Here is a 56733-nt window from a genome sequence, read left to right on the forward strand (position 1 = left end):
TCCTCCCTGCCGGGCGCGGGCACGGGCGTGCGGGGCGCGCGCCGGGTCGCGGGGAGTATGCCCGTTCGAGGCACCGGGATCACCCGGCGACCGGGGGATCACACGGACGCCGAGGGACGGCCACAGCCGCATACGGCGGCATCGGGGCGGCCGACGGGTCCCCCGACGTCACATGAGGCCGGCGCGCGTGACGAACACGGCGAGCAGGACGACCAGGGTCCACCCGAGGACGTGTTCGAGGAGCTTGGGGCCCCGGTCGTCCTTCGGGCCGCCCGTCCGGGCGCGGAGGAGGAGTCGGGTGGCGGCGGAGGTGGAGGTCATGGCGACCACCTTGCGGTACGGGGGGCGGCCCCGGGGTAGAGACGTCGGTCACGCCCCCCGGGGCCAAGCCGTCGCGTCAGACGACGCCGAGGGCCGCGAGTGCCTTGCGCTGCGCGGGCGAGGGCCGGTCGGGGAAGTAGAGGTAGCAGACCCCTCCTGTGCCGGAGACCACTTTCCCGCTCGCGTTGTACCGCTTGGTGCGGAGCCAGATGTTCTCCCACTCGCGCCGCCGGTAGACCCGGCGGACGGCCTCGTTGCTGGGCGAGGCGGGGTCGTTCGCGATGACGTCGCCGTCCGCGGTGAAGCCGATGACGGTCATGAGGTGGCCGGAGGTGCCATACCCGGCCCCGGTCAGTTCCTCCTTGAGGAAGGACTGGGACGTTATGGCCGGGATGCCGGCCCGGATCAGGCTCTCCAGTTCGGTGAGCGAGCGCAGCCGGGTGACCACGGCGTTCATGTCGGGGTACGTGGCCGCGTAGGCGGCGTTGAAGGGCCAGTTGCCACAGCCCTCGTACTGGTGGTCGAAGGTGAAGCGGGCCGCGTGGCAGACCTGGGGGTCGGCGAAGGCCGGGTTCACCCAGGCCAGCTCCTCGGCCGACGGCCGGCGCCCCCAGTACTCGACGATCATCTGGGAGGAGGTCGGGCTGCACCACGCCTCGCCGCCGTTGTCGTACTCGGGGTACTGCCCGACATGGGTGTTCTGCGAGTAGCGCGGCACGGCCAGCTCGCGGGCCGGGCCCGGCACGGAGGCCGGGACGGTGAAGCGGTCCGGGATGTCCGAGGCCATCGCACCGAGCCGCCAGACCGTGGGCGTGAGACCGCTGCCCGGGGTGCGGTAGAGCGTCAGACGCAGGCGGTACGAGGCCAGCCGCAGCCCGCTCGTCGCGTCGTCGACCGCGAAGGTGTCGGTCCAGACGGTGCTCCTGCCGTCGGTCTGGTCGTCGACCGAGGTCCGCCGGATGTCGCCGTCCCCGGAGGCCCAGCGGCCCAGGACGTACCAGGGGGTGGCGGTCGCGTCGGTGTACGTGCCGGACAGTTCGACCTGGAGCCAGGTGCCGGGCGGGGTGTGGGCGTTCCAGGAGGCGATGACCTCGGTGGCCGGCACGGTCGGGGTGTGCTCGGGCGAGGTCCAGCCGGCGTACTCCCACGTGGAGGTCCGCCCGGTGTGCGGGTCGGTGTAGTCGGTGCGCCCGGCCGGGGTGGCCAGGACCAGGCCCGGGCGGAGTCCGGCGACCGCCTTCGTCCCGGCCGCGCTGCCGCACCTCCAGTCCGTGTACGAGGACCAGAAGCGGTTGTCGACGAGGCCGGGCGCGGGCGCGTGGCCCCGGCCTGCGTCCTCGGCGGAGGCCGGGCCGGCACCCGGTGCTTCGGGCGGGCAGTCGGCGGCGCGGTCGGGAACGGCGGCCACGGCGGGAGCGGCCGTGGCGGCTGTTCCGGCGGCCGCGAGGGCCGCTGCGAGAACGGTTCTGCGCGGGGTGGAGCTGGTCATGGACGGTGACCCCCAGTCGAGAACGGTGGGTGGACGAACCTGTGGATGAGAAGGACGAACGAGCGGGCTCGTGGTCCGGCCGGGCGAGCCGGACGAGCGAGCCGGGCGAGCGGCGGGCGAGCGAGTAGGCGAGTGGCAGACCGGTCCGAAGGCAGGCGGGCGGCCTGGCACGTCGGGGCGGACCTGTGAGCGGGCGAGCACGCGGGCGTCCGGACCTCCGGGCGCCGGGAGCCCGCGGAGCGCACGGACGGGCCGCGCGCGCCCCACTATCGCGGCTTACGCCACGCCTCCGCCAGCACTTCGCCCCGCGTCGCCGCACCAATATTGGTCTCAACCACTGACGGCGGTACCTCCCTGACCTGCAGCGGTCCCCCACTCCCCTACCCTGGGCCCATGAACGACCTCGATCACGCGGCCCACGCGCTGCTCCGGCTGCCGCCCTCCTGCGGACCGGTCCGGCTGATCGCGGTCGACGGCCACGCGGGCTCCGGCAAGTCCACGCTCGCCGCCCGCCTCTCCACCGCCCTGGGCGACGCCCCCGTCCTCCACCTCGACGACCTCGCCACGCACGAGGAGCTCTTCGAGTGGACCGGGCGGCTGCGCGAACAGGTCCTCGATCCCCTCGCACGCGGCGAGAGCGCGTCGTACCGCCCGTACGACTGGAACCTCCGTCGCTTCGGCGAGGCGCGCGAGCTCCCGCCGGCCCCGGTCGTCCTCGTCGAGGGGGTCGGCGCGGGCCGGGCGGCGGTGCGGCCGCTCCTCGCGTGGCTGCTGTGGATGGAGCGCGGTTCCGAGGAGTCGTGGGCACGGGGCCGTCATCGGGACGGCCCGGACCAGGCCGCTTTCTGGGACGGATGGACCGTGGCGGAGACTCGCCATTTCGCCGGGGACCCCTCTCGGCCCTTCGCCGACACCTTGGTACGCGAGTGCCACGAGGGCTACGACTGGCTCCCCGGGCCGGGTGTGACAGCGGGCGCGGACCAGATCATCACGTACCGTGACGGCTTCATGTCCGTGAACTGAGGGGCCGAAAGTCCGCTTCCGCAAGTGCCTCAACTCCGCTTGACCCAAGGGGCGTACAGGTCTTACGTTCTGAATGTGCGGCTTTTCGGAGCTGCCGCGGACGCGAAGCCCCCGGTTGTTCCCCCGTGATCGGGGGCTTCGTTCTGCCCCTGACGGCCCTCCGAAGGGCCCTTCGCGGGCCCTGATGCTCACCCAGGGTCACCGCTTCCGGATCATGCGCTTCTCCTTAAGTACGCACCCCCTGCGCAGGTACGATGCCCCCAGGTGCGGTCAAATCCCGTCCATGCGAAGACGGTTGTGGGGGACCCGATGGACATCGGCACGCAGGGCGCGCAGGCCCCGGCCGAGCTCGCCTGGCTGCGCGGAATCGACGCCTACACGATGGGCGCGTATCCGCAGGCGGAGGACGAGTTCCGGACGGCGGTAAGGATCGACCCCGGGATGGCGGACGCCTGGCTCGGGCTGCACGCGCTCCGGGTCGACACCACGACCGCGCTGCTGCGCATGTACCGCAACCGCGACCGCTTCGGCGAGCAGCGGACCCGGTACCGGCGCACCCTCAACTCCTGGTACTGGCTGGGCTGGTGGGTGCAGCCGGTCCTGGAGAGCCCGCGCGACCTGCTGCTCGCGCACGCCTCGCACTGGCTCGACGGGCGCCACGTACCGGAGCTGGACCGGGCCCTCGCGGGACTCCCCCCGGTCGACACGGACCCGCAGGTGCGCTTTCTGCACGCCTGCCGGGCCTATCTCGTCAAGGACTGGGACCAGCTCGTCCGGCACACCGAGACCCTCGTCGACGACCCGCTGCTCGGCATCGAGGCCGGGCTCTTCGGCGGCATGGCCCGGGTGCGCCTGGAGATGTACGGGCAGGCCGAGCCGCTGCTGTCGGCCTCGCTGATGCGCTGCCGCAGCGAGCAGCCCCAGCGCAAGGAGCTGCGGTACTGGCTGGCCCGCGCCCACGAGGGGACCGGGCGCAGCGCCGCCGCACTGCCCCTCTACCGGGCCGTGCACCGGATCGACCCCACCTTCATGGACACGGCCGCCCGGCTCGCGGCGATCGCCGAGTACGACGGCTTCGAGGGGTACGACGGCGTCGACGACCCGGCCGGGCTCGCGACGGTCGCCCTGGGCACCGCCGGCGGCGGTCTCGGCCAGGACGCCCTGGACACCGCGCCGGGCGCCGAGCCCGACCCGGCGGCCGGCCCGCTGGGCGACGGAGTGCGGCTCGCGCCCGATCCCGTACCTCCGGTGGCACCGGTGACACCGCCGGAGACCGTACGCCAGAAGGCCCCGCTGCCGTCCCAGCCGGTGCCGCCGCGCTTCCCCGCGGGTCCCACCGATCCGGTGCTGCTCGCGGAGGCGCTCGCCGAACTGGAGGGCATGGTCGGCCTGGAACCGGTGAAGCGGCAGGTCAAGGCGTTGTCGGCGCAGCTGGAGATGGCGCGGCTCCGCGCCGGTCAGGGCCTTCCGGTGCAGCCGCCCAAACGTCACTTCGTCTTCTCCGGCCCCTCGGGCACCGGGAAGACCACCGTCGCACGCATCCTCGGCCGGGTCTTCTACGCCCTCGGGCTGCTCGGCGGCGACCATCTCGTGGAGGCCCAACGGGCCGATCTGGTGGGCGAGTTCCTCGGGCAGACGGCGGTCAAGGCCAACGAGCTGATCGACTCGGCCGTCGGCGGGGTGCTCTTCGTGGACGAGGCGTACGCGCTCTCCAACACCGGTTACAGCAAGGGCGACGCCTACGGGGACGAGGCCCTCCAGGTGCTCCTCAAGCGGGCCGAGGACAACCGCGACCATCTCGTGGTCATCCTGGCCGGCTACCCGGAGGGCATGGACCGGCTGCTCAACACCAACCCCGGTCTCTCCTCCCGGTTCACCACCCGGGTGGACTTCCCCTCGTACCGGCCGCTGGAACTCACCGCCATAGGCGAGGTCCTCGCGGCGGCCAACGGCGACGGCTGGGACGACGAGGCCCGCGAGGAGCTGCGCTCGGTCAGCGGACACGTCGTCGAGCAGGGCTGGATCGACGAGCTGGGCAACGGCCGTTTCCTGCGCACCCTGTACGAGAAGTCCTGCGCCTACCGCGACCTGCGGCTCTCCGGCTACGCCAGCACCCCGACCCGGGAGGATCTGGCGACCCTCCGGCTCGCCGACCTGATGCAGGCGTACGGCGAGGTCCTGTCGGGCCGCGGCCCGATCGACCGCGGCCCCCAGCAGGAGCCGCCGGGCTACTAGGGGGTGTCTTGCCCCGGGCCCCCGCTGCCGGAGCGAGGGGACACGACGACCGACGGGGCGGGCCCCGAAGGGCCCGCCCCGCTGTGCGCACGACTCCTACGCGGTGGGCACCCGGTCCGACGCGAGCCGGTGGGCGGGGTCGCGGACCTCCCCCACCAGCATCTCCAGGACGTCCTCCAGGGCGACCAGGCCGAGCACCCGGCCCGAGCCGTCCGCGACCTGCGCCAGATGGGTCGCGGCGCGGCGCATCACGGTGAGGGCGTCGTCGAGGGGCAGTTCGGTGCGGAGCGTGGCCATCGGCCGCCACAGCCGCTGGGGCACCGCCCGCTCCCGTTCGTCCAGGTCGAGGACGTCCTTCACGTGCACGAAGCCCATGAAGGCGGTGCCCGCCTCGGCACGGACCGGGAAGCGTGAGTACCCGGTGCGTACGGTCAGCTCCTCGATCTCCCGCGGGGTGACCGTCGGCGGAACCGTGACCAGGGAGGACGGTGCGATGAGGACGTCCGTCACCGGGCGGGTGCCCAGTTCGAGGGCGTCCTCCAGACGCTCCTGCTCGGCCGGGTCGAGCAGTCCGGCCTGGCCGGCGTCCTCGACGAGGCGGCCGAGCTGGACACTGGTGAAGACCGCCTCCACCTCGTCCTTCGGTTCGACCTTGAACGCCCGCAGGACCAGCCGGGCGCAGGCGCCGAGCGCGGCCGTCACCGGCCGGCAGAGCCGGGCGAAGCCGACCAGGCCGGGGGCGAGCCAGAGCGCGGTCCGCTCGGGCGCGGCCATCGCCAGGTTCTTCGGGACCATCTCGCCGATGACGAGGTGGAGGAAGACGACCGCGGCGAGGGCGATGACATAGCCGAGCGGGTGGATGAGCCCCTCCGGGACGCCGACCGTGTGGAAGACGGGTTCGAGGAGACGGGCCACGGTCGGCTCGGCGACGGCGCCGAGCGTCAGCGAGCAGACGGTGATGCCGAACTGCGCGGCCGCCATCATCTGCGGCAGATTCTCCAGACCGTGCAGGACCTGCTTGGCACGGGCGCCGCCGAGCGGCTCGATCTGGCTGCGACGGACGGAGACGAGCGCGAACTCGGCCCCGACGAAGAATCCGTTGGCCAGGACGAGGAGGACGGCGAAGAGAAGCGGAAGGGCGCTCATCGGACCGCCTCCGCCGCCACGGGAACGGGCGCGTCCAGGTGTCCGGGAACCGGATCGGACACCGGGCCGAACGCCGGATCGGACACCGGGCCGAACGCCGGGCCGGACACCGAGCCGGACACCGGATCGTGCGCCAGGTCGGACACCCGATCGGACACCGGGCCGGACGCCGGATCCGACGCCGGGTCCGTCCGGACGATCCGTACGCGCTCGGCGCGGTAGCGGTCGACCTGGCGCACCGAGAGCCGCCAGCCGGGCAGTTCGGCCCGGTCGCCGGGGGCGGGGATGCGCCCCAGGAGATCGGCGACAAGCCCGGCGACGGTCTCGTACGGCCCGTCGGGCACGTCGAGGCCTATCCGGCGCAGGATGTGGACCCGGCAGGAACCGTCGGCCTCCCAGGCGGGCCGGCCGTCCTCGGCGGGAGCGACGGCCAGCTCGGGCCGCCCGTCGGCCACCGTGTCGTGCTCGTCGCGGACCTCACCGACGAGTTCCTCGACGATGTCCTCCAGGGTGACGACACCGGCCGTGCCGCCGTACTCGTCGACGACCACCGCGATCGGCTGCTCCCTGCGCAGCCGCTCCAGAAGGGTCTGGGCGGGCAGCGTCTCGGGCACCAGGAGCGGAGGGACCGCGATCCGGCCGACGGGGGTGCGCAGCCGGGCGTGCGGCGAGACGGCGAGCGCGTCCTTGAGGTGGACCATGCCGACGATCTCGTCGATGCGGTCGCGGTAGACGGGGAAGCGCGAGAGGCCGGTGGCCCGGGTGAGGTTGAGGACGTCGGCCGCGGTGGCGTCCCACTGGAGGGCGCTCACCTTCACGCGCGGGGTCATGACCTGCTCGGCGGTGAGGCCACCGAGGGACAGGGTCCGTACGAAGAGGTCGGCGGTGTCCTGTTCGAGGGCACCGGCCAGGGCGGAGTGCCGGGCCAGGGAGACCAGTTCGCCGGGGGTGCGGACGGAGTCCAGCTCTTCGGTGGGCTCGACGCCCAGGAGCCGGACGAGCCGGTTCGCGACCCGGTTGAGCAGGGAGATCACCGGCCGGAAGAGGGCGGAGAAGTACCGCTGCGGGGTGACGACGAAACGGGCCACCTGGAGCGGCCGGGAGACCGCCCAGTTCTTCGGCACGAGCTCGCCGACCACCATCTGGACGGCGGAGGCGAGCAGCATCCCGATCACCACCGCGATCCCGGAGACGGCCCCGGCGGGCAGTCCCGTCGCGGTGAGCGGTCCGTGCAGCAGCCCGGCGAGCGCGGGCTCGGCGAGCATGCCGACGACGAGGGAGGTGATGGTGATGCCCAGCTGGGTGCCGGAGAGCTGGAAGGACAGCTCGCGCAGGGCCGTGACGACGGTGCGGGCGCGTCGGTCGCCGGCGGCCGCGGCCCGCTCGGCCTCGGCGCGCTCGACGGTCACGAGACCGAACTCGGCGGCCACGAAGAAGCCGTTGGCGAGGATCAGGACGAAGGCCGCGAAGAGCAGCAGAAGGGAGATGATCATGCCGCCGCCTCCTGGGAAGGGGCGGCGCAGGTACTACCGGACGATCCGTCCATTGCTGGAGGGAGTCACTCCTCGGGTCGAAGGGTGGCCTCGCGGGCCGCGAGACCGCGGCCCTGCACACGCGAGGCGGTGGTGCCGCTCGGCACCACCGCCTCCAGAGTAGTCACGCGAAGGCCCCGAGGGGCAGGGGGTCGGCCCCGGATGGGGGACATCACGCCCCCGGCCGTCAGGCCGTCCGCTCCGCGCCCGTGCCGCGGCTGTCGGCCAGGGCCCGCAGGGCGCGGGCGTCCCGGATGGCCGACTCCTTGGCGATCCCGGGCTGGATGCCCAGCGCCGGCAGGCTGGTGCCGTCGCTCAGGTCGAGGAAGACCCAGGGGTCGCCGGGACGCAGGTTGACCTTGAGGATCTCCGCCCAGGCCAGCCGCCGGGTCCGGGTGATGTTGACGACCGTGACGCCCTCGTCGTCGGCGACGACCTTGGGGCGGCTCAGCAGCACCAGGCCGCCGGAGATCAGCGCGGCGGTGAAGAAGAAGCTGGCGCGCTCCCCCGGGCCGAGCCGCTCCAGCATCGACGCGACGACGCTGATGACCGCGAAGATCGCGACGCTCATCGTGATCAGGACGACCCGGGTGCGCCCGGGACGGAACGTCACCGGCAGGACGGGCGTCTGTGCTTGGGACATCGGTGGTTCCTCGGTGCCTTCGGTGCGGGCGGTCCGTGCCGTCAGAGGCGGCAGGCGTGGATGGCGGTGGTGAGGATGGCGCGGGCACCGATCTCGTACAGGTCGTCCATGATCCGCTGCGCCTCCTTGGCGGGGACCATCGCGCGGACGGCGACCCAGCCCTCGTTGTGCAGCGGGGAGATGGTCGGCGACTCCAGGCCCGGGGTGAGGGCGACGGCCTGCTCCAGGTGCTCGGCACGGCAGTCGTAGTCCATCATCACGTACGACCGGGCGACGAGGACGCCCTGGAGGCGGCGCATGAACTGCTGGACCTGCGGGTTGTCGTCGGTGGCGCCGTGGCGGCGGATCACGACGGCCTCGGAGGTGAGGATCGGCTCGCCGATGACCTCGAGTCCGGCGTTGCGCAGGCTGGTGCCGGTCTCGACGACGTCCGCGATGACCTGGGCGACGCCCAGCTGGATCGCGGTCTCGACGGCGCCGTCCAGGTGCACGACGGAGGCGTCGATGCCCTGGTCGGCGAGGTGCTTGGCGACGATGCCCTCGTACGAGGTGGCGATCGTCATGCCGCCGAAGTCCTCGGGGCCGTTCGCGGTGCCCGGGCGGGTGGCGTACCGGAAGGTGGAGCGGCCGAAGTTCAGCGCGAGGATCTCCTCGGCGCTGGCGCCGGAGTCCAGGAGCAGGTCACGGCCGGTGATGCCGATGTCCAGCTTCCCGGAGGCGACGTAGATCGCGATGTCCTTCGGGCGCAGGTAGAAGAACTCGACCTCGTTGTCGGGGTCGATGACGACGAGCTCCTTGGACTCCTTGCGCTGGCGGTAGCCGGCCTCATGGAGCATTGCCGACGCAGGTCCGGAGAGGGAACCCTTGTTGGGAACGGCGATGCGCAGCATGGGGTGAGCTTCCTTTGCCTGGGAGTGGTGGGGAGTCCGGGGGCGGCACGCGCCCGGAGGGGTGTGCTCAGAGGTGGGCGTAGACGTCGTCGAGCGAGATCCCGCGGGCGACCATCATCACCTGGACGTGGTACAGCAGCTGCGAGATCTCCTCGGCGGCCGCTTCCTTGCCCTCGTACTCGGCGGCCATCCAGACCTCGGCGGCCTCTTCGACGACCTTCTTGCCGATGGCATGGACGCCCTTGTCCACCAGCTCCGCGGTGCGGGAGGTGGCCGGATCGCCGGTCTCGGCCTTGAGCTTGAGCTCGTCGAAGAGCTCTTCGAAGCTTTTACGGGTTCCGTTCGCCATGATGGTCCTAAGAGTACGGGGTAAGGGTCGCGTCATCAGCGCCAGGGTTCGCTCACCGTGCGCAGCGTGGTCGCGGTGGCGACGGCGGCGGTGACGGCCTCGTGGCCCTTGTCCTCGGTGGATCCTTCGAGGCCGGCCCGGTCGAGGGCCTGCTCTTCGGTGTCGACGGTGAGGACACCGAATCCGACGGGTACGCCGGTGTCGATCGAGACCTGGGTGAGGCCGTGGGTGACGCCCTGGCACACGTACTCGAAGTGCGGCGTTCCGCCGCGGATGACGACGCCGAGCGCCACGATGGCATCGTAGCCGCGACCCGCGAGGACCTTCGCCACGACCGGGAGCTCGAAGCTGCCGGGGACGCGGAGGAGGGTCGGCTCGTCGATGCCCAGCTCGCTCAGGGCGCGCAGGGCGCCGTCGACGAGACCGTCCATGATCTTCTCGTGCCACTGCGCCGCGATGACCGCGACCCGCAGGTCGCCGCAGTTCTTCACGCTGAGGACGGGTGCGCCCTTGCCGCTCATGATTCTCCTTGCCGGTGGATACGTACGTGATTACTGGTTGGCACAGGTGGAGGCCGGGGAGCCGTCCAGCCAGGGCAGGTCGTGCCCCATCCGGTCCCGCTTGGTGCGCAGGTAGCGGAGGTTGTGCTCGCCGGCCGTGACGGGCATGGGCTCGCGGCCCTCGACCGTGAGGCCGTGCCGGGTCAGGGCGTCGATCTTGTCGGGGTTGTTGGTCATCAGACGCAGGCTCCGGACGCCGAGGTCGACGAGGATCTGCGCGCCGGCCGCGTAGTCGCGGGCGTCGGCGGGCAGCCCGAGTTCCAGGTTGGCGTCGAGGGTGTCGCGGCCGCGCTCCTGAAGCTCGTACGCACGGAGCTTGGACAGCAGGCCGATGCCGCGGCCCTCGTGGCCCCGGAGGTAGACGACGACGCCGCGGCCGGCCTCGGTGATGCGGTCCATGGAGGCCTGCAGCTGGGGGCCGCAGTCGCAGCGCAGCGAGTGGAAGATGTCGCCGGTCAGGCACTCGGAGTGGACCCGGACCAGGACGTCCTCGCCGTCGCCGATCTCACCATGGACAAGGGCGACGTGCTCGACGCCGTCCACGGTGGATCGGTAGCCGTACGCGGTGAAGTCGCCGTGCGCGGTGGGGAGCCGGACCTCGGCCTCGCGGCGGACGGTCGGCTCGGCGGAGCGCCGGTAGGCGATCAGGTCCTCGATGGAGATGATCGTGAGGCCGTGCTTGCGGGCGAAGGGGACCAGCTCGGGCAGGCGCAGCATGACGCCGTCCTCGCCGGCGATCTCGACGATCGCGCCGGCCGGGCGGAGGCCCGCGAGGCGGGCGAGGTCGACGGCGGCCTCGGTGTGGCCGTTGCGGGCCAGGACGCCGCCGGGCTTGGCGCGGAGCGGGAAGATGTGGCCGGGCCGTACGAAGTCGGAGGGCTCGTGGTTGCCGCTCGCGAGCATCCGCAGGGTGGTGGCGCGGTCCGCGGCGGAGATACCGGTGGTGACTCCGTGGGCGGGGGCGGCGTCGACGGAGACGGTGAAGGCCGTGCGCATCGACTCGGTGTTGTGCTCGACCATCTGCGGGAGCTGGAGACGCTCCAGTTCGTCGTTCTCCATGGGCGCGCAGATCAGTCCGCGGCACTCGCTCATCATGAAGGCGACGACCTCGGGGGTGGCCTTCTCGGCGGCGATGACGAGGTCGCCCTCGTTCTCGCGGTCCTCGTCGTCGACGACGACGACGGGACGGCCGGCGGCGATGTCGCGGATGGCCTGCTCGACGGGGTCGAGGGCGAGGTCGGTGGCGTCCCAGATCGGCAGCGCGCTCATGCGTGGGCTCCTTCCAGAGCGGTGGCGGAGGTCGTGCGCGTCCGGAGCCACCAGTCGCGCATGCCCCAGACGACGAGGGCGAAGTAGATGACGTAGACCAGGCCGGAGAAGGCGAGGCCGCTGTTGAAGGCGAGCGGGACGCCGACGAGGTCGACGAGGAGCCAGGCGAACCAGAACTCGACCAGGCCGCGGGCCTGGGCGATCATCGCGACGAGGGTGCCGACGAAGATGTACGCGTCGGCCCACGGGCTCCAGGAGAGCGACGGGTAGAGGGTGAAGAGGCCGCCGACGGCGAGGGTGCCGACGGTCGCGCCGGCGAGGAGCAGTCCGCGCTCCTTCCAGGTGGCGAAGCGGACGGCGATGGAGCCGTCCTGGGCCTGCTGCTTGCCCCGGTTCCACTGCCACCAGCCCCAGGCGGCGACGCCGATCACGAGGAGCTGCTTGCCGACGCCGCCGGAGAGGTGCGCGGAGGCGTAGGCGCCGACGAGGATCAGGCCGGAGAGCAGCTGGGCGGGCCAGGTGAGGATGGAGCGGCGCCAGCCGAGCGCGAGCGCGATGAGTCCGATCGTGTTGCCGATCATGTCGGACCACATGATGTGCTGACCGAAGGCGCTGAACGCCTCGGAGTTGAGCCAGCTCACTTGTCGCTCTCCTTGGCGTTCGGGCCGAGCAGCCGCTCGACGTACTTGGCGATGACGTCCACTTCGAGGTTGACCGGGTCGCCGGACTGCTTGAGGCCGAGCGTGGTCAGGTCGAGGGTGGTGGGGATGAGGCTGATGGTGAACCAGTCGTCGGTGACCTCGACGACGGTGAGGCTGACGCCGTCGACCGTGATCGAGCCCTTCTCGACGACGTACCGGGAGAGGTGGGCGGGCAGGCCGACCTTGACGAGCTCCCAGTGCTCGGACGGGGTGCGCTCCAGGATCGTGCCGGTGCCGTCCACGTGGCCCTGGACGATGTGACCGCCGAGGCGGCCGCCGACGGCCATGGGCCGCTCCAGGTTGACGCGGGAGCCGACCTCCAGGGCGCCGAGGCTGGACCGCTTGAGGGTCTCGGCCATGACGTCGGCGGTGAACTCGCCGTCGCCGAACTCGACGACCGTGAGACAGACACCGTTGACGGCGATGGAGTCGCCGTGCTGGGCGCCTTCCGTGACCAGGGGACCGCGCAGGCGGAAGCGGGAGGCGTCCTCCAGCTGCTCGACGGCGGTGACCTCGCCCAGTTCTTCGACGATTCCGGTGAACACGGTCAGGCTCCCTTGAGGGTGGCGGTGAGGTGCGGGGTGGCGGTGATGCGGAGGTCGGGTCCGACGCGGACGGTCTCGGTGACGTCGAGCCGCAACGCTTCGGTGATGGTGCTGATTCCTGCGTCGGCGAGCGCGTTCGGGCCGGCGCCGAGGAGGACGGGGGCGAGATAGCCGACGACCTGGTCGACGGCGCCCGCGGCGACGAAGGCGCCCGCGAGGGTGGGGCCGCCTTCGAGGAGGACGGAGCGGACGCCGCGCGCGTGGAGGGCGTCCAGGAGGGCGGGTACGGACAGGCCGCGCTCGGCCCTGGGGAGGCGTACGACCTCGACGCCGTCGAGGGAGGTCCCGGCGTCCTCCGCGATCGCGATCAGGGTGGGGGCCGCGTCGTCCAGGACCCGGGCGCCGGGCTTCACGGCGGTCGCCTCGGTGTCGACGACGACCCGGAGCGGCTGGACGGCGGCTGTCTCTGCGTCTGCGACGACGCGTACGGCCAGGTGGGGGTCGTCCGCGCGGGCGGTGCCGGAGCCGACCACGACGGCGTCGGCCTCGGCGCGCAGCCGGTGGACGTCGGCGCGGGACTCGGCGGAGGTGATCCAGCGGGAGGTGCCGTCGGCGGCGGCGATCCGGCCGTCGAGGGTGGCGGCGTACTTCCAGCGGACGAAGGGGCGGCCGTGGCGTACGGAGGTGAGCCAGGCGATGTTGCCGGCCTCGGCCTCGGCCTCCAGGAGGCCCTGCTCGACCTCGGCCCCGGCGGCGCGCAGGGTGTCGGCACCGCCGGTGGCCTGCGGGTTCGGGTCGCCGACGGCGTACACGACCCGGCTGACGCCGGCCTCGATCAGGGCCTGGGCGCAGGGGCCGGTGCGGCCGGTGTGGTTGCAGGGTTCGAGGGTGACGTAGGCGGTTCCGCCGCGGGCGAGGGCGCCTGCTTCGCGCAGGGCGTGGACCTCGGCGTGGGGGCCGCCGGCCCGCCGGTGGAAGCCTTCGCCGACCACGTGTCCGGAGGCGTCGGTGATGACGCACCCGACGACCGGGTTCGGGCTGGTGGCGCCGAGACCGCGTGCGGCGAGTTCGACGGCGCGTCGCATGGCGGTGATGTCGGCCTGCTGGGCCACCGGGTCCTCCTGCCTCTTCGGGCACGGACTCCGGGGCCTGTCGATGACGACAGAGAGCGGAACGACGCCTCGCGCAGGGTGCGCCGAGGCCGCGGTCCTGCGGGTACGCCGATCGGTGTCGATACGGCGACCAGCGGACGTACGGCCGGCACACCCCTGACAGGGGTCGCCCGCCGCGCACTGCCTCCCATCCGGACTTTCACCGTCGGTCCAGGAATTTCACCTGGTCAACCGGCCGCTGGCTGCGGACGGGTCGCGGACTATACCGCCGGTTCGGAATTACACCGACCCCGGAGTGCGCTGCTGCTGATACAGGGCCAGTCTGCCACGACCCGCGGGGGGCGATGTGGCCGAGTTCCTGTGGTCTGGCTCACAGACTTCCACAGAATTCTTCTATGGTCCAGACCTATTGACGCACTGGTCTAGTCCTCTTAATCTCCGTGTCACCTCCGAGGAACGGTCCGGCGGGGTGCGCACTCCACGGACCCAACACGACCCACCCGTTTGTTCGTTGTGTTTTCCTCCCCCTACGCCCGGAGGCGTGGGGGGACCCCCGCCCCAGGAGGAAGACCGTGTTGTCCCCCACCACGAAGAGAGCCTCGCTGCTCGCTTCCGGCGCGGCCGTCGCCGGGCTGCTGCTCAGCTCGCTCTCCGGCGGCGTCTCGTACGCGGCCGACAACGAGTCCTGTCGCCCCGACGGGCTCTACAAGACGCCGGGCGTCGACGTCCCGTACTGCTCGGTCTACGACACCCAGGGCCGCGAGAAGATGGGCGCGGACCACCAGCGCCGGGTCATCGGCTACTTCACCGGCTGGCGCGACGGCAAGAACGGCCAGCCCGCCTACCTGGCCAAGGACATCCCGTGGGAGAAGATCACCCACATCAACTACGCCTTCGGCCACATCGGCGGGGACAACAAGCTCTCCGTCGGCACGGACGGTCCGAACAACGCCGCCACCAGGATGACCTGGCCCGGTGTCGCAGGCGCCGAGATGGACCCCGCGTACGCCTACAAGGGCCACTTCAACCTGCTCAACAAGTTCAAGAAGCAGCACCCGAACGTGAAGACGCTGATCTCGGTCGGCGGCTGGGCCGAGACCGGCGGCTACTTCGCGGACAACGGTGACCGGGTCGACTCCGGCGGCTTCTACTCGATGGCCACCAACGCCGACGGTTCGGTCAACCAGGCCGGGATCGACACCTTCGCCGCCTCGTCCGTCGACTTCATCCGCAAGTACGGCTTCAACGGCGTCGACATCGACTACGAGTACCCGACGACCATGAAGGACGCCGGAAACCCGCTCGACTGGCAGCTCGCCAACGCGCGCCGCGCCGGACTCGTGCAGGGCTACGCGGCCCTCATGAAGTCCCTGCGCGAGAAGCTCGACGCGGCGGGCGCCGCCGACGGCAAGCACTACCTGCTGACCGTCGCCGCCCCCTCCTCCGGCTACCTGCTGCGGGGCATGGAGACCTTCCAGATGCAGAAGTATCTGGACTACGTCAACATCATGTCCTACGACCTGCACGGCGCCTGGAACGAGTACGTCGGGCCCAACGCCTCCCTCTTCGACGACGGCAAGGACGGCGAGCTCGCCGCCGCCAACGTCTACGGCTCGGCGCAGTACGGCAACATCGGGTACCTCAACACCGACTGGGCGTACCACTACTTCCGCGGCTCGATGCCGGCCGGCCGGATCAACATCGGCCTGCCCTACTACACCCGCGGCCACAAGAACGTGCAGGGCGGCACCGACGGTCTGTGGGGCAAGGCCTCCGCGACCACCTGCCCGGCCGGTGCCGGTCTGACCAAGTGCGGTGACGGCGCCACCGGCATCGACAACCTGTGGCACGACAAGGACACCAACGGTGTCGAGTCGCCCGCAGGCTCCAACCCGATGTGGCACGCCAAGAACCTCGAGAAGGGGATCGTCGGCGACTACGTCACGCAGTACGGCTTCCCGGCGAACACCACCCTGACCGGCACCTACGCCCGCAAGTACGACTCGACCCTGGTCGCGCCGTGGCTGTGGAACGCGCAGAAGAAGGTCTTCCTCTCCACCGAGGACGAGCAGTCGGTGGCCGCCAAGGCCGACTACGTGGTCAACAAGGGCATCGGCGGCACGATGGTCTGGGAGATGGCCGGCGACTACGCCTGGAACGCCGCCAAGGGCCAGTACGAGATGGGCTCGACGCTCACCTCGCTGATGTACGACAAGTTCAAGGCGGCCACCCCGTACGGCGCGAAGAAGTCCAACGCGACCCTGCCGACCCAGGCCGTGAAGATCGACGCGCAGTTCACCGAGTTCAAGCTGGGTGACTCGAACTACCCGATCACCCCGAAGATCAAGATCACCAACAACACGGCGGCCACCCTCCCGGGCGGCACGGAGTTCCAGTTCGACTACGGGACCTCGGCCCCCGCCAACGCCTCCGACCAGTCGGGCTTCGGCACGAAGGTGATCAGCAGCGACCACACGGGCAGCAACGTGGGCGGCCTGAAGGGCGACTTCCACCGCGTCTCCCTGAAGCTCCCGGCCTGGCAGTCGCTGGCCCCGGGCGCCACGGTCGACCTGGCGTTCAACTACTACCTGCCGGTGTCCACCCCCTCCAACTGGACGGTGAACATCAACGGCACGACGTACGCCCTCGCCGGTGACCTGGCGCGCGGCACGACGGTGGTGGAGCCGGGCACGACGACCCCGCCGACCACCCCGCCGACGACGCCGCCCACCACGCCGCCGACGACCCCGCCCACGACTCCCCCGACGACGCCTCCGACGACGCCGCCCACCGGCTGCGGCACGGTCCCGGCGTACGTGGCCGGCACGGTCTACAACGCGGGCAACGAGGTCTCCCACAACGGCCGCAAGTACAAGGCCCAGTGGTGGACCCAGAACGAGACGCCGGGCACGACCGGCGAGTGGGGCGTCTGGAAGGACCTCGGGGCCTGCTGACGCACCCCCTCCGAACCCCCGGCGGCGGAACATCACGGCCCTTGCCGCCGCCGGGCTCCCACAGCGCCGCGCCCCCTGTCCGGGGCGCGGCGCCTCCGCGCGTGCGGAGGCGGCCGAGGGCGGTCAGTCTTGAGACATGAGCACGATCCTGGTGACCGGCGGCACGGGAACCCTCGGCCGGCCCGTCTGTGAGCGGCTGCGCGCGGACGGCCACGACGTACGGGTCCTCAGCAGGCACTCACCGCCCTACGCGGTCGACCTCCGGCAGGGCGGGCCGCTGCTCGACCGGGCCGTCGACGGGGTCGACGCGGTCGTCCACTGCAGCAACATCCTGCGCGGCGACAAGGACGCCGCCCGCATCCTGATCGAGGCGGCCCGGCGCGCCGGCGTACCGCATCTGCTCTACATCTCGATCATCGGCGTCGACCGGGTGCCGCTCGGCTACTACCGCACCAAGTACGCGGTGGAGCGCATGATCCAGGGCTCGGGCATCGGCTGGACGCTGCTGCGCACCACCCAGTTCCACGACCTGATCCTCCAGCTGCTCCAGGGCCTGGCCAAGCCGCCCGTGATGCTGCTGCCCAAGGAGGTACGGGACCAGCCCCTGGAGGTGACGGAGGCGGCCGCGCGCCTCGCCGAGCTGGCCGCCGGGCCGCCGGCGGGCCGGGTGGAGGACATGGCCGGCCCCGAGATCCGGACCTTCGCCGAGCTTGCCCGCTCCTATCTGCGGGCGAGCGGCCGCCGGCGCCGCCTCGTCGAGGTGCCGTTGCCGGGCAAGGTCTACCGGGGGCTGCGACGCGGCGAGCACCTGGCACCGGACCGCGCGGTGGGGCACGTGACGTTCGACGAGTTCCTGGCGCGGCGGTTCGGCGGGGCGAAGGGAACGGCGGGCGGCTAGCGGACCGCCCGGCCCGGGCGGTGGTCGGCTTCGCCGCGTCCGCGGCGCACCGACGCCGTTCCCGACCCCGCCTGTCCGGACCTAGATCCCGGTGGCCGGCGTACCGAACAGCGCGTCCTGGGCCGCGTCGCGGGCGAGGAGGAGCGCGCCGCGCAGGACGGCCGCGCCGCCGAGCGCCGTCGGGCGGACCTCCGTACGGAGCGGGGAGAGGGCCGCCAGTTCCGACTCCACCCGGGCCGCGAGCTCGGGGCCGCCCTGGTGTCCGGTCTCCCCCGCGAGGACGACGCAGCCGGGATCCAGGACGGAGACGACGGCCGCCGCGCCCACGGCCAGACGGCGGGCCAGCGTGTCCAGGAAGGGGCCGTGACCGGAGGCGAGGGCCTCGTCCCGGTCGAGACCGTGGGCGGCGGCCAGGGACTCGACGGCCGCCGCGCACGCCAGCTCGTGGAAGCCGCCGTCGCAGCCGGTGGCCGAGGGGAGTCCCGAGGTGCCGGGCACGGGCAGGAAGCCGATCTCGCCCGCGCCGCCCGAGGCCCCGCGGCGCAGTCGCCCGCCCAGGACGACGGCCGCGCCGACGCCCTGGCCGAGCCAGAGCAGGACGAAGTCCTCGCGGTCGCGGGCCGCGCCCTCGCGCAGTTCGGCGACGGCGGCGAGGTTGGTCTCGTTCTCGACGAGGACGTGCGCGGGCAGCCGTTCCTGGAGGACGCCGACGAGCCGCCGGTGCCAGGCGGGCAGTCCCGAGGAGTCACGGAGTTCGCCGGTCGCCGGATCGATGAGGCCGGGGGCGCCGACGGCCACGCTGTGCAGCCGGTCCGCACCCGCCTCCTTCACGGTCCTTTCCAGGAGCGCGACCGCCTTCTCGACGGCGGGCCCGGTGTCGCCCTCGTCGCCGACGGGCACGGAGGCCTCGGCGAGGGTGGTGCCGAGCAGGTCGGCGACGGTGACGGAGACCGACCGGGTCCGTACGTCGAGGGCGGCGAGGTGCGCGCGGTCGGCGACGAGCCCGTACAGCTTGGCGTTGGGTCCCCGGCGTTCGGCTCCGGACTCCCCGACGACATGGACGAGCCCGGAGCCCTGGAGCCGCTCGACGAGGTCGGCGACGGAGGGCCGGGAGAGTCCGGTGAGGGTCTTGAGCTGAGTGGCCGTCAACGGGCCTTCGTCCTGGAGCAGTCGCAGGGCGAACCGGTCGTTGATGGCTCGTGCGGTGCTCGGGGATGCGGCCATGCGGCGATCCTCTCAGACGTGCCCGGATGCGGATGGCGTCCTGCGGTCTATTTATCAGGCAGGGTTCCTGATAGTTTACGGCCGCACCACCCGGCCACGCCACACCACCACCCAGGGAGGGCCCATGGCGGCGGAGACCGTCACCAGCACCGAACGCCTGCGGCGGGCGCGCTTCGCCGTCGCCGCCGTCTTCTGCGTCCACGGCGCCGTCACCGGCAGTTTCGCGACCCGCATCCCCTGGATCCAGGAGCACGCGGGCGTGAGCGCGGGGCAGCTCGGACTCGCGCTCGCGTTTCCGGCCCTCGGCGCCTCCGTCGCGATGCCGCTGGCCGGGGCCGTGTCCCACCGGTTCGGCGCCCGCACGGCGCTGCGCGGCCTGCTCACCCTCTGGACGCTCGCCCTGACACTGCCCTCGCTCGCCCCGAACGTCTGGGGCCTGTGCGCCGTGCTGTTCGTGTACGGCGCGACCGCCGGCATGTCCGACGTGGCGATGAACGCGCTCGGGGTCGAGACCGAGAACCGGCTCGGCAAGTCCATCATGTCGAGCCTGCACGGCATGTGGAGCGCGGGCGCCCTCATCGGCTCCGCCGCCGGTACGGTCGCCGCCCACCTCGGCGGCGACGCCAGGCTCCACCACCTGATCGCGGCCCTGATCCTCACCGCCCTCGGCCTGGTCTTCTGCCAGGGCGTCCTGGACATGCGCAGCACGCCGGACGAGGAGCCGCCCCCGCGCTTCTCGCTGCCGCCGAAGTCCGCGCTGATCATCGGCGCGATCGGCTTCTGCGCGGTGTTCGCGGAGGGCGCCAGCCTCGACTGGTCGGCCGTCTACCTCCGGGACGAGCTGGGCAGCTCCGCCGGGCTCGCGGCCGCCTCCACGACCGCCTTCGCGCTGACGATGACCGTCGCGCGCCTGGCCGGCGACCGGGTCGTGGACCGCTTCGGCGCGGTCCGTACGGTACGGGTCGGCGGCGCCGTCGCCACCCTCGGCGGGGTCCTGGTCGTCGTCGCCCCGCACGCCGCCGTCGCCATGGCCGGATTCGGTCTCATCGGGCTCGGGGTCGCGGTCGTCGTCCCGCTCGCCTTCGCCGCGGCCGGGCGCAGTGGTCCGAATCCGAGCCAGGCCATCGCGGGCGTCGCCACCATCACGTACACCTCGGGGCTCATCGCCCCCTCGGCGATCGGCGGCATCGCCGACGCGACCTCGCTGGTCTTCTCGTTCGGCCTGGTCACCCTGCTCGCCCTGGGGCTGGTCGTGGGCGCGGGCGTCCTCAGGTCCGGCGAGCGGGAGTCCACGCCGGCGAAGCCCGCTCAGGAGAAGGCCCCGGGCCACGTCGGGTAGCGGTTCCGGGCCCGGCGGACAGCGGGACCCGGGCCCGGGCGAACGTCCCCGGCCCCGGCGGCGCATACCATGTGGCTGATCTTTTGCGGTCACGACACGGCCGCCTGAACCGGAGAACGGGAGCCACCTCATGAACCTCGGCGTGCGCTGGACCTTGCACGGCGACGGGAAGACACCCGCTCCCGGAGCCGTCGTCCGCCCGGACGAACGGCTCTCCTGGCCCCGTACGGTCGGCCTCGGCGCCCAGCACGTGGTCGCCATGTTCGGGGCGTCGTTCGTCGCTCCGGTGCTCATGGGTCTCGACCCGAACCTCGCGATCATGATGTCCGGTTTCGCGACCGCGATCTTCCTCCTCGCGACCCGCGGCACCGTCCCCTCCTACCTGGGCTGCTCGCTCTCGTTCGTCGGTGTCGCCGCCGCGATCCGGGCCTCCGGCGGCACCAGCGCCACCGTGACCGGCGCGGTCCTCGTCGTCGGCGCGGTGCTCTTCCTCGCCGGTCTCGCGGTCAGGAAGTTCGGCGCGCGGATCATCCACGCGGCGATGCCGCCGATCGTGACCGGCGCCGTCGTCATGCTGATCGGCTTCAACCTGGCCCCGGTCACCGCGGCGACGTACTGGCCGCAGGACCAGTGGACGGCCCTGCTCGTGATGCTGTTCACCGGCCTCGCCGTCGTCTGTCTGCGCGGCTTCTGGTCCCGGATCGCGATCTTCCTCGGCCTGATCTTCGGCTACGGCATCTCGTGGATCTTCGACCTGGTCTTCGGCAAGATCAACTCGATGTCCGCGAGCGGCCAGGTCACCGACCACTGGCGGCTCGACCTCTCCGGTGTCTCCCAGGCCGACTGGCTCGGTCTGCCCTCGTTCCACGGCCCGAGCTTCGAGTGGTCCGCGATCCTGGTCGCGCTGCCCGTCGTCATCGCCCTGATCGCCGAGAACGCCGGACACGTCAAGGCGGTCGGCGAGATGACCGGCAGGTCGCTGGACGACCAGCTCGGCACCGCGATCGCCGCCGACGGCGCCGCCTCGATGCTGTCGACGGCGGTGGGCGGCCCGCCGAACACCACGTACTCCGAGAACATCGGCGTCATGGCCGCCACCCGGGTCTACTCGACGGCCGCCTACTGGGCCGCCGCCGGCTTCGCCCTGCTCTTCGGCCTCTGCCCGAAGTTCGGCGCGGTCGTCGCCGCCATCCCCGGTGGCGTCCTGGGCGGCATCACCGTGATCCTTTACGGCATGATCGGCCTGCTGGGCGCCCAGATCTGGATCAACGCCAAGGTCGACCTGCGCAATCCGCTCAACCTGGTCCCGGCCGCCGCGGGCATCATCATCGGCGTCGGCGGGGTGAAGCTGACCTTCACGGACACCTTCGAGCTGGGCGGCATCGCGCTCGGCACGATCGTCGTCATCACCGGCTACCACGTGCTGCGGGCCTTCGCCCCGGCCCACCTCAAGCAGCAGGAGCCGCTGCTCGACTCGGGCACCAGCTCGTACGAGAGCACGTCCGGCGAAAGCACGTCCGGTGAGAGCACGTCCGGCGACGAGCCGCTGTCGAAGAACTGAGTGATTCGCCCGTTCTGGGTAAGCCGGGCCTGAGGAGTTCCCTCCCGGGCCCGGCGACTGGGAGCCTGCCCGCATGGCGCAGACCCAGCAGATCGGGCAGAGCGAACAGACACAGCGGGTCGGGCGGCAGCCCGGGCCGTTCCTCGCGGTCGACCCCGTGGTGGACCGGATGCGGGCGTTCCGATCGGCCTGGCATCCGGCCGACGGGGTCGCCGTCTTCAACCGGGTCTATCTGACCGTCACCGAGGAGATCGGCCACGCCATCGAGGCGGGCGGCTTCGCCGACCGGCGTGCCGCCGCCACCCTCGACGTGCGGTTCGCCGAGCGGTACCTGACGGCGGTCGACGCGGCCGCGACCGGCCGCCCCTCCCCCGCCTGCTGGCGGCCGCTGTTCCGCTACCGCCGCCATCCCGGCGTACGGCCGCTGCAGTTCGCGCTGGCCGGGATCAACGCCCACATCGGCCACGACCTGGCCCTCGCGGTGGTCGACACCTGCCGGGTCCTGGAGTGCGCGCCCACCGACCTGGAGGACGAGTTCGACCGGGTCGGCGACGTCCTGGTCCTCCTGGAGGAGCGCATCCGGGAGGAACTGATGCCGGGCCCGGACCTCCTGGAGATCGCGGACCCGCTGACACATCTGCTCGGCTGCTGGAGCCTCGACCGGGCCCGCGACGGGGCCTGGCTGGCGGCGCGCTCGCTGTGGCAGCTGCGCGGCCTGCCCGAGCTGGCCGAGGAGTTCACGGAACGCCTCGACCGCTCGGTGGGCCTGGTGGGGCGGATGCTCCTCACGCCCCTGACCAGGCCATGAACCGGCCGGGCCGGTCCGGACCCGGCCGGGCCCGAGACCGTACGGCTCAGTCCTCCGGCAGCTCGACCGGGGCGATCTCGTCGTACACGTCGCCCGGACCCGGGTTGGTGGCATCGGTGCCGCCGCCGAAGTGGTGCATCACGCCCCACACCGCGTTGAGCGCCGTCTGCACCGCGCCCTCGGCCCAGCCGGCCGTCCAGGAGATGTCGTCGCCCGCGAGGAAGATGCCCCGCTTGTCCTCGGGCAGCCGGTCCTGCATGAAGTGGGTGAACAGGCGCCGCTGGTAGCGGTAGTGACCGGGCAGGTTCGCCTTGAACGCGCCCATGAAGTAGGGCTCGTTCTCCCAGGAGACCGTCACCGGGTTGCCGATGATGTGCTTCCGGATGTCGACCTTCGGGTAGATCTCGCCGAGCGACTTCAGCATGACCTCCATCCGCTCGTTCGCGGACAGCGGCAGCCACTTCAGGCTGTCGTCGCACCAGGTGTACGACAGGCAGATGGTGGCCGGCTTGTCCGGGCCGTCGTCCAGGAGGTACGTGCCGCGGGTCATCCGGTCGGTGAGCGTCATCGACATGACGTCACGGCCGGTCTCCTCGTCCCTGTCCAGCCAGAACGGCCGATCGACGGGCACGAACAGCTTCGAGGACTCCATGTAGTGGGTGCGCTCGATCGCCGTCCAGTGGTCGATCGGGAAGAGCGAGTCGTCGCAGGCGATCTTGGAGAGCAGCATCCAGGACTGGGCGGTGAAGATCGCCGCCTGGAAGGTACGGATGTCGCCGGAGGCGTCGGTGACGGTGATCCGGTTGCCGGCGGTCCGGTTCAGCCGGGTCACGGCCGGCTTCGGGGCGCCCTCGTGCAGGGAGCTGAGCGAGGTGCCCTGCGCCCAGTGGATGATCTTCTCCGGCTCGCGCTCCCACAGGCGCAGCGGCAGCTGCTGCGAGCCGCCGACGATGCCGCGGTGGTGGTCGTCCGCCTCGGTGTAGACGACGCGGAGGATCTCCAGGATGGAGTTGGGGAAGTCGGTGTCCCAGCCGCCGGTGCCGAAGCCGACCTGGCCGAAGATCTCGCGGTGCCGGAAGGACTTGAAGGACTCCGACTCGCAGAGGAAGCCGTAGAAGGTCTGGTTGTCGAGCTTCTCGACGAGCTTCGACCAGATCTCGCGGATGCGCGGGACGTCGCGCTCGCGCATGGCCTGGTTCATGTCGGAGAAGTCGGCGCCCTCGTCGAGGCAGGCGTTCCACGCGTTCATCACGTCGCGGTAGACCTGCGGGAGGTCGTCGACGGTGGTGGCGTAGTGCGACTCGCCCTTGAGGTCGACGACGGTCGAGGGGGTCGTCTCGGCCAGCGGGTTCGGGAAGGGCGTGGTCTCCAGGCCGACCAGGTCGATGTAGTGCTGGAGCGCGGTCGAGGAGGGCGGGAAGCGCATGGCGCCCATCTCGGCGGTGAGGCCCTCGGTGGCGGTGCCCTCGAAGCCGACGGTACGCAGCCGGCCACCGATCTGGTCGGCCTCGTAGACGACGGGCTTGAGGCCCATCTTCATCAGCTCGTACGCGGCGATGATGCCGGACAGTCCGCCGCCGATGACGGCGACCTCGGTGCCGTGCTCGGTCGCCGGTATCTGGCCGAGCCCGGCCGGGTGGGCCAGGAAGTCGTCGTAGGCGTACGGGAAGTCCGGACCGAACATGGTGATCGGAGGCTGGCCGTCGCTGTGCGGGACGGCGGTCGTGGGCACCGTGGACGTCATGGGGTACGGACTCCTTGCACGGAAAAAGGGTGAGGCCTGGCGACTGCGCGAGTGGGGCGGGGCGGCTCAGACGAGAGAGCCGTAAAGGCCCGGGCGCCGGTCGCGGAGGTAGGGGTTCTCCTCGCGGGAGGCCGCGAGGAGGGCCGGGTCGACGTCGCCGAGGACGAGGTCCTCGCCGCGCCCGGCGCGAGCCCGGGCGGTGCCGTCGGGACCCGCGAGAGTGGAGAGGCCGACGAACTCGAACTCCTTCTCCGGGCCGGTCCGGTTGGCGTACGCGATGTAGAGCTGGTTCTCGAAGGCGCGGACCGGCACCACGGACAGGGGCACGACCTCGGCGGGGTGCATGAGCGCGGTCGGTACGAGGAGGAGGTCCGTACCGGCCAGCGCGTGCGCCCGTACGTTCTCGGGGAACTCGACGTCGTAGCAGATCATCATGCCGACGGTGAGGCCGTCGAGCTCCGCCTGGACGACGGCCCGGTCACCGGGGGTGAACCACTTCAGCTCGAAGTCTCCGAAGAGGTGGGTCTTCCGGTACTGCGCGAGCGGGACGCCGTCGGCGCCGATGAGCTGCGCGGAGTTGTACAGGACGCCGTGCTGCTCGGTGTCCCGCTCGGGGTAGCCGTAGCCGACGGCCAGGCCGTGGCGCACGGCGATCGCCGCGACGGCGCGGGCGGACGGGCCGTCGACCGGCTCGGCCAGGCGCGCGATGTCGGCGCCGATGGCGTACCCGGTGAGGAAGAGCTCGGGGGCGAGCAGCAGTCCCGCTCCGGCTGCGGCGGCACGGCCGGCGGCCTCGTCGAGGACCTTGAGGTTGGCGGCCACGTCACCGAGTTCGCCGGAGCTCTGGAGCAGGGCGGTGCGCAGCGCGGGCATGCGTGATCCTCGGGGGTCGAAGTACAGGGGGAAGACGTCAAAAACGGTACGGTTTCGCGCTCGGTCGGGACAAGACGGCAGCGTTGCGGACCGACCGTCGAACCGTTGCGCGATCGACCGGTGGGGCGGCGATTCGTTGCGTACGGCTCCGCCCGGGGTCGCGGTCCGCCTCCGCCGCGCGGCGGAGACGGAACCGTCCTGCGGCTCGACGCCGCGCGGCGGGCGCCGCGGAAGAGTGGTGGTCGTCCGGAGGAACCCCGGACGACCTGCCGAAAGGACCGAGTAGCCATGAACCGTCGTACGAAGATCGTCGCCGTCTCCGCCGCCGTTCTGCTCACCCTGGGAGCCGGGGGGATGGCCGCCGCCTCGGCGGACGACAGCCACCGCCCCGCCGCGGCCCCGGCCGCCGTCTCGGAGGCCGCGGCGCTGACCGGCACCGCGAAGCTGTACCGCCCGGCCGGGGACGACATCACGTTCTCCTTCGACGCGCATCTGGCGGAGAAGGACCGGCAGGATCCGATGAAGGCCACCGGAACGTTCCGCTTCAGCCACTACAAGGGCGACTGGGGCGGGTACGCCAAGGTGAAGGTCGACTGCCTCACCACGGGCGGAAAGGTGGCCGTCGTGTCCGGTGTCGTCGTCGAGACGGATGTGAAGGAGTTCCGGAAGGCGCGGGTGGGCGTCACGGTGCACGACGTCCCCGGCGGCGACCGGCTCGGCTACACCTGGATGACCGCCGACCCGCAGAAGGACAAGGTGCCGCCGTGCATCAGCGGCGCGCCGTTCGAGAAGGTCGAGAAGGGGACGGGCGACTTCAAGGTCGTGCCCTGGGAGTTCGTCTACCCGACCGAGTAGACCGCCCCACGGGGGTGGGCGGGCGAAGGGCGGTGCGGGAACCACGGCCCGCACCGCCCCGAAGCCGGCGTCCCCGCAGGGCTACGCGGGCGAACCCGAGGAGAAGCGTCGCAGGAGCGGCGACAGCACCAGGACGGACTTGGTGCGCTCCACGAAGGGCTCGCCCGCGATCCGCTCCAGGACCCGCTCGAAGTGGCGCATGTCCGAGGCGAAGACCTGGACGACGGCGTCCGCGTCACCGGTGACGGTCGACGCGGACACCACCTCGGGGTACCGCTCGAGACCTCGCCGGATGTCGTCCGGCGAGGTGTTGTGGCGACAGTAGATCTCGACGAAGCCCTCGGTCTCCCAGCCGAGCGCCGCCGGGTCCACCCGTACGGTGAATCCGGTGATGGCGCCCTCGGCCCTGAGCCGGTCCACGCGCCGCTTCACGGCGGGGGCGGAGAGTCCGACGAGCGAGCCGATGTCGGCGTAGCTGCGGCGGGCGTCTTCCGCGAGGGCGTGGACGATGCGTTCGTCGAGGTCGTTGAGTCGCACTACGGGTGGATCACTTCTCTGCTGAGGTCTCTGCCACGGTCGGCGCGGTGGCCAGTCGGGAGCGGCGCATGCCGTACAGGAAGTAGAACACGAGGCCCGCGGCCATCCAGCAACCGAAGACCACCCAGGTGATCGAGTCCAGGCTGAACATGTTGTACACGCAGAACAGGAAGCCCAGGATCGGGAAGGTCCAGCCGAGCGGCACGCGGAAGGTGCGGTCCATGGTCGGGCGGGTGCGGCGCAGCACGATCACCGCGATGTTGACCAGGCCGAAGGCGAACAGGGTGCCGATGCTGGTGGCGTCGACGAGCTTGCCCAGCGGGATGACGGAGGCGAGGGCGCCGCAGAACAGCGACACGATGACGGTGTTCACGCGCGGGGTGCCGGTCTTGTGGTTGACCTTGCCGAAGACCTTGGGCACGAGGCCGTCGCGGGACATCGCGAAGAGCACGCGGGTCTGGCCGTAGAGGACGGTGAGCACGACGCTGGCGATCGAGATGACGGCGCCGGCGGCGAGCAGGGTGCCCCAGAACTTCTGACCGCTGACGTCGCTCATGATCGCCGCGAGCGAGGCCTCGGAGCCCTCGAACTCCTTCCAGTTCCACGCGCCGACGGCGACGGCCGCGACCAGGACGTAGAGCACGGTGACGATGAGCAGCGAGAGCATGATCGCGCGGGGCAGGTCACGCTTCGGGTCCTTCGCCTCCTCACCGGCGGTGGAGGCGGCGTCGAAGCCGATGTAGGAGAAGAAGAGGCTGGCTCCGGCGGCGCTGACGCCGGCCATGCCGAGCGGCATGAAGTCGGCGTAGTTGCCGGACTTGAAGCCCATGAAGCCGATGGCGCAGAAGAGCACCAGCGCGGCGATCTTCACGAAGACCATGATGGTGTTGACGACGGCGGACTCGCGGGCGCCGCCCAGCAGGAAGACCATCGCGAGCAGGACGACGATCAGGCCCGGCAGGTTGATGAAACCGCCCTCGCCGGGGGCCGAGGAGACCGCCGCGGGGAGCGTGACGCCGATCGTGCCGTCGAGCAGCTCGTTGAGGTACTCGCCCCAGCCGACGGCCACGGCGGCGACCGAGACGCCGTACTCCAGGACCAGGCACCAGCCGCAGACCCAGGCGACGAGTTCACCCATCGTTGCGTAAGCGTACGAGTAGGAGGAACCCGCGACCGGTATGGAGCCGGCCAGCTCGGCGTACGAGAGGGCGGAGAAGAGAGCCGTGAGGCCGGCGATGACGAAGGCGATGGTGACCGCGGGGCCGGCCTTCGGAACGGCGTCGCCGAGCACGACGAAGATGCCGGTGCCGAGCGTGGCACCGATGCTGATCATGGTCAGCTGCCACATGGAGAGCGAGCGACGGAGATTGCCGCCCTCGCCCTGCCCACCCTCTGCGACCAGCTGTTCCACCGGCTTGCGCCGGGTCAGTGCGCCGAGAGCGGAGGTCTTGCGGGTGGTCGATTCCTCGACCGGTGGGGCTGCGCCATGGTCCAGCACTGCGGAGGCTCCTTATCGCTGCCTGTCGTCGTGACGTGGGACCGCAGCGGTACGTGGGCATGCCGAAAGAGGCCCACGGGGGAGGGGAACCGCCGAGCAGGCGGTCCCCGCCACTCCTGGTACGAGGCTTGAGCCTAAGGGGCAGAGGTTCGCACTCGTAATGCAGGGTTGTTGCGCACTGCCGGATGATCATTGCGCGCTCGGGTCGCAGACGGGGAAACATTGCGCTCCCCCGCATGAATCCACACATTGGGGGTGTGAACCGGCCCCCGCGCGCGCATTGACTCCTCGTGCCCCATGACCCACGCTGCGAGCCTTAGGGGGTGCCTTGTCGACCCCCCGATCGGAGGCACAGGTGGGCTGGCTCGACCCGGCACCGTTCCTGCGCGGCACGGCCTGGCTTGACGGGAACCGGCCGGTACGCGCCGATCCCGACGACCTGGAGCGCCTGCCGTGGGACATCGCCGAGCGGGCCGCGCTGCCCATCGGCGTACGGATGGAGTTCACGGCCGCCCCCGGCACGCGCGCGGTGCGGCTGCGCTACCGGGCGACCGTCCCGGAGCCCGACGACCCGCTCGCCGGACTCCGCCACTGCTTCGCCCTCTGGAGCGGTACGCGGCTCGTCGGCGAGGCCTGTGCCGCCCCGGCCCCCGAGGCCACCGTCACGCTCCCGCTGCCCCCGGGCGGCGGCGTCTTCACCGTCCACCTCCCGGAGGGCCAGGCGCCGGTGCCGCTCGCCCTGCGGGCCCTCGGCGGGGCCCTCTCCCCCGCCCCCGCGCAGCCCCGCTGGCTGGTCCACGGCGACTCGATCACCGAGGGCTGGTGGTCGACCCGCCCCGCCCACTCCTGGCCCGCCACGGCGGGACGGCTCCTCGGCCTCGACGCGGTGAACCTCGGGTACGCGGGCGGGGCACGCGGCGAACTCCCGCTCGCCGAACATCTGGCGCGGCTCCCCGGCGAGGTGATCACCCTCGCGTTCGGCACCAACTGCTGGTCCACGGTGCCCGCGACGGCCGACTGGCTCTACGCCACCGTCCGGGCCTTCGTGGGCCTGGTCCGCCAAGGCCACCCGGACACCCCGCTGCTGCTCGTCTCGCCCGTGCTGCGCCCGGCGGCCGAGCACACCCGCAACGTCCTCGGAGCGACCCTCACGGAGCTGCGCAGGGCCATGGAGCGGGCCGGCCGGGACCTGGCGGCCGAGGGCGACGCACAGCTCCTGGTCCTCCCGGGACGGCCGCTGCTCGGCCCGGAGCACCTGGCGGACGGACTGCACCCGGACGACCGGGGCCACGCCAGGATCGCGGCGGCGGTCGCGGAGGCCCTCGGCGGGGTCCTGGACCCTTCGCTCAGGCGTCCGGCGCCGTGAGGTCCCTGACCAGGAACGTGCAGGGGTCGGCCTCGTCGTGCGGGCGCCCGTCCGCGTCCGTCCAGCTCCAGCGGTCCGTGTAGGCGACGACGGGCGCGTAGCCGAGCCGCGCGTACAGCGCCGCCGCCCGCGGGTTGTCGTGCCCCACGCCGAGCCCCAGGACGGTCCCACCGCGCTCCCGCGCCAGCTCCTCGGCCGCGTGGACCAAGGCCGTGCCGATGCCCTGTCCCCGGAGCTCCGCCCGGACGTCGAGGCCGTTGAACTCCGGGCACTCACCGGCCGCGGCCCGCACCTCGGGGGCCGCGCAGCCGTCCCAGCGGACCTGTCCGTGGCCGACGGGCACCCCGTCCCGCCAGGCGAGGAGGTACGTGCCCGTCCCGGCCTCCTGGCGCGCGAACCGGTCCGCGTGCCGGGTCGGCGCCCCGGGCGCGGGAAGGTGCCGGTCGAGCAGGGGCAGGTCGGCGGCGCGGCAGGGCCGGATCTCCGTACGGTCCACATGATCCATGCGGCGACCGTACGGGACGACGACGGGCCCCCGGGAAGAGATTCCCGGGGGCCCGCTCATGTCACCACGTGACGGGACTAGCTCCAGCTGGCGTGCAGCGGCTTGCCCTCGGCGTAGCCGGCGGCGGACTGGATGCCGACCACGGCCTTCTCCTCGAACTCGGCGAGCGAGCCGGCACCGGCGTAGGTGCAGGAGGAGCGGACGCCCGCGATGATCGAGTCGATCAGGTCCTCGACGCCCGGGCGGGCCTGGTCGAGGAACATGCGCGAGGTGGAGATGCCCTCCTCGAAGAGACCCTTGCGGGCGCGGTCGTAGGCCGACTCCTCGCTCGTGCGGTTCTGCACGGCGCGGGCCGAGGCCATGCCGAAGGACTCCTTGTACGGGCGGCCGTCGGCGGTGTGCTGGAGGTCGCCAGGGGACTCGTACGTCCCTGCGAACCAGGAGCCGATCATCACGTTGGACGCGCCGGCGGCGAGCGCCATGGCGACGTCGCGCGGGTGCCGGACGCCGCCGTCGGCCCAGACGTGCTTGCCGAGCTTCTTGGCCTCGGCGGCGCACTCCAGGACGGCGGAGAACTGCGGGCGGCCGACGCCGGTCATCATGCGCGTGGTGCACATGGCGCCGGGGCCCACGCCGACCTTGATGATGTCCGCGCCGGCCTCGATGAGGTCTCGCACACCCTCGGCGGCGACGATGTTGCCGGCGACGATCGGGACGTGCGGGTCGAGGGCGCGCACGGCCTTGATCGCGGTGATCATCGACTCCTGGTGGCCGTGCGCCGTGTCGATGACGAGGGTGTCGACGCCCGCGTCGAGCAGCTGCTTGGCCTTGCCCACGAAGTCGCCGTTGATGCCGACGGCGGCGGCGATGCGCAGCTTGCCGTCGGCGTCGGTGGCCGGGGTGTACAGGGTCGCGCGGAGCGCGCCCTTGCGGGTCAGGATGCCGACCAGACGGCCGTCCTTGTCCACGGCCGGGGCGTAGCGGCGGTTGGCGTGGTCGAGCGTGTTGAAGGCGTCGCGCGGATCGATGTCGGCGTCGAGGAGCAGCAGGTCCTTCGACATGACCTCGGAGAGCTGCGTGAAGCGGTCCACCCCGGACAGGTCGGCGTCGGTGACGACACCGACCGGACGACGGTCCTCGTCGACGACGACGGCGGCGTCGTGCGCCCGCTTGGGCAGCAGCGAGAGCGCGTCGGCGACGGTCTGGTGGGGGGCGAGGACGATCGGGGTGTCGAGCACGTGGTGACGGCTCTTGACCCACGAGATGACGTCGGTGACGACCTCGATCGGGATGTCCTGCGGGATGACGACCAGTCCGCCCCGGCGGGCGACGGTCTCGGCCATACGGCGGCCGGCGATGGCGGTCATGTTGGCCACGACCAGCGGGATCGTGGTCCCGGTTCCGTCCGGCGAGGAGAGGTCCACCGCCTGGCGGGAACCGACGGCCGAGCGGCTCGGCACCATGAAGACATCGTCGTACGTCAGGTCGTAGGGCGGCTTGACGTCATTGAGGAAACGCACGTGCTGACATCCCAGTCGTTCGGATCGGCCCCTAGGCATTTCAGCCAGGGGAAAAAGCACGTAGTTCATTGTCCCACGCCAGTACGAATACCAGCCCCGGGCGAATCATCCGAGGCTTGCGGCAGCCGCTTCGTCGGATCCTCCGAAAGCCTCCCCCAGCGCGACGAGGACCGCGAGGCGGGTGGGGCGCTGATCGACGGCTGTGGCAAAGACGTCCTGGGCGGTCCGCCACTCGCGCGGGCGCGTCCTGGCGTACTCCCGCCAGCCGGTGACGACGAGGGTGACCGGCTCGGGCAGATCGGTGAGGCAGTCGGCGAGGGCGTCCCAGTTCCGGCCGAACCAGTCGGGGAGGGCGAGGACGGTGGCGCACCGGTCCATGAGTCCGGCCTTGTCCGTGACGCCCGTCAGGTCGAGGACGAGGGGATCGTCAATTCTCATCCGTGATCACCTCCCGGAAGCTCTCGTAGTGGTCGTCGGTCCAGTAGATCTCGCCGTCCCGCCCGGTGACGATCCGGCGCGCTCCGCGGTCGCGTTCGCCGGGGGTCCGCACGGTGTACTCGCGGTAGTAGCCGCGATTCTCACGGGGCAGGATCCGCTCGAAGTTGGAGAAGACGGCGCCGTCCTTGGCGTACGGGTAGGGACCACCGCGCGCGATGAGGCCGAGCGTCTTGCGCGCCTCGGGAGGAAGGTCGGCGGCCCGCACGGTGGGCAGTCCGGAGGTACCGGTGGGCGCCGCGGCCTCGGCGGTGGCGCCGGCGGTGGTACGGGCGGGAGCGACCGGTCCGGCACCGCCGCTCGACGAGGAGCACCCGGCCAGGAAGACGCAGAGGACGAGCGCGGCGAGCATGCGCAAGGGCCGGAGCAACATGTCCCGAACATACCGTTACGGGATGGCTCCGGCCCTCGATCGACTCGGCCGACGACACCGGGCCGGCTGACGGTGTCCTCGTTCAGACGCCGTCCGGGTCCGTCCGGTCGAGCGCCGGGTGCGTACCCGGGCTGGACTCGGTGAGCAGGTAGTCCGCCGCGGCGCGGTCGGTGACCAGGCTGGTGACGAGGCCGGAGCGGAGCACCGCGCCGATCGCCGCCGCCTTGCGCTGGCCGCCCGCGATGGCCACCACCTCGGGGATCCGGCGCAGCCGGTCCGCCTCGACGGTGATGCAGCGCTCGCCCAGGTCTCGGCCGACCCGGCGCCCGTCGGCGTCGAAGAGGTGGGCGGACATCTCGGCGGCGACGCCGAGCGAGGCGTAGTGGGCGCGCTCCTCGTCCGAGAGCATGTCGTGGACGGTCGAGATGCCCGGCTCCCAGGAGCCGATGGAGACACAGGCGACGGTCACCTTGTCGAAGTACTCGAAGGCCCGTGCGATACCGGTCTGGCTGCGCAGCGCGGCCGCGGTCGCCGGGTCCGGCAGCAGCATGGGCGCGTAGATCGGGTGCGCCTCGCCGCCGGAGACCTGGGCGGCACGGCGGACCGCCTCGACGGAGCCGCGCTCGGCGGTCCCGGCGTCGTACACACCGGTGAGCTGGACGACGGTGCACGGGGGCAGCCGGTCGAGCGCCGCCGCCATGTGGATGGTGGAGCGGCCCCAGGCGAGGCCCAGGACGTCGCCCTCGGTCACGAGCTCACCGAGCAGGTCGGCCGCGACCTCGCCGAGGTTCTCGGGGTCGGGCGACTCGTCCTCGCCCTCCGCCGGGGACTCGACGACGACGGCGTGACGAAGCCCGTAGCGGGCACGGAGCGCGTCGGAGCGCTCGGCGTCCAGCTCGGCCGGTACGCGGATCTCGATGCGTACGAGATCGCGCTCCAGGGCGGTCTCCAGGACCCGGGCCACCTTGAAGCGGCTCACGCCGAACTCCTCGGCGATCTGGATCTTGGACTTGCCCTCGAGGTAGAAGCGACGGGCCATGGCCGCCGCCTGCACCAGCTCCGCGGGGCCCATCCGCAGGGCTGACCGTCCCGCCGACATACCCGCCACCGCGATCTCCTCACCTGTTCACGTACCGCTGTTCACGTACCGACGTTCATGTATCGCTGTTCGCGTACCGCTGTCGTTCACACTCTGGACTCGCCGTCCATCCTGTCAGATACGGCGGGCCTTGATCAGTCCTGTCGGCGGCCCGACGGACCGCGTTCATCAGCCGGAGGCTCAGTGGCCACACGCCCACGGGGCGACGGCCGTCACGGCGTCCGCGCGGGCCCGCAGCGAGGCGACGGCGGCGGCCGGGTCGGCAGCGCCGTAGACCGCGGAACCCGCCACGAAGACATCGGCGCCGGCCTCCGCGCACCGCTCGATCGTGGACTCGGCGACCCCGCCGTCGACCTGGAGCCACAGCTCCAGACCGTGCTTGGAGATCAGCTCACGGGTACGGCGGATCTTGGGCAGCATGATGTCGAGGAAGGCCTGGCCGCCGAAGCCGGGCTCGACGGTCATGATCAGCAGCATGTCCAGCTCGGGGAGCAGGTCCTCGTACGGCTCGATGGGCGTGGCCGGCTTGAGCGCCATCGAGGCGCGCGCGCCCTTGGCCCGGATCTCGCGCGCGAGCCGGACCGGCGCCGCGGCCGCCTCGACGTGGAAGGTCACCGAACCGGCGCCCGCCTCGACGTACTGGGGCGCCCAGCGGTCGGGGTCCTCGATCATCAGATGGCAGTCGAGGGGGGTGTCGGTCGCACGGGCGAGCGACTCCACGATCGGCACACCCAGGGTCAGGTTGGGCACGAAGTGGTTGTCCATCACATCGACGTGAAGCCAGTCGGCCCCGTCGACGGCCTTCGCCTCATCGGCGAGCCGGGCGAAGTCCGCGGACAGAATGCTGGGGTTGATCTGCGCCATGAGCCAAGCCTCCCACGTTCTTGGGTACTTCTTTGCCGCCGAGCGGTTTCGGATGCGGTCCAGACCATTTTCGGTGCGAACCGACGAGCCGGGACCGGCGCAGACCGGGAGATTACGGTCAGGTGATCGAAGGGTCGGAGGACCGCGAGGTCACGCCGTGCGGCGGACCAGCGCCAGATACATGGCGTCCGTACCGTGCACATGCGGCCAGAGCTGAAGGTCCGGACCGTCGCCGAGCGCCGGTACCCCCGGCAGCAGCGGGCGGGCGTCGATCAGCTCGGCGCCGCCGACCTTCTTCAGGACGTCGTCGACGACCACCCGGGTCTCGGCGAGGTGCGGCGAGCAGGTCGCGTACCCCACGACACCGCCGACCCTGACCGCGCCGAGCGCCTCCGTGAGCAGGGCGCGCTGGAGCGGCGCGAATCCGTCGAGGTCCTCGGGGCGACGGCGCCAGCGGGCCTCGGGGCGACGGCGCAGCGCGCCGAGGCCCGAGCAGGGCACGTCCATGAGGACCCGGTCGAAGGAGCCGGGGCGCCACGGCGGGCGGGTGCCGTCGGCGGCGATCACCTGGTACGGGCCGGGGTTGCCGGCGAGGGCGCGCTCGACGAGGCGCGCGCGGTGCGGCTGCTTCTCGGAGGCGAGCAGGGCGGCACCCCGCTCGGAGGCGAGGGCCGCAAGGAGCGCGGCCTTGCCGCCGGGGCCCGCGCAGCCGTCGAGCCAGCGGGCATCGGGGCCGTCGAGCGGCGCGTTGGCGAGGGCGATCGCGACGAGCTGGCTGCCCTCGTCCTGGACGCCGGCCCGGCCGTCCTTGACCGCCTCGATGGCGCCGGGCTCGCCGCCCTCGGCCATCCGCACGGCGTACGGCGACCAACGGCCCGGCAGGGTCTCGGTGGCCTCGGCGAGCTCGTCGGTGGTGGACCGGCCGGGACGGGCGACGAGGGTGACCTCGGGGCGCTCGTTGTCGGCCTCCAGGAGGTCCTCGATCCCGGCGCGGCCGCCGCCGAGCGAGTCCCAGAGCGCCGAGACGACCCAGCGGGGGTGCGAGTGGACGACGGCGAGGTGGTCCTCGGGGTCCGCGTCGTACGGCGGGGCGACCTGCGCCACCCAGGCGTCGAGGTCCTGCTGCGAGATCTTCCGCAGCACGGCGTTCACGAACTTGGCCCGCCCGTCGCCGAGTACGACCCGCGCCAGCTCGACGCTGGCGGAGACGGCGGCGTGGGTGGGGATCCGGGTGCCGAGCAGCTGGTGGGCGCCGAGCGCGAGCACGTCGAGGACGGGCGGGTCGACCTCGCGCAGCGGCCGGTCGATGCAGGCGGCGATGATCGCGTCGTACGTGCCCTGGCGGCGCAGCGTCCCGTAGACCAGCTCGGTCGCCAGCGCCGCGTCCCTGCTGTCGAAGTTCCCGCCCTCGCGGGCCTTCTTGAGGAGCGGCGGCAGCACCAGGTTCGCGTAGGCGTCCCGCTCGTCCACCGCCCTCAGCGCCTCGAAGGCGAGCATCCGGACGGGGTCCTTCTGGGGCCGCCGGTAGGGCTTGTGGGGACGGCTGCGTGCCTGCTCGCTCAAAGGTGCTCCGCGTGACGAAATGACGAGGTCGAACCCCCCAAGCCTACGTCCGCCGCGCCCCGACCCGCTCCCGGGCCCGTGGGGACCTCGCCTCCCCTCGACACCCCGGCCCGTGGGGACCTCGCCTCCCCTCGACACCGGGCCCTGAGGGGGCCTCAGACCCCGAGGACCTCGCCCGGCGCGATGCGCACGCCGCGCGCCCAGTCGGCGGCCTTCATCGGCTTCTTGCCCTGGGGCTGCACCCAGAGAAGCTCTACGGCGTACGAGCCGGTGCCCGCGTACACGTTGTTCTTGCCCGCGGCGAGCTGCCCCGGGGCCAGGTCCGTGCGGTCGGGCAGCGGGGTGACCTGGATCAGCTTGAGGCGCTCGCCCCGGAAGACCGTCCAGGCACCGGGGGCCGGGGTGCAGCCGCGGATCACGCGGTCCACCCGCAGCGCGGGGGCGGTGAAGTCGACGTGGGCGTCCTCGACCTGGATCTTCGGAGCGAGGGTGATCCCCTCGACCGGCTGCGGGACGGCCAGGAGCGAGCCGTCCTCGACGCCGTCCATGGTGGCGGCGAGCAGCCCGGCACCCGCGAACGCGAGCCGGGTGAGCAGGTCGCCGCTGGTGTCGGTCGGCCGGATGTCCTCGGTGACGACGCCGTAGACCGGGCCGGAGTCCAGGCCCTCCTCGATCAGGAAGGTTGACGCGCCCGTCACCTGGTCGCCCGCCATCAGCGAGTGCTGCACGGGGGCCGCGCCCCGCCAGGCCGGCAGCAGCGAGAAGTGCAGGTTGACCCAGCCACGGGCGGGGATGTCGAGGGCGACCTTGGGCAGCAGCGCGCCGTAGGCGACCACCGGGCAGCAGTCCGGGGCGATCTCCCGCAGCCGGGCGAGGAAGTCCTCGTCACGGGGCCTGGCCGGCTTCAGGACCTCGATCCCGGCCTCCTCCGCCCGCTGGGCCACCGGGCTGGCGACGAGATGCCGGCCGCGCCCCGCCGGGGCGTCCGGCCGGGTGACGACGGCGGCCACCTCGTGCCGGCCGGAGGCGAGCAGGGCGTCCAGGGCGGGAACGGCGACCTCGGGGGTGCCTGCGAAGACGAGCTTCATGAGTGTCGACTGCCTGTCTCTCCGGGGGCTTTACGGGCAGCGCACCAGTCTAGGGCGCGTCCGGCTCCGGGGCGCCGCGGCCCCGGCGCCCCGGACGGAGGGGGCGTACGGAAGGACGAGCGCCCCCGCGCATATGCGTGTACGCCCCCGCAGCGTGACCCAACCCCGGGTGGCGCGTTGGTCAAGAGAGATTGACCGAATCGGGTCGCCGTTCCCCCCTGCGGCCCTTCCCTTTACATGCCGGTTCGAGAGGCTTTCACATGGCCGACCACGCAACCCACGACGCCCAGGCTCGGGCGAGTCTGCACCTGCTGGTGCGGGACATCGAGCGGGTCCGGCGGCAGGTGGACGCACTGCGCACGCTCACGGCCCAGCTGGGCAATGTCTACCGCCCACGCCGCTCCGGCCCGTCCACGGGCTTCGTCGTCTACGGGCGGGCCCCCGCCCCCACCGTTCGTCTCGCCCAGGAGCTGCGGGACAGTGTCGAGACGCTGGTGACCGCCGCGGTCGACTTCGACCGCTCGCTCGGGTTCTCCTGGGACGCGGTGGGCTCCGCGCTCGGAGTCACCAAGCAGGCGGTCCACCGCCGTTACGGTGCCCGGCGCGCGCCTCAGCCGGGCGTCGGCATCGACCAGGACCCGATCGTGGAGCCGAGCGCGACCCGCACGCTCCCCTCGGTGCCCGCCGCCCGCTCGATGCCCCCGCAGCCGACCTCGGGCAGCGCCTCCCTCCGCGAGGAGCCGCGGACGTCGGCCTTCCCCGGCCCCCGTAACGGCTGACCCGCGAACGCCCCACACGGCCGTCCGTCCCCACGGGGGCGGACGGCCGCCCCATGTGCCGGGCGCTCAGGGCGATGCCACCACGGCCGCCCCATGTGCCGCCCGGGCAAGGCCGTGCCACAGCGGCCGCCCCGGGTTCCGCCCGCCCGCTCGACGCCCCGCGACGGTCAGCCGATGTCCGGCGGGTCCACCCGGATCCGCACCGGGTCCCCGCCGCCCCGCGTCATCCGGGCCGCCCTGGCCTGCTTGAGCGCGGTCGCCAGGGCCGCGCCGCTGCCCGGCGGCACCCGGACCAGGGCGCGCTCCCACTGCTCCCCCGGCGGCGGGTCGCCCGGCCTCCGGGGTCCCCCGGGGCGGACCACCGGCAGCGGCACCGGGCCGAGCACCTCGGCGTCGGCGGGCAGCCCCGCCGCGGCGAGGAGACCTTCGACGGCCTCCGGCGGACCGGTGACCGCCGCCATCCGGGAGACCGGCGGGAAGCCCAGCTCGGCCCGTTCGGCCAGCTCGCGCTGGGCGTGCCCGACCGGGTCCCAGCGGACGAGCGCCTGGACGGGGCGGAGCGTCGGCTCGGCGACCACGACCACGGTGCCGCCGTCGGGCTGGCCCCGTACGAGCGAGGCCGCGTCGATCCAGCGGCGCAGTGCCTCCTCGCCCGCGCGCAGATCGGGTCGGCCGAGCATGGCCCAGCCGTCGAGGAGCAGCGCGGCCGCGTAGCCGCCCTCGGCGACCGGCTCGGCGCCGGGGGTGCAGACGACGAGCGCGGGGCGCCCGGGCACGGTGTCCAGGATGTGGTCCCGCCCCGAGGTCCTGACCGGCACCGCCGGGAACGCCCGGCCGAGCTCCTCCGCCGTCCGGCGCGCGCCGACGACCTGGGCCCGCAGCCTGGTCGAGCCGCACTCCACGCAGTGCCAGTCGGAGGCCCCGCGCCCGCACCAGCCGCAGTGCAGCTCCTGCTGCTCGGGGGCCTCCAGGGGCCCGGCGCAGTGGCGGCAGCGGGCGGGCGTCCGGCACCGCTCGCAGGCGAGCCTCGGTACGTACCCCCGGCGGGGCACCTGGACCAGGACCGGCCCGGTCTTCAGCCCTTCGCGCACGGTCTGCCAGGCCAGCGAGGGCAGCCGGGCGGCGCGCGCGGCCTCGTCGCGGGCCAGTTCGCCGTCGCCCACGGTCCGGATCAGCGGGGCGGCCCTGCGGACCTGCTCGCGTCCGGCGAACAGCGTCTTGGCCCAGCCGGACTCGACGAGCTGGGCGGCCTCGACGGTGCAGCCGGTGCTGCCGAGGAGGAAGGCGCAGCGATCGTGGGCGGCGCGGAGCAGCAGGACCTCGCGCGCGTGGGGCTGCGGGGCGTGCAGCTCGCTGTGACTGCCGTCGCCGTCGTCCCAGATGACGACGAGCCCGAGGTCCCGGACGGGGGCGAACATCGCGGCCCGGGTGCCGACGACGGCCCGTACCGCGCCGCGCCGCACGGCGAGCCACTGCCCGTACCGCTTCTCGGGGCCCGCCTCTGCGGTGAGCAGGGCGTGCCGCCCCTCCCCCAGGACGGTGGTGAGCGCCTCGTCGACCCGCCCCGCCGCACGACCGTCGGGTACGACGACGAGGGCGCCCCGGCCGGAGGCCAGGGTGGCGCCGACGGCGCGGGCGATCTCCTCGGCCCAGTGCGGTCCCGGGAGCGCGTTCCAGACGGCCCGGGGTGTCCCACCGCGCGCGAGGGAGTCGAGGAAGGCGGGCCCCCGCTCGTACCGCGTCCAGCTGCCCGGTTCCGGCGCGGCGGGCGGTGGCAGCGGCTCGGGAGAGGGGCGCCCCTCGGCGCGGGCGCTGCGCGGCGGCACGGCGAGCTGGAGCACGTCGGCGAGGCTTCCGGCGTACCGGTCGGCGACGGCACGGGCGAGCCCGAGCAGTTCGGGGCCGAGGACCGGTTCCGGGGAGACGACGTCGGCGAGTGCGGCCAGGGGTCCTGAGTAGTCGGAGGTGGCCCGGCGCTCGACGAGGAAGCCGTCGATGAGCCGTCCGCCCTCCCGGCGTCCGTTCTTGACCTGGTGCGCCCCCGCGCCGAACCGCACCCGCACCCGTACCCCGGGCCGGGCGACCTCGTCGAGTTCCTCGGGGACCGCGTAGTCGAAGAACTGGTCGAGATGGAGCGACCCCTTGTTCACGACGACCCGCGCGACGGGCAGCTCCTTGGCCAGCGCGGCCCCGCGCCAGGTCCGCGGCTTGGCGCGCGGCACCTTCGCCTGCCGCACGGTCTCCCGAATGAGCGCGAGCTGCTCGGGTTCAGCGGTCTCGCCGGGATTCTCTTTCTCGCTGCTCACAGCCCCATACCTACCAGACGCCACCGACAGCCGGGCATGCCGAAGCCCGGCACCCCGAGGGGTACCGGGCTTCGGTCGGGTGTGTCCGGGGACCTACAGGCCGGCGGCCTGCTTCAGGGCGTCCACGCGGTCCGTGCGCTCCCAGGTGAAGTCCGGCAGCTCACGGCCGAAGTGGCCGTAGGCGGCGGTCTGGGAGTAGATCGGGCGGAGCAGGTCGAGGTCACGGATGATCGCGGCCGGGCGGAGGTCGAAGACCTCGGCGATGGCGTTCTCGATCTTCTCGTTGTCGACGGTGTTGGTGCCGAAGGTCTCGACGAAGAGACCGACGGGCTCGGCCTTGCCGATCGCGTAGGCGACCTGGACCTCGCAGCGCGCGGCGAGGCCGGCGGCGACGACGTTCTTGGCGACCCAGCGCATGGCGTAGGCGGCCGAGCGGTCGACCTTGGACGGGTCCTTGCCGGAGAAGGCGCCGCCACCGTGGCGGGCCATGCCGCCGTAGGTGTCGATGATGATCTTGCGGCCGGTGAGGCCGGCGTCGCCCATCGGGCCGCCGATCTCGAAGCGGCCGGTCGGGTTCACCAGGAGGCGGTAGCCGTCGGTGTCGAGCTTGATGCCGTCCTCGACGAGCTGCTTGAGCACGTACTCGACGACGAACTCGCGGATGTCGGGCGCGAGCAGCGACTCCAGGTCGATGTCGGACGCGTGCTGCGAGGAGACGACGACCGTGTCGAGGCGGACGGCCTTGTCGCCGTCGTACTCGATGGTGACCTGGGTCTTGCCGTCGGGGCGCAGGTACGGGATGGTGCCGTTCTTGCGGACCTCGGTCAGCCGGCGGGAGAGCCGGTGCGCGATGTGGATCGGCAGCGGCATCAGCTCGGGGGTCTCGTCCGACGCGTAGCCGAACATCAGGCCCTGGTCGCCGGCGCCCTGCTTGTCCAGCTCGTCCTCATCGCCCTCGACCCGCTGCTCGTACGCGGTGTCCACGCCCTGGGCGATGTCCGGGGACTGAGACCCGATGGACACCGACACGCCGCAGGAGGCGCCGTCGAAGCCCTTCTTCGAGGAGTCGTAACCGATCTCGAGGATCTTGTTCCGGACGAGGGTCGGGATGTCCGCCCACGCCTTGGTGGTCACCTCACCGGCGACGTGCACGAGGCCGGTGGTGATCAGCGTCTCGACGGCGACGCGCGAGGTGGGGTCCTCTCGCAGCAGTGCGTCGAGGATGGTGTCGCTGATCTGGTCAGCGATCTTGTCGGGGTGTCCCTCGGTGACGGACTCCGAGGTGAACAGACGACGGGACACAACGCTCCCTGGGGTTGCAGCGGCTGCTGGCTCTTCTTTGACGGACCGGCAGGGGGCTGCGCCCCAAGACGTTCCGTGGACAGTCTATCGGTCGTGGTCGCGGGATGGACCAGGTGTCTCGCCTGGCGAATGCCCTGAGCGGGTGAATCCGGCCGCTTCGCGGCGGGTGAACCCCCTGATGGGGCGTACATCACACGCGCCCCGCTGGATTCGTGGTCCTCGCGGGGCCGGATGCGTCAGGTCGTGGCGCGCAGCCGCGGCAGGACCAGGTCCCAGACCGTCTCGGCGAGCGCTTCCTTCGGACCGTGCGGTACGGGGGTCTCGGCGCCGTCCGAGGCGAGCACGACGGCCTCGTTCTCCTCGGAGCCGAAGGTCTTGCGCTCCCCCACCTCGTTGACGACGAGGAGGTCGCAGCCCTTGCGGCGGAGCTTCTCGCGGCCGTTGGCGAGGACGTCGTCGGTCTCGGCGGCGAAGCCGACGACCACCTGACCCGGCCGGGCGCGGTCGGCGGAGATCTCGGCGAGGACGTCGGGGTTGCGGACGAGCTCGACGGTGGGCGCTCCGCCGTCGTCCTTCTTCTTGATCTTCCCGGTGGCGTAGACGGCCGGGCGGAAGTCGGCCACGGCGGCCGCCATGACCACGGCGTCGGCGTCGGCGACGGCCTTGAGCACGGCCTCGCGGAGCTGGAGGGCGGTGCCGACGTGGACGACGTCGACGCCGGCCGGGTCCGGGATGCCGGTGTTGGCCTCGACGAGGGTGACCCGGGCTCCCCGGGCGGCGGCGGCCCGCGCGAGCGCGTACCCCTGCTTCCCGGAGGAGCGGTTGCCCAGGTAGCGGACGGGGTCGAGGGGCTCCCGGGTGCCGCCGGCGCTGACCACGACGTGCCGTCCCACGAGGTCGGGGGCCGCGGTGCCGCGGGTGAGGATCCTCCGGCAGATCTCGAAGATCTCCGCCGGGTCGGGCAGCCGGCCCTTGCCGGTGTCGACGCCGGTGAGGCGGCCGACGGCCGGCTCGATGACGACGGCGCCGCGTCGGCGCAGGGTCGCCACGTTCTCCTGGGTCGCCGGGTGCTCCCACATCTCGGTGTGCATGGCGGGGGCGAAGACGACGGGACAGCGCGCGGTGAGCAGCGTATTGGTGAGCAGGTCGTCCGCGAGGCCGTGGGCGGCCTTGGCGAGCATGTCCGCGGTGGCGGGGGCGACCACGACGAGGTCGGCGGCCTGGCCGATCCGGACGTGCGGCACCTCGTGGACGCTCTCCCACACCTCGGTCGAGACCGGGTTGCCGGAGAGCGCGGACCAGGTGGCGGCACCGACGAAGTGAAGGGCGGAGTCGGTGGGGACGACGCGGACGTCGTGGCCCGACTCGGTGAGCCGCCTGAGCAGCTCGCAGGCCTTGTAGGCAGCGATGCCGCCGCTGACCCCCAGAACGACCTTCGGCTTGGTCACCACTGCCACTCCCCGCACTCGGATGCCTACGACTCCATGAGACACCACAGGCCCGACGGATGTTCCGCCGGGCCTGTGGTGAATGAACGTGACGTGCTTACGTGGCCGGGCCCTCGATGGCCTCGGACGTCAGCAGACCCGCGTTGATCTCGCGCAGGGCGATCGAGAGCGGCTTCTCGTGGACGTGGGTGTCGACCAGCGGACCCACGTACTCCAGCAGGCCCTCGCCGAGCTGGGAGTAGTACGCATTGATCTGACGCGCGCGCTTGGCCGCGTAGATCACGAGGCTGTACTTCGAGTCCGTGGCCTCGAGCAGCTCGTCGATCGGCGGGTTGATGATGCCCTCGGGCGCGGTGATGGAAGAGGACACGCTCTACCTTCCGAAGATGGAAAAAAGGATCGGACAGCCGTTGGGTGTCCGGGGGAACAAGTGGATCATTCCCCAGAAGTCAACAGCATCAACGTTAGCAGCTCACGTGCAACGTCCTCGACGGAGGTGTTGACGAGCGTGGTGTCGAACTCCGATTCGGCGGCCAGCTCGACCTTCGCGGCGGCGAGACGGCGCTCGATGACCTCGGGCGACTCGGTGCCGCGGCCGGTGAGGCGGCGGACCAGCTCCTCCCAGCTCGGCGGGGCCAGGAAGACCAGCTGGGACTCGGGCATCGAGTCCTTCACCTGGCGGGCGCCCTGGAGGTCGATCTCCAGGAGCACGGGCTCGCCGGCGTCGAGGCGGTCGAGGACCGCGCGGCGCGGGGTGCCGTACCGGTTGCCCGCGAACTCGGCCCATTCGAGGAGCTCACCGTTGGCGATCAGCTTGTCGAACTCGTCGTCCGTCACGAAGAAGTAGTGGACGCCGTGCTTCTCGCCGGGGCGGGGCTTCCGTGTCGTCGCCGACACCGAGAGCCAGACCTCGGGGTGGACCTTGCGCATATGAGCGACGACCGTGCTCTTGCCGACCCCTGAGGGGCCGGAGAGCACGGTCAGCCGCGGACGTACCTCTGCTGCCATGCAGCGATTATTCCAGCTTTACCGGTGTGCCCGGGACGCGTGTCCCGGATCGGGAGCCGGACCGGTCACCTGATCAGGCGCCGGTGCTGCCGAACTCGCGCTCCAGGGAGGCGATCTGGTTGGAACCGAGACCGCGCACCCGGCGGCTCTCGGAGATGCCGAGCCGCTCCATGATCTGCTTGGCGCGGACCTTGCCCACGCCGGGCAGGGACTCGAGCAGCGCGGAGACCTTCATCTTGCCGATGACGTCGTTCTCCTGGCCGGTCTTGATGACCTCATGGAGGGAGGCGCCGGAGTGCTTGAGTCGATTCTTGACCTCGGCCCGCTCCCGGCGAGCCGCGGCGGCCTTTTCGAGCGCGGCTGCGCGCTGTTCAGGGGTAAGGGGCGGAAGAGCCACGCCTACGTCACCTCGGATGTCGATCTGTCGGATACGGACCGGTGAGGAACCTCGCGCCCCACACCAGTGGAGCAACGCTCAACGGAGTGGTCGTTGAACGCCTGCTCTGCCCCGGAGACTAGCGGCCGAGGCCGCTCCAGTCAGCGAGAACGGAGGAAAAGTCCTGGTCAGCATCGACCGACCGGGACTTTTCCGGCAAAACGACCCGGTTTTGAGCCAAGTTTTCGTCAAGTTGTGAGACGGCCCGGTGGGACGCGTCGTCCCACCGGGCCGAAACAGTGCCGACATCCGGGTCGATCCGCTCCGACCTGCGGAGAGACCGTGATGCTCGTTACCCGGCGACGGCCGCGCGGATCTCGTCCGCGTACCGGTGCGCCGAGTCCCGCAGGGCGGCCGCGTCCGGTCCGTGCCGCAGGACCCCGCGGCTGACGTTCGGGACGACGTTGCCGACGGCCGCGCCGAAGACGGCCGGGAGGTCGGCCGGGGTCGCGCCCTGGGCGCCGATGCCGGGGGCGAGGAGCGGACCGTTGATGTCCAGGTCGAACGAGGACAGGTCGCCGAGGGTGGCACCGACGACCGCGCCGAAGGAGCCCATCGGGGTCTCCCCCGCGTTCTCCGCGGCGAGGTGGCCCAGCATGGTGGCGCCGATCGTTCGGCCGTCCGCACGGACGGCCCGCTGGACCTCCGCGCCCTCCGGGTTGGACGTCAGGGCCAGGACGAAGAGACCGGCGCCGGACTCGCGGGCCAGGTCCACGGCCGGCTTCAGGGAGCCGTAGCCGAGGTACGGGGAGACCGTGAGCGCGTCCGAGAAGAGCGGGGAGTCCTTGCGCAGGTAGGTCTCGGCGTACGCGGCCATGGTCGAGCCGATGTCGCCGCGCTTGGCGTCCATGACGACCAGACCGCCCGCCGCGCGCAGATCGGCGGTGGCACGCTCCAGGACGGCGATGCCGCGCGAGCCGAAGCGCTCGAAGAAGGCGGACTGCGGCTTGAAGACGGCCACGGTGTCCGCGAGCGCCTCGACGACCGTGAAGGTGAACCGCTCCAGGCCGGCGATGTCGTCGGTCAGGCCCCAGGAGTCGAGCAGGGCGGCGTGCGGGTCGATGCCGACGCAGAGCGGGCCGCGCTCGTCCATGGCGGAGCGCAGACGGGTGCCGAAGGAGAGGGTCACTTGGCGGCCTTTCGGGAGTCGGCGCCGACGGCCTCGGCGAGGGTGGCGTACGGAGAGGCCGCGAGGCGCGCGGCGAGGCCCTTGTGGATCGCGCGGGCGTAGAACGGGCCCTCGTAGATGAAGGCGCTGTAGCCCTGGATCAGGGTGGCGCCGGCCAGGATGCGCTGCCAGGCGTCCTCGGCGTTCTCGATGCCTCCGACGCCCACGAGGACCAGTCGGTCGCCCACGCGCGCGTGGAGGCGCCTGAGGACCGCGAGGGAGCGCTCCTTGACGGGTGCGCCGGACAGCCCGCCGGTCTCCTTGATCAGCGCGGGGTCGGACTGCAGGCCGAGGCCCTCGCGCGCGATGGTGGTGTTGGTGGCGATGATGCCGTCGAGGCCGAGCTCCAGGGCGAGGTCGGCGACCGCGTCGACGTCCTCGTCGGCCAGGTCGGGGGCGATCTTGACCAGGAGCGGGACCCGGCGGTCGGTGACCGTGCGGTCGGCGGCTTCCCGTACGGCCGTGAGGAGCGGCCGCAGGGACTCGGTGGCCTGGAGGTTGCGCAGACCGGGGGTGTTCGGCGAGGAGACGTTCACGACGAGGTAGTCGGCGTGCGCGGCGAGGCGCTCGGTGGACTTCACGTAGTCGGCGGCGGCCTCGGCCTCGGGGACGACCTTCGTCTTCCCGATGTTGACGCCGACGACGGTCCTGAAGACCGGTACGCGCGCGTGGAGGCGTGCGGCGACGGCGGCGGAGCCCTCGTTGTTGAAGCCCATGCGGTTGATGAGCGCGCGGTCCGGGATCAGCCGGAAGAGGCGCTTCTTCGGGTTGCCGGGCTGGGCCTCGCCGGTGACGGTGCCGATCTCGACGTGGTCGAAGCCGAGCATCGACATGCCGTCGATGGCGACGGCGTTCTTGTCGAAGCCGGCGGCGAGCCCGAAGGGGCCGTGCATCCGCAGGCCGAGGGCCTCGGTGCGCAGCTCCTTGTGGCGGGGCGCGAGGACGGCGGCGACGAAGGTCCGCAGGACGGGGACGCGGGCGGCCAGGCGGATCCAGCGGAAGGCCAGGTAGTGGGCCTTCTCGGGGTCCATGCGCTTGAAGACGAGGTGGAAGAAGAACTTGTACATGTGGGTGTCCTCAGCAAGAGGGGGACACCGTTTCCGGTGTCCCCCTCGTGGGTTGCTAGTCGCGGGCCGCGGTCAGGTGTTCCGCGTGTTCCTGGAGCGAGCGGACCCCGACATCGCCCCGGTTGAGCGCGTCGATGCCCTGGACGGCCGCGGCGAGCGCCTGGACCGTGGTGAGGCACGGGACGCTGCGCGCCACCGCGGCCGTACGGATCTCGTAGCCGTCGAGGCGGCCACCGGTGCCGTACGGGGTGTTGACGATCAGGTCGACCTGGCCGTCGTGGATGAGCTGGACGATCGTCTTCTCGCCGTTCGGGCCCTCGCCCTCGCTCAGCTTGCGCACGATCGTGGCGTTGATGCCGTTGCGCTTGAGGACCTCGGCGGTGCCGGAGGTGGCGAGCAGCTCGAAGCCGTGGGCGACCAGCTCGCGCGCCGGGAAGATCATCGAGCGCTTGTCGCGGTTGGCGACCGAGATGAACGCGCGGCCCTTGGTGGGCAGCGGGCCGTAGGCGCCGGCCTGCGACTTGGCGTACGCCGTGCCGAAGACCGCGTCGATGCCCATGACCTCGCCGGTGGAGCGCATCTCCGGGCCGAGGACCGTGTCGACGCCGCGGCCGTGCACGTCGCGGAAGCGCGACCACGGCATCACGGCCTCCTTGACGGAGATCGGCGCGTCGAGCGGCAGGGTGCCGCCGTCGCCGGTCTTCGGCAGCAGGCCCTCGGCGCGCAGCTCGGCGACGGTGGCGCCGAGCGAGATGCGGGCGGCGGCCTTCGCGAGCGGGACGGCGGTCGCCTTCGAGGTGAAGGGGACGGTCCGGGAGGCGCGCGGGTTGGCCTCCAGGACGTAGAGGATGTCTCCGGCCATGGCGAACTGGATGTTGATCAGGCCGCGCACGCCGACGCCCTTGGCGATGGCCTCGGTGGAGGCGCGCAGGCGCTTGATGTCGTAGCCGCCGAGGGTGATCGGGGGCAGGGCGCAGGCCGAGTCGCCGGAGTGGATGCCGGCTTCCTCGATGTGCTCCATGACGCCGCCGAGGTAGAGCTCGTGGCCGTCGTAGAGGGCGTCGACGTCGATCTCGATGGCGTCGTCGAGGAAGCGGTCGACCAGGACCGGCCGGGTGGGGCTGATCTCGGTGGACTCGGCGATGTACGACTCCAGGCGGGCCTCGTCGTACACGATCTCCATGCCGCGGCCGCCGAGGACGTACGACGGGCGTACGAGGACGGGGTAGCCGATCTCGTCGGCGATGGCCTTGGCGCCGGCGAAGGTGGTCGCCGTGCCGTGCTTCGGGGCCGGGAGGCCCGCGTCGGCGAGGACCTGGCCGAAGGCGCCGCGGTCCTCGGCGGCGTGGATGGCCTCGGGGGAGGTGCCGACGACCGGCACGCCGTTGTCCTTGAGCGCCTGCGAGAGGCCCAGCGGGGTCTGGCCGCCGAGCTGGACGACGACACCGGCGACGGGACCGGCGAGGGTCTCCGCGTGGACGATCTCGAGCACGTCCTCAAGCGTCAGCGGCTCGAAGTACAGGCGGTCGGAGGTGTCGTAGTCCGTGGAGACGGTCTCCGGGTTGCAGTTGACCATCACGGTCTCGTAGCCGGCGTCGCTCAGGGCGAAGGAGGCGTGGACGCAGGAGTAGTCGAACTCGATGCCCTGGCCGATGCGGTTCGGGCCGGAGCCCAGGATGATCACCGCGGGCTTGGTGCGGGGCGCGACCTCGGTCTCCTCGTCGTACGAGGAGTAGAAGTACGGGGTCTTGGCGGCGAACTCGGCGGCGCAGGTGTCGACCGTCTTGTAGACCGGGCGGACGCCGAGGGCGTGCCGGACCTCGCGGACGACGTCCTCGCGCAGACCGCGGATCTCGGCGATCTGGGCGTCGGAGAAGCCGTGGCGCTTGGCCTCGGCGAGGATCTCGGGCTCGAGCTTCTCGGCGGCGGCCAGCTCGTCGGCGATCTCCTTGATCAGGAAGAGCTGGTCGACGAACCACGGGTCGATCTTCGTGGCGTCGAAGACCTCCGCCGGGGTGGCTCCGGCGCGGATGGCCTGCATGACGGTGTTGATGCGGCCGTCGGTCGGGCGGACCGCGTCGCGGAGCAGCTCGGCCTTGTCGCCGGGCTCGCCGACGAAGGTGAACTGCGAGCCCTTCTTCTCCAGGGAGCGCAGGGCCTTCTGGAGGGCCTCGGTGAAGTTGCGGCCGATCGCCATGGCCTCGCCGACCGACTTCATGGTCGTGGTCAGCGTGGAGTCGGCGGAGGGGAACTTCTCGAAGGCGAACCGCGGGGCCTTGACGACGACGTAGTCGAGCGTGGGCTCGAAGGACGCCGGGGTCTTCTCCGTGATGTCGTTCGGGATCTCGTCCAGCGTGTAGCCGACGGCGAGGCGGGCCGCGATCTTGGCGATCGGGAAGCCGGTCGCCTTGGAGGCGAGCGCCGAGGAGCGGGAGACGCGCGGGTTCATCTCGATGACGATGATCCGGCCGTCGACCGGGTCGATCGCGAACTGGATGTTGCAGCCGCCGGTGTCGACGCCGACCTCGCGGATGATCGCGATGCCGATGTCGCGGAGCCGCTGGTACTCGCGGTCGGTGAGGGTCATCGCCGGGGCGACGGTGATCGAGTCACCGGTGTGGACGCCCATCGGGTCGAAGTTCTCGATGGAGCAGACGACCACGACGTTGTCGTTCTTGTCGCGCATCAGCTCCAGCTCGTACTCCTTCCAGCCGAGGATGGACTCCTCCAGGAGCACCTCGGTGGTCGGGGAGAGCGTGAGGCCCTGGCCGGCGATGCGGCGCAGCTCGTCCTCGTCGTGGGCGAAGCCGGAGCCGGCGCCGCCCATGGTGAAGGAGGGGCGGACGACGACGGGGTAGCCGCCGAGGGTGTCGACGCCCTCGATGACGTCGTCCATCGTGTGGCAGATGACCGAGCGGGCGGACTCGCCGTAGCCGATCTTGGCCTTGACGGCCTCGACGACGCCCTTGAAGAGGTCGCGGTCCTCGCCCTTGTTGATGGCCTCGACGTTGGCACCGATGAGCTCGACGCCGTACTTCTCCAGGACGCCCTGCTCGTGCATGGAGATCGCGGTGTTGAGCGCGGTCTGGCCGCCGAGGGTGGGCAGGAGGGCGTCGGGGCGCTCCTTGGCGATGATCTTCTCGACGAACTCGGGGGTGATCGGCTCGACGTACGTGGCGTCGGCGATCTCCGGGTCGGTCATGATCGTGGCCGGGTTGGAGTTGACCAGGATCACCCGCAGGCCCTCGGCCTTGAGGATGCGGCAGGCCTGGGTGCCGGAGTAGTCGAACTCGGCGGCCTGGCCGATGACGATCGGGCCGGAGCCGATGACCAGGACGGACTGGATATCGGTGCGCTTAGGCACGCTCGGCCTCCATCAGGGATACGAAACGGTCGAAGAGGTACGCGGCGTCGTGCGGGCCCGCGGCCGCCTCGGGGTGGTACTGGACGGAGAAGGCCGGCTGGTCGAGCAGCTGGAGGCCTTCCACGACGTTGTCGTTCAGGCAGACGTGCGAGACCTCGGCACGCCCGAAGGGGGTCTCGGAGACCTTGTCGAGGGGCGCGTCGACGGCGAAGCCGTGGTTGTGCGCGGTGATCTCGACCTTGCCGGTCGTACGGTCCTGGACCGGCTGGTTGATGCCCCGGTGGCCGTACTTCAGCTTGTAGGTGCCGAAGCCGAGCGCGCGGCCGAGGATCTGGTTGCCGAAGCAGATGCCGAAGAGCGGCGTCCTGCGCTCCAGGACGGCCTGCATGACGGAGACGGGACCGTCGGCGGTGGCCGGGTCGCCGGGACCGTTGGAGAAGAAGACACCGTCCGGGTTCACCGCGTAGATGTCCTCGGCGGTGGCGGTGGCGGGCAGCACGTGGACCTCGATGCCGCGCTCGGCCATCCGGTGCGGGGTCATGCCCTTGATGCCGAGGTCGACGGCGGCGACGGTGAACTTCTTCGTGCCGATCGCGGGGACGACGTACGTCTCCTTGGTGGCGACCTCGGCGGAGAGGTTCGCGCCCTTCATCTGGGGCTGCTCCTGCACCCGGGCGAGGAGGGCCTCGTCGCGGATGCCGGTCCAGGCGTCGCCGGAGAAGATGCCGACGCGCATGGCGCCGCGCTCGCGCAGGTGGCGGGTGAGGGCGCGGGTGTCGATGCCGGAGATGCCGACGACGCCCTGGCGCTCCAGCTCCTCGTCCAGCGAGCGCTGGGCGCGCCAGTTGGAGGAGACCCGGGCGGGGTCGCGGACGACGTAGCCGGAGACCCAGATGCGGCCGGACTCGGGGTCCTGGTCGTTGACGCCGGTGTTGCCGACGTGCGGAGCCGTCATGACCACGACCTGGCGGTGGTACGACGGGTCGGTGAGGGTCTCCTGGTAGCCGGTCATGCCGGTGGAGAACACGGCCTCGCCGAAGGTCTCCCCCACGGCCCCGTAGGCGCGGCCGCGGAAGATGCGGCCGTCCTCCAGGACGAGTACGGCGGGAACCTTGCTGGTTCCCCGGGTGGAGGTCGTCATCGTGCGATGCCTTCCGTCGTGGTGGTCATGGAGTTGATGGCCTCGACCCAGGCGGTGTGCTCGGCCGCCCGGTCGGACCGGAAGCCGGAGTCGAGCAGCTTGTCGCCGTGCGTCCAGGTGACGATCAGCAGGCCGCCCTCGGCGAGGACCTTGCCTGCGATGCCCTTGTCGAGGCGGGCCTCGCGCAGGGCCTCGGCCGGGACGAAGAAGTCGTTCGCCCCGGGGCGTACGACCGCGAGCCCCGCGTCGGTGAGCGTGAGCTCGACGCGGCTGCGGGTGCCGAGGCCGTGGGCCACGATCCGGTCGAGCCACTGCCCGGCGGTCGTGGAGCCGTGGTAGCGCCCGCTGAGAGTCAGTTTCGCCGGACCGGCCGCCTCGGGCGCGGTGGGGAGCTCGGGGAGGTCCGACTGGAGGCTGCCGCGCCACTTCCAGCCCTGGCGCATCAGCCAGTACACGAAGGCGACGAAGAGCAGCAGTCCGGCGACCCAGCCGAGCCGTCCGGCCCAGTCGGTCACCTCCGCCGACTTCTGATCGGCAGCCTCTGCGGCGATTGCGATGAGTGGTGTCACGCCAGCTTCCCGTCCACGACCGTTGCCCGGCCCCGCAGGAAGGTGTGGGTGACGCGTCCCGGCAGCTCACGGCCCTCGTAGGGGGTGTTTCGGCTGCGGGAGGCGAAGTCCGCGGGGTCCACGACACCACGGTAAGCCGGATCGACCAGCGTCAGGTTCGCGGGCTCACCAGCCGAGACGGGTCGTCCGTGGCCCTGGGCGCGTCCGATGCGGGCGGGCGCGAAGGACATCCGGTCGGCGACGCCGGCCCAGTCGAGGAGGCCGGTCTCGACCATCGTCTGCTGGACGACGGAGAGCGCGGTCTCCAGGCCGACCATGCCCATGGCGGCCGCGGCCCACTCGCAGTCCTTGTCCTCGTGGGGGTGCGGGGCGTGGTCGGTGGCGACGATGTCGATCGTGCCGTCGGCCAGCGCCTCGCGGAGCGCGAGGACGTCCTTCTCGGTGCGCAGCGGCGGGTTGACCTTGTAGACCGGGTTGTAGCTCCGGGCCATCTCGTCGGTGAGGAGGAGGTGGTGCGGGGTGACCTCGGCCGTGACGTCGATGCCGCGGGACTTGGCCCAGCGGACGATCTCGACGGAGCCGGCGGTGGAGAGGTGGCAGATGTGGACGCGGGAGCCGACGTGCTCGGCGAGGAGGACGTCGCGGGCGATGATCGACTCCTCGGCGACGGCCGGCCAGCCGCCGAGTCCGAGCTCGGCCGAGACGATGCCCTCGTTCATCTGGGCGCCCTCGGTGAGGCGGGGCTCCTGGGCGTGCTGGGCGACGACGCCGCCGAAGGCCTTCACGTACTCCAGGGCGCGGCGCATGATCACGGCGTCGTCGACGCACTTGCCGTCGTCGGAGAAGACGGTGACGCCGGCGGCGGAGTCGTGCATGGCGCCGAGCTCGGCGAGCTTCTTGCCCTCCAGGCCGACCGTGACGGCGCCGATGGGCTGCACGTCGCAGTAGCCGGACTCCTTGCCGAGCCGGTAGACCTGCTCGACGACACCGGCGGTGTCGGCGACCGGGTGGGTGTTGGCCATGGCGAAGACGGCCGTGAAGCCGCCGGAGGCGGCGGCGCGGGTGCCGGTGAGGACGGTCTCGGAGTCCTCGCGGCCGGGCTCGCGCAGGTGGGTGTGGAGGTCGACGAGGCCGGGCAGCAGGATCTGGCCGTCGGCCTCGATCACGGTGGCGCCCTCGGCGTCGATCTCGCCCTGCCGGCCGGTGGCGACGATGGTCTCGCCGTCGATCAGCACGTCCTGGACGGCGCCGCCCAGCACCTGCGCACCGCGGATCAGAGTCTTGCCCATGGTTACTTGTTCTCCTCGGTACGGGTGTGGGTGACGGCGGAGTCGTTGCCGCCCAGAAGCAGGTAGAGGACCGCCATCCGGACGGAGACGCCGTTGGCGACCTGCTCGACGACCGTGCAGCGGTCGGAGTCGGCGACCTCGGCGGTGATCTCCATGCCGCGGACCATGGGGCCGGGGTGCATGACGATGGCGTGCTCGGGCATCCTCGCCATCCGCTCGCCGTCGAGCCCGTACCGGCGCGAGTACTCGCGCTCGGTGGGGAAGAAGGCGGCGTTCATCCGCTCGCGCTGCACACGCAGCATCATGACCGCGTCGGACTTCGGCAGCACGCGGTCGAGGTCGTACGAGATCTCGCAGGGCCAGGTCTCGACGCCGACGGGGACCAGGGTGGGCGGGGCCACCAGGGTGACCTCGGCGCCGAGGGTGTGCAGCAGGTCGACGTTGGAGCGGGCGACCCGGCTGTGCAGGACGTCGCCGACGAGCGTGATCCGCTTGCCCTCGAGGTCGCGGCCGAGCCCGGCGTCCCGGCCGACCAGGCGGCGGCGCATGGTGAAGGCGTCCAGGAGGGCCTGGGTGGGGTGCTGGTGGGTGCCGTCGCCGGCGTTGATGACGGGGGCGTCGATCCAGCCGGAGGTGGCGAGCCGGTACGGGGCTCCGGAGGCGCCGTGGCGGATGACGACCGCGTCGACGCCCATGGCCTCCAGGGTCTGCGCGGTGTCCTTGAGGGACTCCCCCTTGGAGACGCTGGAGCCCTTGGCCGTGAAGTTGATGACGTCGGCGGAGAGCCGCTTCTCGGCGGCCTCGAAGGAGATCCGGGTCCGGGTGGAGTCCTCGAAGAACAGGTTGCAGATGGTCCGGCCGCGCAGGGTCGGCAGCTTCCGGATGGGCCGGTCGGCCACCCGGGCCATCTCCTCGGCGGTGTCGAGGATCAGGACGGCGTCGTCGCGGGTGAGGTCGGCGGCCGAGATGAGGTGACGCATCATCGGTGTGTCTCTCCGTGGTGGGGAGGTGTGAGGGCATGCGGGGGCGCAGGGGGGTGCCCCGGCCCCGCGGGGGAAAGCCGGTCCGGCTAGGCGGTGGGCCTGGCACCGAGCAGGACGGTGTCGCGACCGTCCTCCTCGGCGAGCTGGACCTTGACCGTCTCCCGCAGCGACGTGGGGAGGTTCTTGCCGACGTAGTCGGCGCGGATCGGAAGCTCGCGGTGGCCGCGGTCGACGAGGACGGCGAGCTGGACCGCACGGGGGCGGCCGATGTCGCCGAGGGCGTCGAGGGCGGCGCGGATGGTGCGGCCGGAGAAGAGCACGTCGTCGACGAGGACGACCAGGCGGCCGTCGACGCCGTCACCGGGGATCTCGGTGCGGCCGAGGGCACGGGCCGGCTTCATCCGCAGGTCGTCCCGGTACATGGTGATGTCCAGGGATCCGACCGGGATCTTGGTGCCGGTGATCGATTCGAGCTTCTCGGCGAGCCGGCGGGCGAGGAACACACCGCGGGTGGGAATGCCGAGGAGAACCACGTCGTCTGCGCCCTTGGCGCGCTCGACGATCTCGTGTGCGATGCGGGTCAGGACCCGCGCGATGTCCGGGGCCTCGAGAACGGGCCGCGCGTCATCGCCGTACTGCTGCTGGGTGTCCATGAAGAAACGGACCTCCTTCTCCGCCTCACGGGACGGCTCTTAAAGGACGTCGGATTTGCGACGTCAACGATACCAGGGGCGGACGGAGACCTCGCTCGCACCCCTGGCGCCACTCCGCGCGCCATCCCCCGGGAGGAGGCGGTACGGACCATTCGGCTTGACGGGAAAGAGTAACGCTGCGTAACCTCACAGTGAGTTACCAGCCGCGCGGCGCAGCCGCATGTCGTCACAGCGTCCGGGAGCGTTATGTCCAGCGAATACGCAAAGCAGCTCGGGGCCAAACTCCGTGCCATCCGCACCCAGCAGGGTCTCTCGCTCCACGGGGTGGAGGAGAAGTCCCAGGGCCGCTGGAAGGCGGTCGTGGTCGGTTCGTACGAGCGCGGCGACCGCGCGGTGACCGTGCAGCGTCTTGCCGAGCTGGCCGACTTCTACGGGGTGCCGGTGCAGGAGCTCCTGCCGGGCACCACGCCGGGCGGGGCCGCCGAGCCGCCGCCGAAGCTCGTGCTCGACCTGGAGCGCCTGGCGCACGTCCCCCAGGAGAAGGCGGGCCCGCTCCAGCGCTACGCCGCGACGATCCAGTCGCAGCGCGGCGACTACAACGGCAAGGTGCTGTCGATCCGTCAGGACGACCTGCGCACCCTCGCCGTCATCTACGACCAGTCCCCCTCGGTCCTCACCGAGCAGCTCATCAGCTGGGGCGTCCTCGACGCGGACGCGCGCCGCGCGGTCGCCCACGAGGAGAACTGACCCCTTCAGGGGACCCAGCAGAAACGTACCGCCGGGCCCGTGGACGTCATCCGACGTCCACGGGCCCGCCGCGTTCTCACCGTCGCGAACCCCGGTTCCTCCCGCCGTCGCGACGCCTGTCGCTTTCGCCGTCGCGAACGATGAGCCGGGGATACGCCGAAGGGGCCCGCAGCACGAGTGCTGCGGGCCCCTTCGACTGCCGGTGACGTCCCGGACCGATCCGACGCGATCGTCGGACAGGCCCTGCGGACTCAGGCGTCCATGTCCCGGCGCAGACGCGGCTTCAAGTCCTTGAAGCGCGCCAGCAGACCGTTGACGAAGGTCGGGGACTCGTCCGTGGAGAACTCCTTGGCGAGCTGCACCGCCTCGTCGATCGCGACCGCGTCCGGCGTGCCGTCCTCCCAGATCAGCTCGTACGCGCCGAGGCGCACGATGTTCCGGTCGGCGACCGGCATCCGGTCGAGGTCCCAGTCCACCGCGTAGGTCGCGATGAGCTCGTCGATCCGAGCCACGTGGGACGCATAGCCCTCGACCAGCTGCATGGTGAAGTCGTTCACCGGCGGCTGGCGGTCGTCCGACCGCGCGTGCCGGACCTGGTCCGCGAGAACCTCCTGGACGGAGGCACCACGCTGGTCCGCCTCGAAGAGGATCTGGAAGGCGCGCTTGCGGGCCTTGCTCCGAGCGGCCACGGTTACTTGTTCACCCGGCCGAGGTAGTCGCTGGTGCGGGTGTCGACCTTGATCTTCTCACCGGTGGTGATGAAGAGCGGGACCTGGATCTCGTGGTCCGTCTCCAGCGTGGCGGGCTTGGTGCCGCCGGTGGAGCGGTCGCCCTGGACACCCGGGTCGGTGTGCTTGATCGTCAGCTCGACGGCGGCCGGGAGCTCGACGTAGAGCACCTCGCCCTCGTGCTGGGCGACGGAGGCGGTGAAGCCCTCGATGAGGAAGTTGGCGGCGTCGCCGACGGCCTTGCGCTCGATCATGAGCTGGTCGTACGTCTCCATGTCCATGAAGACGAAGTAGTCGCCGTCCATGTAGGAGAACTGCATGTCGCGGCGGTCGATGGTGGCCGTCTCGACCTTGGTGCCGGCGTTGAAGGTCTTGTCGACGACCTTGCCGGAGAGCACGCTCTTCAGCTTGGTGCGCACGAAGGCCGGGCCCTTGCCGGGCTTGACGTGCTGGAACTCGACGACGGACCAGAGCTGGCCCCCGTCGAGCTTGAGCACCATGCCGTTCTTGAGGTCGTTCGTGGAAGCCACGGTTGCGAAATCTCCTGGACTGACGTGGGACCGTGGAGGCGTACGCGCCTTACAGCGCGAGCAGCTCCTTGGTCGTGATGGTGAGTAGCTCGGGTCCGCCGTCCGCCTCTTGGCGCACGACGAGCGTGTCATCGATCCGGACCCCGCCCCGGCCCGGGAGGTGGACCCCCGGTTCGACGGTGACCGGCACACAGGCGTCCAGTTTACCCATGGCCGAGGGTGAGAGCTGCGGGTCC

53 protein-coding genes and 1 riboswitch (1 of these 54 only partly in view) are annotated in these 56733 nt (G+C 71.7%); of the genes, 11 read left to right on the forward strand and 42 right to left on the reverse strand.

Annotated elements, in window-relative coordinates:
- Positions 1-168: 168 nt before the first annotated feature.
- Positions 169-321, reverse strand: a complete 153-nt coding sequence (locus E0F75_RS12450; RefSeq protein WP_187622589.1) for an SCO1431 family membrane protein — start codon at positions 319-321, stop codon at positions 169-171.
- 76 nt (positions 322-397) lie between these two features.
- Entirely contained in the window at positions 398-1810 is a 1413-nt protein-coding gene (locus E0F75_RS12455) for a peptidase C39 family protein (protein ID WP_187622590.1), read from the reverse strand.
- A gap of 393 nt (positions 1811-2203) precedes the next feature.
- Here E0F75_RS12455 and E0F75_RS12460 point away from each other — a divergent pair, with 393 nt between their 5' ends.
- Both E0F75_RS12460 and E0F75_RS12465 read left to right on the forward strand, forming a co-directional pair.
- Positions 2204-2833: a uridine kinase gene (locus E0F75_RS12460; RefSeq protein WP_187622591.1), complete on the forward strand. Its 630-nt coding sequence runs from the start codon at positions 2204-2206 to the stop codon at positions 2831-2833.
- Between the two features lie 309 nt (positions 2834-3142).
- A complete protein-coding gene (locus E0F75_RS12465; RefSeq protein WP_187622592.1) occupies positions 3143-5068 on the forward strand; it encodes an AAA family ATPase in 1926 nt (641 codons plus the stop codon).
- A 96-nt stretch (positions 5069-5164) separates the two neighbouring features.
- On the opposite strand, the gene E0F75_RS12470 is transcribed toward E0F75_RS12465, so the two are convergent.
- The 10 genes from E0F75_RS12470 to ribD form a co-directional block, all read right to left on the reverse strand.
- Positions 5165-6214 carry a hemolysin family protein gene (locus tag E0F75_RS12470; protein WP_187622593.1) on the reverse strand — a complete coding sequence of 350 codons (1050 nt, stop codon included), beginning with the start codon at positions 6212-6214 and terminating at the stop codon, positions 5165-5167.
- A complete protein-coding gene (locus E0F75_RS12475; protein WP_229312657.1) occupies positions 6211-7707 on the reverse strand; it encodes a hemolysin family protein in 1497 nt (498 codons plus the stop codon). Before E0F75_RS12475 ends, E0F75_RS12470 begins: the two co-directional genes overlap by 4 nt.
- Before the next feature lie 226 nt (positions 7708-7933).
- Complete coding sequence (locus tag E0F75_RS12480) at positions 7934-8389, reverse strand: PH domain-containing protein (protein ID WP_187622594.1); 456 nt, start codon at positions 8387-8389, stop codon at positions 7934-7936.
- Between the two features lie 41 nt (positions 8390-8430).
- Complete coding sequence (gene hisG, locus E0F75_RS12485; RefSeq protein ID WP_187622595.1) at positions 8431-9279, reverse strand: ATP phosphoribosyltransferase; 849 nt, start codon at positions 9277-9279, stop codon at positions 8431-8433.
- A 67-nt stretch (positions 9280-9346) separates the two neighbouring features.
- A complete protein-coding gene (locus E0F75_RS12490) occupies positions 9347-9628 on the reverse strand; it encodes a phosphoribosyl-ATP diphosphatase (protein WP_187622596.1) in 282 nt (93 codons plus the stop codon).
- A 35-nt stretch (positions 9629-9663) separates the two neighbouring features.
- Positions 9664-10149 carry a 6,7-dimethyl-8-ribityllumazine synthase gene (gene ribH, locus E0F75_RS12495; protein ID WP_015032243.1) on the reverse strand — a complete coding sequence of 162 codons (486 nt, stop codon included), beginning with the start codon at positions 10147-10149 and terminating at the stop codon, positions 9664-9666.
- 30 nt (positions 10150-10179) lie between these two features.
- Complete coding sequence (locus E0F75_RS12500) at positions 10180-11457, reverse strand: bifunctional 3,4-dihydroxy-2-butanone-4-phosphate synthase/GTP cyclohydrolase II (protein ID WP_187622597.1); 1278 nt, start codon at positions 11455-11457, stop codon at positions 10180-10182.
- Positions 11454-12050, reverse strand: a complete 597-nt coding sequence (locus E0F75_RS12505) for a nicotinamide mononucleotide transporter family protein (protein WP_187622912.1) — start codon at positions 12048-12050, stop codon at positions 11454-11456. The genes E0F75_RS12500 and E0F75_RS12505 overlap by 4 nt, the downstream gene beginning before the upstream one ends.
- A gap of 44 nt (positions 12051-12094) precedes the next feature.
- Entirely contained in the window at positions 12095-12703 is a 609-nt protein-coding gene (locus tag E0F75_RS12510) for a riboflavin synthase (protein ID WP_187622598.1), read from the reverse strand.
- 2 nt (positions 12704-12705) lie between these two features.
- Entirely contained in the window at positions 12706-13815 is a 1110-nt protein-coding gene (gene ribD / locus E0F75_RS12515) for a bifunctional diaminohydroxyphosphoribosylaminopyrimidine deaminase/5-amino-6-(5-phosphoribosylamino)uracil reductase RibD (RefSeq protein WP_187622599.1), read from the reverse strand.
- A 173-nt stretch (positions 13816-13988) separates the two neighbouring features.
- A riboswitch (FMN riboswitch) is annotated at positions 13989-14118 on the reverse strand.
- 269 nt (positions 14119-14387) lie between these two features.
- On the opposite strand from ribD, the gene E0F75_RS12520 reads away from it, so the two are divergent.
- Both E0F75_RS12520 and E0F75_RS12525 read left to right on the forward strand, forming a co-directional pair.
- Complete coding sequence (locus E0F75_RS12520; RefSeq protein ID WP_187622600.1) at positions 14388-16769, forward strand: chitinase C-terminal domain-containing protein; 2382 nt, start codon at positions 14388-14390, stop codon at positions 16767-16769.
- Between the two features lie 136 nt (positions 16770-16905).
- Positions 16906-17667 carry an SDR family oxidoreductase gene (locus E0F75_RS12525; RefSeq protein WP_187622601.1) on the forward strand — a complete coding sequence of 254 codons (762 nt, stop codon included), beginning with the start codon at positions 16906-16908 and terminating at the stop codon, positions 17665-17667.
- Positions 17668-17748: 81 nt separating this feature from the next.
- Here E0F75_RS12525 and E0F75_RS12530 read toward each other — a convergent pair whose 3' ends face one another.
- The gene (locus E0F75_RS12530; RefSeq protein WP_187622602.1) at positions 17749-18891 is read right to left on the reverse strand and encodes an ROK family transcriptional regulator; all 1143 of its coding nucleotides are present in this window, start codon (positions 18889-18891) and stop codon (positions 17749-17751) included.
- 124 nt (positions 18892-19015) lie between these two features.
- On the opposite strand from E0F75_RS12530, the gene E0F75_RS12535 reads away from it, so the two are divergent.
- From E0F75_RS12535 to E0F75_RS12545, 3 genes are all read left to right on the forward strand, one after another.
- Positions 19016-20230: an MFS transporter gene (locus E0F75_RS12535; RefSeq protein WP_187622603.1), complete on the forward strand. Its 1215-nt coding sequence runs from the start codon at positions 19016-19018 to the stop codon at positions 20228-20230.
- Positions 20231-20360: 130 nt separating this feature from the next.
- Positions 20361-21791, forward strand: coding sequence for a uracil-xanthine permease family protein (locus tag E0F75_RS12540; protein WP_187622604.1), 1431 nt, complete (start codon positions 20361-20363; stop codon positions 21789-21791).
- Between the two features lie 73 nt (positions 21792-21864).
- Positions 21865-22599 (forward strand): DUF5995 family protein, encoded by a 735-nt coding sequence (locus E0F75_RS12545; protein ID WP_267499423.1) that lies wholly within the window; start codon positions 21865-21867, stop codon positions 22597-22599.
- 46 nt (positions 22600-22645) lie between these two features.
- Here E0F75_RS12545 and E0F75_RS12550 read toward each other — a convergent pair whose 3' ends face one another.
- A complete protein-coding gene (locus E0F75_RS12550) occupies positions 22646-24343 on the reverse strand; it encodes an NAD(P)/FAD-dependent oxidoreductase (RefSeq protein WP_187622605.1) in 1698 nt (565 codons plus the stop codon).
- A 66-nt stretch (positions 24344-24409) separates the two neighbouring features.
- Positions 24410-25216: a carbon-nitrogen hydrolase family protein gene (locus tag E0F75_RS12555; RefSeq protein ID WP_187622606.1), complete on the reverse strand. Its 807-nt coding sequence runs from the start codon at positions 25214-25216 to the stop codon at positions 24410-24412.
- Positions 25217-25504: 288 nt separating this feature from the next.
- Here E0F75_RS12555 and E0F75_RS12560 point away from each other — a divergent pair, with 288 nt between their 5' ends.
- The gene (locus E0F75_RS12560; protein ID WP_187622607.1) at positions 25505-26071 is read left to right on the forward strand and encodes a Repetin; all 567 of its coding nucleotides are present in this window, start codon (positions 25505-25507) and stop codon (positions 26069-26071) included.
- Positions 26072-26152: 81 nt separating this feature from the next.
- On the opposite strand, the gene E0F75_RS12565 is transcribed toward E0F75_RS12560, so the two are convergent.
- Together E0F75_RS12565 and E0F75_RS12570 are read right to left on the reverse strand one after the other, a co-directional pair.
- The gene (locus E0F75_RS12565; protein WP_015032260.1) at positions 26153-26608 is read right to left on the reverse strand and encodes an Lrp/AsnC family transcriptional regulator; all 456 of its coding nucleotides are present in this window, start codon (positions 26606-26608) and stop codon (positions 26153-26155) included.
- Positions 26609-26618: 10 nt separating this feature from the next.
- The gene (locus tag E0F75_RS12570) at positions 26619-28106 is read right to left on the reverse strand and encodes an amino acid permease (RefSeq protein ID WP_187622608.1); all 1488 of its coding nucleotides are present in this window, start codon (positions 28104-28106) and stop codon (positions 26619-26621) included.
- Between the two features lie 355 nt (positions 28107-28461).
- Here E0F75_RS12570 and E0F75_RS12575 point away from each other — a divergent pair, with 355 nt between their 5' ends.
- Entirely contained in the window at positions 28462-29472 is a 1011-nt protein-coding gene (locus E0F75_RS12575; RefSeq protein WP_187622914.1) for a GDSL-type esterase/lipase family protein, read from the forward strand.
- On the opposite strand, the gene E0F75_RS12580 is transcribed toward E0F75_RS12575, so the two are convergent.
- From E0F75_RS12580 to fmt, 8 genes are all read right to left on the reverse strand, one after another.
- Positions 29453-29977, reverse strand: a complete 525-nt coding sequence (locus tag E0F75_RS12580) for a GNAT family N-acetyltransferase (protein ID WP_187622609.1) — start codon at positions 29975-29977, stop codon at positions 29453-29455. The genes E0F75_RS12575 and E0F75_RS12580 overlap by 20 nt on opposite strands.
- Before the next feature lie 77 nt (positions 29978-30054).
- Positions 30055-31497: a GuaB1 family IMP dehydrogenase-related protein gene (locus tag E0F75_RS12585; protein ID WP_187622610.1), complete on the reverse strand. Its 1443-nt coding sequence runs from the start codon at positions 31495-31497 to the stop codon at positions 30055-30057.
- Between the two features lie 105 nt (positions 31498-31602).
- On the reverse strand, positions 31603-31935 hold the full coding sequence (locus E0F75_RS12590) for a barstar family protein (protein WP_187622611.1): 333 nt from the start codon (positions 31933-31935) through the stop codon (positions 31603-31605).
- Positions 31925-32365, reverse strand: coding sequence for a ribonuclease domain-containing protein (locus E0F75_RS12595; protein ID WP_187622612.1), 441 nt, complete (start codon positions 32363-32365; stop codon positions 31925-31927). Before E0F75_RS12595 ends, E0F75_RS12590 begins: the two co-directional genes overlap by 11 nt.
- Before the next feature lie 82 nt (positions 32366-32447).
- Entirely contained in the window at positions 32448-33464 is a 1017-nt protein-coding gene (locus E0F75_RS12600) for a sugar-binding transcriptional regulator (protein ID WP_187622915.1), read from the reverse strand.
- 180 nt (positions 33465-33644) lie between these two features.
- Complete coding sequence (rpe, locus tag E0F75_RS12605) at positions 33645-34328, reverse strand: ribulose-phosphate 3-epimerase (protein WP_187622613.1); 684 nt, start codon at positions 34326-34328, stop codon at positions 33645-33647.
- A gap of 150 nt (positions 34329-34478) precedes the next feature.
- On the reverse strand, positions 34479-35891 hold the full coding sequence (locus E0F75_RS12610; RefSeq protein ID WP_187622614.1) for an RsmB/NOP family class I SAM-dependent RNA methyltransferase: 1413 nt from the start codon (positions 35889-35891) through the stop codon (positions 34479-34481).
- Between the two features lie 155 nt (positions 35892-36046).
- On the reverse strand, positions 36047-36979 hold the full coding sequence (gene fmt / locus E0F75_RS12615; RefSeq protein ID WP_187622615.1) for a methionyl-tRNA formyltransferase: 933 nt from the start codon (positions 36977-36979) through the stop codon (positions 36047-36049).
- Between the two features lie 260 nt (positions 36980-37239).
- Here fmt and E0F75_RS12620 point away from each other — a divergent pair, with 260 nt between their 5' ends.
- Positions 37240-37758 carry a hypothetical protein gene (locus E0F75_RS12620; RefSeq protein ID WP_187622616.1) on the forward strand — a complete coding sequence of 173 codons (519 nt, stop codon included), beginning with the start codon at positions 37240-37242 and terminating at the stop codon, positions 37756-37758.
- Between the two features lie 167 nt (positions 37759-37925).
- On the opposite strand, the gene E0F75_RS12625 is transcribed toward E0F75_RS12620, so the two are convergent.
- From E0F75_RS12625 to pyrR, 14 genes are all read right to left on the reverse strand, one after another.
- Positions 37926-40064 carry a primosomal protein N' gene (locus E0F75_RS12625; protein WP_187622617.1) on the reverse strand — a complete coding sequence of 713 codons (2139 nt, stop codon included), beginning with the start codon at positions 40062-40064 and terminating at the stop codon, positions 37926-37928.
- 93 nt (positions 40065-40157) lie between these two features.
- Positions 40158-41366: a methionine adenosyltransferase gene (metK, locus tag E0F75_RS12630; RefSeq protein ID WP_187622618.1), complete on the reverse strand. Its 1209-nt coding sequence runs from the start codon at positions 41364-41366 to the stop codon at positions 40158-40160.
- 236 nt (positions 41367-41602) lie between these two features.
- Complete coding sequence (gene coaBC / locus E0F75_RS12635; protein WP_187622619.1) at positions 41603-42814, reverse strand: bifunctional phosphopantothenoylcysteine decarboxylase/phosphopantothenate--cysteine ligase CoaBC; 1212 nt, start codon at positions 42812-42814, stop codon at positions 41603-41605.
- A gap of 97 nt (positions 42815-42911) precedes the next feature.
- Entirely contained in the window at positions 42912-43184 is a 273-nt protein-coding gene (rpoZ, locus tag E0F75_RS12640) for a DNA-directed RNA polymerase subunit omega (protein WP_030316319.1), read from the reverse strand.
- A gap of 65 nt (positions 43185-43249) precedes the next feature.
- The gene (gmk, locus tag E0F75_RS12645; protein ID WP_030316317.1) at positions 43250-43822 is read right to left on the reverse strand and encodes a guanylate kinase; all 573 of its coding nucleotides are present in this window, start codon (positions 43820-43822) and stop codon (positions 43250-43252) included.
- Positions 43823-43895: 73 nt separating this feature from the next.
- A complete protein-coding gene (locus E0F75_RS12650) occupies positions 43896-44219 on the reverse strand; it encodes an integration host factor (protein WP_030204477.1) in 324 nt (107 codons plus the stop codon).
- 331 nt (positions 44220-44550) lie between these two features.
- Positions 44551-45387: an orotidine-5'-phosphate decarboxylase gene (pyrF, locus tag E0F75_RS12655; protein WP_187622620.1), complete on the reverse strand. Its 837-nt coding sequence runs from the start codon at positions 45385-45387 to the stop codon at positions 44551-44553.
- Positions 45384-46493 carry a quinone-dependent dihydroorotate dehydrogenase gene (locus E0F75_RS12660; protein ID WP_187622621.1) on the reverse strand — a complete coding sequence of 370 codons (1110 nt, stop codon included), beginning with the start codon at positions 46491-46493 and terminating at the stop codon, positions 45384-45386. The genes pyrF and E0F75_RS12660 overlap by 4 nt, the downstream gene beginning before the upstream one ends.
- Before the next feature lie 55 nt (positions 46494-46548).
- Complete coding sequence (gene carB, locus E0F75_RS12665; protein WP_187622622.1) at positions 46549-49857, reverse strand: carbamoyl-phosphate synthase large subunit; 3309 nt, start codon at positions 49855-49857, stop codon at positions 46549-46551.
- Positions 49850-50998: a glutamine-hydrolyzing carbamoyl-phosphate synthase small subunit gene (carA, locus tag E0F75_RS12670; protein WP_187622623.1), complete on the reverse strand. Its 1149-nt coding sequence runs from the start codon at positions 50996-50998 to the stop codon at positions 49850-49852. Before carA ends, carB begins: the two co-directional genes overlap by 8 nt.
- On the reverse strand, positions 50995-51567 hold the full coding sequence (locus E0F75_RS12675) for a hypothetical protein (protein ID WP_187622624.1): 573 nt from the start codon (positions 51565-51567) through the stop codon (positions 50995-50997). The genes carA and E0F75_RS12675 overlap by 4 nt, the downstream gene beginning before the upstream one ends.
- Entirely contained in the window at positions 51564-52856 is a 1293-nt protein-coding gene (locus tag E0F75_RS12680) for a dihydroorotase (protein ID WP_187622625.1), read from the reverse strand. Before E0F75_RS12680 ends, E0F75_RS12675 begins: the two co-directional genes overlap by 4 nt.
- 2 nt (positions 52857-52858) lie before the next feature.
- Complete coding sequence (locus tag E0F75_RS12685) at positions 52859-53839, reverse strand: aspartate carbamoyltransferase catalytic subunit (RefSeq protein ID WP_187622626.1); 981 nt, start codon at positions 53837-53839, stop codon at positions 52859-52861.
- A gap of 86 nt (positions 53840-53925) precedes the next feature.
- Positions 53926-54492: a bifunctional pyr operon transcriptional regulator/uracil phosphoribosyltransferase PyrR gene (gene pyrR, locus E0F75_RS12690; RefSeq protein WP_055598744.1), complete on the reverse strand. Its 567-nt coding sequence runs from the start codon at positions 54490-54492 to the stop codon at positions 53926-53928.
- A 246-nt stretch (positions 54493-54738) separates the two neighbouring features.
- Between pyrR and bldD the strand changes: the two genes are divergently transcribed.
- Entirely contained in the window at positions 54739-55239 is a 501-nt protein-coding gene (gene bldD / locus E0F75_RS12695; protein ID WP_015032294.1) for a transcriptional regulator BldD, read from the forward strand.
- Between the two features lie 251 nt (positions 55240-55490).
- On the opposite strand, the gene nusB is transcribed toward bldD, so the two are convergent.
- The 3 genes in view from nusB to E0F75_RS12710 are tightly spaced (at most 49 nt apart) and all read right to left on the reverse strand, a layout consistent with a single transcriptional unit that may run on beyond the window.
- Positions 55491-55928, reverse strand: coding sequence for a transcription antitermination factor NusB (gene nusB / locus E0F75_RS12700; RefSeq protein WP_187622627.1), 438 nt, complete (start codon positions 55926-55928; stop codon positions 55491-55493).
- Positions 55929-55930: 2 nt separating this feature from the next.
- Positions 55931-56497, reverse strand: a complete 567-nt coding sequence (gene efp / locus E0F75_RS12705; protein WP_187622628.1) for an elongation factor P — start codon at positions 56495-56497, stop codon at positions 55931-55933.
- Between the two features lie 49 nt (positions 56498-56546).
- On the reverse strand, positions 56547-56733 hold the end of the coding sequence (locus tag E0F75_RS12710) for an aminopeptidase P family protein (RefSeq protein WP_187622629.1). The gene runs 926 nt beyond the window's last position; the window shows 187 of its 1113 coding nt (coding positions 927-1113); its start codon lies beyond the right edge, outside the window; it ends in the stop codon at positions 56547-56549.

The organism is Streptomyces sp. CB02980, from assembly GCF_014451325.2.
Taxonomy (GTDB): domain Bacteria; phylum Actinomycetota; class Actinomycetes; order Streptomycetales; family Streptomycetaceae; genus Streptomyces.

Coding starts and splice junctions, on each gene's coding strand:
- fmt (WP_187622615.1), bottom strand. CDS start 36,979: ATGAAGCTCGTCTTCGCAGGCACCCCCGAGGTCGCCGTTCCCGCCCTG.
- E0F75_RS12535 (WP_187622603.1), top strand. CDS start 19,016: ATGGCGGCGGAGACCGTCACCAGCACCGAACGCCTGCGGCGGGCGCGC.
- E0F75_RS12465 (WP_187622592.1), top strand. CDS start 3,143: ATGGACATCGGCACGCAGGGCGCGCAGGCCCCGGCCGAGCTCGCCTGG.
- rpe (WP_187622613.1), bottom strand. CDS start 34,328: ATGGCGCAGATCAACCCCAGCATTCTGTCCGCGGACTTCGCCCGGCTC.
- E0F75_RS12620 (WP_187622616.1), top strand. CDS start 37,240: ATGGCCGACCACGCAACCCACGACGCCCAGGCTCGGGCGAGTCTGCAC.
- E0F75_RS12560 (WP_187622607.1), top strand. CDS start 25,505: ATGAACCGTCGTACGAAGATCGTCGCCGTCTCCGCCGCCGTTCTGCTC.
- E0F75_RS12555 (WP_187622606.1), bottom strand. CDS start 25,216: ATGCCCGCGCTGCGCACCGCCCTGCTCCAGAGCTCCGGCGAACTCGGT.
- E0F75_RS12530 (WP_187622602.1), bottom strand. CDS start 18,891: ATGGCCGCATCCCCGAGCACCGCACGAGCCATCAACGACCGGTTCGCC.
- E0F75_RS12540 (WP_187622604.1), top strand. CDS start 20,361: ATGAACCTCGGCGTGCGCTGGACCTTGCACGGCGACGGGAAGACACCC.
- E0F75_RS12460 (WP_187622591.1), top strand. CDS start 2,204: ATGAACGACCTCGATCACGCGGCCCACGCGCTGCTCCGGCTGCCGCCC.
- E0F75_RS12470 (WP_187622593.1), bottom strand. CDS start 6,214: ATGAGCGCCCTTCCGCTTCTCTTCGCCGTCCTCCTCGTCCTGGCCAAC.
- E0F75_RS12480 (WP_187622594.1), bottom strand. CDS start 8,389: ATGTCCCAAGCACAGACGCCCGTCCTGCCGGTGACGTTCCGTCCCGGG.
- E0F75_RS12490 (WP_187622596.1), bottom strand. CDS start 9,628: ATGGCGAACGGAACCCGTAAAAGCTTCGAAGAGCTCTTCGACGAGCTC.
- E0F75_RS12450 (WP_187622589.1), bottom strand. CDS start 321: ATGACCTCCACCTCCGCCGCCACCCGACTCCTCCTCCGCGCCCGGACG.
- E0F75_RS12600 (WP_187622915.1), bottom strand. CDS start 33,464: ATGTCGGCGGGACGGTCAGCCCTGCGGATGGGCCCCGCGGAGCTGGTG.
- ribH (WP_015032243.1), bottom strand. CDS start 10,149: ATGAGCGGCAAGGGCGCACCCGTCCTCAGCGTGAAGAACTGCGGCGAC.
- pyrR (WP_055598744.1), bottom strand. CDS start 54,492: ATGGACACCCAGCAGCAGTACGGCGATGACGCGCGGCCCGTTCTCGAG.
- E0F75_RS12505 (WP_187622912.1), bottom strand. CDS start 12,050: ATGTGGTCCGACATGATCGGCAACACGATCGGACTCATCGCGCTCGCG.
- E0F75_RS12545 (WP_267499423.1), top strand. CDS start 21,865: ATGGCGCAGACCCAGCAGATCGGGCAGAGCGAACAGACACAGCGGGTC.
- E0F75_RS12580 (WP_187622609.1), bottom strand. CDS start 29,977: ATGGATCATGTGGACCGTACGGAGATCCGGCCCTGCCGCGCCGCCGAC.
- carA (WP_187622623.1), bottom strand. CDS start 50,998: ATGACGACCTCCACCCGGGGAACCAGCAAGGTTCCCGCCGTACTCGTC.
- hisG (WP_187622595.1), bottom strand. CDS start 9,279: ATGCTGCGCATCGCCGTTCCCAACAAGGGTTCCCTCTCCGGACCTGCG.
- E0F75_RS12660 (WP_187622621.1), bottom strand. CDS start 46,493: ATGTACAAGTTCTTCTTCCACCTCGTCTTCAAGCGCATGGACCCCGAG.
- E0F75_RS12680 (WP_187622625.1), bottom strand. CDS start 52,856: ATGGGCAAGACTCTGATCCGCGGTGCGCAGGTGCTGGGCGGCGCCGTC.
- E0F75_RS12455 (WP_187622590.1), bottom strand. CDS start 1,810: ATGACCAGCTCCACCCCGCGCAGAACCGTTCTCGCAGCGGCCCTCGCG.
- gmk (WP_030316317.1), bottom strand. CDS start 43,822: ATGGCAGCAGAGGTACGTCCGCGGCTGACCGTGCTCTCCGGCCCCTCA.
- E0F75_RS12685 (WP_187622626.1), bottom strand. CDS start 53,839: ATGATGCGTCACCTCATCTCGGCCGCCGACCTCACCCGCGACGACGCC.
- E0F75_RS12475 (WP_229312657.1), bottom strand. CDS start 7,707: ATGATCATCTCCCTTCTGCTGCTCTTCGCGGCCTTCGTCCTGATCCTC.
- E0F75_RS12550 (WP_187622605.1), bottom strand. CDS start 24,343: ATGACGTCCACGGTGCCCACGACCGCCGTCCCGCACAGCGACGGCCAG.
- E0F75_RS12525 (WP_187622601.1), top strand. CDS start 16,906: ATGAGCACGATCCTGGTGACCGGCGGCACGGGAACCCTCGGCCGGCCC.
- bldD (WP_015032294.1), top strand. CDS start 54,739: ATGTCCAGCGAATACGCAAAGCAGCTCGGGGCCAAACTCCGTGCCATC.
- E0F75_RS12595 (WP_187622612.1), bottom strand. CDS start 32,365: ATGTTGCTCCGGCCCTTGCGCATGCTCGCCGCGCTCGTCCTCTGCGTC.
- E0F75_RS12590 (WP_187622611.1), bottom strand. CDS start 31,935: ATGAGAATTGACGATCCCCTCGTCCTCGACCTGACGGGCGTCACGGAC.
- E0F75_RS12500 (WP_187622597.1), bottom strand. CDS start 11,457: ATGAGCGCGCTGCCGATCTGGGACGCCACCGACCTCGCCCTCGACCCC.